Origin of the sequence: Sphingopyxis sp. HIX (assembly GCF_001468285.1) — a bacterium.
Taxonomy (GTDB): domain Bacteria; phylum Pseudomonadota; class Alphaproteobacteria; order Sphingomonadales; family Sphingomonadaceae; genus Sphingopyxis.
Genome location: NZ_LNSB01000044.1, coordinates 1 through 45,898, shown reverse-complemented (window position 1 = coordinate 45,898; position 45,898 = coordinate 1). Strand labels below are relative to the sequence as shown.

Below are 45,898 nucleotides of genomic sequence, written 5' to 3'. Positions count from 1 at the left end.
CCTCCACCATGCTTCGCATGGTCCCCCTCCCCATCGCTGCGCGACAGGGAGGATTAAGATGGCCGCTAACGCCCCAAACCCGCCAAAGGGCTGTAGCGCGTCGAAACCTGTTGTTCAGGCTCTTGGGGCAGAAGCGTCGACGATTGGCGCGGTCGGGAGGGTTTATGCGGGTGTTTCGGATCGGGGTTTCGGTGGCGGCTGCGATCGGCCTGTCCGGCGCCATCCACGCCGGAACCCGTATCGTTCCCATTCATCCCGAGCGCGCGGACATGCCGGAAACGCAGCGACGCGACCTGGTTCTGGGCGATCTGGATGCGATCCTCACCGGACCAACTTCGCCGACCACGATCGCCACCGCACCCTATGCTTCGTGGATGGAGGGGCTTTGCCGGCGCGACGTGCTCCAGCTGAAATATTCCCGGGAAAGGGCTAGTCCGGTCAGGCCCGTCGGCATACAGGCCGTCAGGGTGCAATATCATTTCCTGGGCCGGGAAGAGGGGCAAAGCCCCGAGCGCCGACAGAAGGAATGCGAAAAGCTGGCAGGCAAGAAGCTGAGCTGGGCGTTCGGCGACGACGACAATTTCGCCGTCGGCGCGCTGACGACGATCAAGACCGCCGAAGCCGATGTGCGCGCGAAGCGGCGGTCCACGATCGATTGCGACGCGCTGACCGACCAGGCGATCGAGGCCGCCTGCGCGGATGCCTTCCTGTCCGCCGCTTCGAAGATTTCGGAAATTTGGCGATGCCCCGATCAGCGCGACGGTTGTTACGGATTCACCGCCTTCCCCTATCGCTTCACGATATTCATAAGCTTTTCCTATGGCGTCGATGGCGGATATACGACGGCGATCGAGATGCAAGATCACGAGATCGTGGTGACCTAGCCCGCGACCGTTGCGCGCCATTTGACTTCCCTACCCCCGCCCGCCATCCTTGTACCCATGCAGATTCGACGCGGCCTTCTCCGCTTCCGGTTTCACGGGGGACAGCTTCTCGCGGGCAACTAGCCCCGGGTTCAGGCGCGCTTTGCCCCGGACCCGGGGCCAGCTTTCGATAATTCGAGCCGTGCGCGGGAGGACCGCGTGCGCGCGCCTCATTTTCCGGAAAGTCCGTACCATGACCAAGACCCAAGCCCGGGCCGCGCGCCCGGCGATCCGCATGATCGACAGCGAAGCCGACCGGCTGACCGAACTCGCGCTGCTCCAGCAGCACGAACTCAACCGCATCTATGAAATGCTGCTGGGCGAGATCGACCGGGCGAAGATCGTCAGCGCCGCGGCGATGCCCGGCGATGTCGTGACGATGGGGTCCGAGGTGACCTTTCGCGACGAGAAGACGGGGACCGAGCGCACCGTCGAGCTGGTCTATCCCGGCGAGGCCGACATCGATGCGGGACGGGTGTCGATCCTGACCCCGGTGGGCGCGGGGCTGATCGGGCTGAGCGCGGGGCAATCGATTTCGTGGCCGGATCGGGGCGGGATGGAGCATCGGTTGACGATCGTCGCGGTGAAGCGGCCGGTGGGGTGATGGGGTTGGGGGTGCGAACTGCCGTCGATCTCCCCTCCCGCTTGCGGGAGGGGTCGGGGGTGGGCAAGCACCGTTGCAGGTGCCCACCCCGCTGCGACTAACGAGCAAGCTCGTAAGTCTCGCTGCCCCTCCCGCAGGCGGGAGGGGAAATCAGTGCAATCATCGAATGCTCGCCCTCCCCCAGACGCGATGAAGCCGCCGGATCGCTCCGACGGCTTCACCACCCAGTCAGGGGCGCTTACGCGCCTTTCGACAGGAAAGCGGTCAGCTCTTCCTTGCTGACGGTGCCGTTCTTGTCGGCATCGGCAGCGCCATAGGCCTGGCCAATCCACGTCTTCACCTCGGCCGATTCGACGTCGACCGTCGGTTCGCTCGCGGCGCGCAGCTTCTTCATCCAGATGCCGAATTCGACTTCGCTGAGTTCGGCGCTCGAGTCGGCGTCGTAGGTCGGGAACTCGCTGTTCACGATCTGCGCGACCTGCGTCGGGGTGGCGGCGGTGCCGCTGGGCGCCGACTGCGCGGTCGTGGTCGCTTCGCCAGCCGGGGGAGCGGGCTCGGCGGCGGCCGGCGGCGTCGTCGCAGCGTCGGGCGCGGGGGCCGGGGTCGGCTGCGCCGCGTCGGGCGCCGGAGCCGGCTGCGCGGCTTCGGGGGTCGGGGTCGGCTGGGTGTTCTCGGCCGCCGGTTCCGCAGGCTGGCTGGCCGGCGGGGTGGTGGTGTCGGCGGGCTGGTTCTGCGCCAGCGCCGGGAAACTCACGGCAGCAGCGCCGATCAAAAGCATGGTTTTCAACATGGTAGTTCTCCTGTTAAGCGACGCTTCGCCTTGCGCGCCGCTGTGTCCTGAAGGGGCATGGGATCAACCGTGGCCGAAATGTGAAAGTTGCATATCGGTGACGATTGGCGGCGCGGCTCGTCCCTGCTAGGGCGCGCCCCATCGCGATTCCGCCGAGAATCCGCGATTAGTTGATGCTAAAGGAAGGAAAAACCATGGTTCCGCGTTACGCCCGGCCCGAGATGACCGCGATCTGGGCGGCCGAGAACCGCTTCCGCATCTGGTTCGAGATCGAAGCCCACGCGACCGACGCGCTCGCCGAGCTGGGCGTGGTGCCCAAGGATGCGGCGAAGGCGCTGTGGGACTGGTGGGCGACGGAGCCCGTCATCGACGTCGCGGCGATCGACGCGATCGAGGCGGTGACCAAGCATGACGTCATCGCCTTCCTGACCTGGGTCGCCGAGAATGTCGGCGAGCAGGCGCGCTTCATGCACCAGGGCATGACGTCGAGCGACGTGCTCGACACCTGCCTGGCGGTGCAGCTGACGCAGGCGGCGGATATCTTGCTCGCCGATCTCGATGCCTTGCTCGCGGCGATCAAGAAGCGCGCCTATGAGCATAAGCTGACCCCGACGATCGGGCGCAGCCATGGGATTCATGCAGAGCCGGTGACTTTCGGGCTCAAGATGGCCGAAGCTTACGCCGAATTCGACCGCTGCAAGGCGCGGCTGGTCGCCGCGCGCGCCGACATCGCGACCTGCGCGATTTCGGGCGCGGTCGGGACCTTCGCCAATATCGACCCGCGCGTCGAGGCGCATGTCGCGGCGAAGCTGGGGCTGGCGGTCGAGCCGGTGTCGACGCAGGTGATCCCGCGCGACCGGCATGCGATGTTCTTTGCGACGCTGGGCGTGATCGCGAGTTCGATCGAGCGGCTGGCCGTGGAAGTGCGGCACCTGCAGCGCACCGAGGTGCTGGAGGCCGAGGAATATTTCTCGCCCGGGCAGAAGGGCTCGTCGGCGATGCCGCACAAGCGCAACCCGGTGCTGACCGAGAATCTCACCGGGCTCGCGCGCATGGTGCGCAGCGCCGCGATCCCCGCGATGGAGAATGTCGCGCTGTGGCACGAGCGCGACATCAGCCACTCGTCGGTCGAGCGCTTCATCGGGCCCGACGCGACGATCACGCTCGACTTCGCGCTCGCGCGGCTGACCGGGGTGGTCGACAAATTGCTCGTCTATCCCGCGCGGATGCAGAAGAATCTCGACCGCATGGGCGGGCTGGTCCACTCGCAACGCGTGCTGCTGGCGCTGACGCAGGCGGGCGCGAGCCGCGAGGAAAGCTATGTGCTGGTCCAGCGCAACGCGATGAAGGTGTGGGAGAGCGACGGGACCTTGTCGCTGCTCGAGCTGCTGAAGGGCGATGCCGAGGTGACGGCGCGGCTGTCGGCCGAGGAGCTGACCGCGCTGTTCGACCTCGACTATCATCTGAAGCATGTCGACACGATTTTTGCACGGGTGTTCGGCTGACGGCCCGGGGGTGGAAACCCGCGGCGAACTCGCCTAGGCTTCCTGCAAGTCGCCAATCAGCACAGGAGCACGCCGCGTGGGAATTTTTCGGACGGTCATCTGGGTGCTGCTCACCGCGGTGCTGGTCATCTTTGCGATGGCGAACTGGATCCCGATCACCGTCACCATCTGGCCGGGGTCGGTGCTCGACACCAAGCTGCCCGTGCTGATCCTCGCCGCCTTCCTGATCGGCAGCGTGCCCTTGTGGATCGCGCTGCGCGCCGCGCGCTGGTCGCTGAAGCGCCGGCTCGACCATAGCGAACGCCAGCTCGCCGACCTGCGCGCGATGGCGAACCGGTCGGCCGAGACGCCCGCGGTCGCGGCGCCCGAGCCTGCGCCGGTCAACGACGTGCCCCCCGCCCCGACCGATCTCTTCAAGACGGAAAAGCCATGACCTCGCCGCTCTATCTCGCCATCGACACCACGCATCTGGATGCCGCGCTGACGCTGGTCCAGAAGGTGCGCCGCCATGTCGGCGGGCTGAAGCTGGGGCTCGAATTCTTCTGCGCCAACGGGCACCACGGGGTGCATGAGATGGCGAAGTTCGGGCTGCCGATCTTCCTCGACCTGAAGCTGCACGACATTCCGAACACCGTGGCGAAGGCGATCCAGGCGCTGCGCCCGCTCGAGCCCGCGATCCTGACGGTGCACGCCGCGGGCGGCCGCGCGATGCTCGAGGAAGCGAAAGCGGCGGCGGGCACGCACACGAAGGTGATCGCGGTGACGGTGCTGACCAGCCTCGATTCGCCCGACCTCGAGGATATCGGCGTCGGCGGCAGCCCGCACGACCAAGTCGTGCGCCTCGCCGCGCTGGCGCGCGAATCGGGCTGCGACGGGATCGTCTGTTCGGGGCAGGAAGTGAAGGCGGCGCGCAAGGCCTGGCCGGGCGGCTTCTTCGTCGTCCCCGGGGTGCGCCCCGCGAACGGCAAGGTCGGCGACCAGAAGCGCGTCGTCACCCCGGCGCAGGCGATGAGCGATGGCGCGTCGATCCTGGTGGTCGGGCGGCCGATCAGCCAGTCGGCGGATCCCGATCTTGCGGCGCGCGAGATCGAGGCGACGCTTTAGGTTCTAGACCCCCGCCCGCTTCCCGTTCGTGTCGAGCGCAGTCGAGACACGCGAAGCCAGGCGCTCCCCGAGCGTGTCTCGACTTCGCTCGACACGAACGGATGTTGGATCGTTGAATATGCCCCCTCTCGTCAAAATCTGCGGCCTGAAGACCAGGGCCGAAATCGACGCCGCGATCGCGCATGGCGCGACGCATATCGGGCTCAACCACTATGAGCCGAGCCCGCGCTATGTCGACCTGAACACCGCGGCGGAGCTGAGGAAATATGCCAGCGACCGGGTCAAGGTCGCGCTGCTGCTGGTCAATGCGGGGCCGCAGGTGACGGGTGCGGCGTGGGGGACGGTGCGCCCCGACATCATCCAGTTCCACGGCAGCGAGACGCCGGAGTGGATCAACGCGGTCAAGACCAACACCAAGACCGAGGCGTGGAAGGCGGTGGGGCTGAAGGACGCGGGCACGCTGACGCGCTCGCTGCAATATGAGGGGGTGGTCGACCGGCTGCTCTACGACGCGCCGGCGCAGGCGATGCCGGGGGGCACCGGGACGCGCTTCGACTGGTCGCTGCTGGTCGGGCACCGGCACCGCATCGACTGGGGCATCGCGGGCGGGCTGACCCCCGCCAATGTGTGCGACGCGCTGAGCGCGACCGGTGCGCCGCTGGTCGATGTGTCGTCGGGGGTCGAAAGCGCGCCGGGCGTCAAGGATGTGGACAAGATCGCCGCTTTCCTTAAAGCGGTCGCGACATGCTGACGCCGTCCCCATCCGTCGTGCGCATCGGGAAACGATGGCGCTGATCGCCTGAGACCCGTCTCTTCGCGAGCGCCCTATCCCTTTGCCGATGGAAACGACCGTGACTGCTTCCCAGACCCTGCCCAACAGCCTGCGCACCGGCCCCGACGATCGGGGTCACTTCGGCCAGTTCGGCGGCCGCTATGTCGCCGAGACGCTGATGCCGCTGATCCTCGACCTCGAGCGCGAGTATCGCGCGGCTAGGCACGACAATGAATTCCGCGCCGAATTCGACCGGCTGCTGAAGCATTATGTCGGACGGCCGAGCCCGCTGTGGCTGGCCGAGCGGCTGACCGAGCATCTGCGCGCGAGCGCCAGCGAAGGCTTCGGGGCGAAGATCTACCTCAAGCGCGAGGACCTCAACCACACCGGCGCACACAAGATCAACAATTGCATCGGCCAGATCCTGCTCGCGAAACGGATGGGCAAGAGCAAGATCATCGCCGAGACCGGCGCGGGGCAGCACGGCGTCGCGACCGCGACCGTCGCGGCGCTGTTCGGCCTGCCCTGCACGATCTTCATGGGCGCGGTCGACGTCGCGCGGCAGCAGCCCAATGTGTTCCGCATGAAATTGCTGGGCGCCGAGGTGGTCGCGGTCGAGAGCGGCGCGAAGACGCTGAAGGATGCGATGAACGAGGCGCTGCGCCATTGGGTCGCGAACGTCCACGACACTTTCTACATCATCGGCACCGTCGCGGGGCCGCACCCCTATCCCGAGCTGGTGCGCGATTTCCAGTCGGTGATCGGCGACGAGGCGAAGGCGCAGATATTGGAGGCCGAGGGCCGCCTGCCCGACATGCTGATCGCGCCGGTCGGCGGCGGGTCGAACGCGATCGGGCTGTTCCATCCGTTCCTCGACGATGAAAGCGTCGAGATCGTGGGCGTGGAAGCCGCGGGCGAAGGGCTGGACGGCAAGCACGCCGCGAGCCTCGCGGGCGGACGCCCGGGCATCTTGCACGGCAACAAGACCTACCTGTTGCAGGACGACGACGGGCAGATCACCGAAGCGCACAGCATCTCGGCGGGGCTCGACTATCCGGGGATCGGGCCCGAGCATAGCTGGCTGCACGATATCGGCCGCGTGCGCTACGAGCCGGTGACCGATGCCGAGGCGCTGGCGAGTTTCCAGACGCTGACGAAGCTGGAGGGGATCATCCCGGCGCTGGAATCGGCGCATGCGATCGCGGCGGCGGAGCGGATCGCGCCGACGCTGGGCAAGGACAAGATCATCATCGTCAATTGCTCGGGCCGCGGAGACAAGGATATCTTCACCGTGGCCGATGCATTGGGGGTGAAGCTTTGAGACGCGCCGGTTTTGCCGTGATCTATCTGGCGCTCGGCCTCGCGGTCGTGGAGTTGATCCTCCGTTCCCTGAACATCGCTGCGCCGGCGGACATCGTCGTCATAGCGTTTCTCTTCGCGATGCTGTTGGGTGCTATTTTGCTGGTCACCTCATCCGTCCGACGCATCGCCGGGGGCGAGGTAAAGCTTCGGCCCCAGCTGGCTCTAAGGTCGGCTCCGCTGATCTTTCTGATCATCCTCGCGCTGCGATTTCTTTTGGAAGCGATTTTCGGCGACCCCTATGACAATTGGCTCAAAATTCTCATGGTTTCGGTGCTGCTGACCATTTTGTTCAGCCTTTCCTGGACCGCCTACCGGAGGGCCGCATGACCCGTTTCGCCGCCACCTTCGCCAAGCCGCAGACCGCGCTCGTCGCTTTCATCACTGCGGGCGACGGCGACACCGCCGCGAACCTCGACGCGCTCGTTGCCGGGGGCGCCGATGTGATCGAGCTGGGCATGCCCTTCACCGATCCGATGGCCGACGGCCCTGCGATCCAGGCGGCGAACCTGCGCAGCCTCGCCAAGGGGACGACCACCGCCGATATCTTTGCGATGGCGGCGGCGTTTCGGGCGCGGCATGCCGGGGTGCCGCTGGTGCTGATGGGCTATGCCAATCCGATGACGGTGCGCGGGGCCGACTGGTTCGCGGGCGAATGCGCGAAGGCGGGGGTCGATGGGATCATCTGCGTCGATATTCCGTCGGAAGAAGATGCCGAACTGGGGCCGAGCCTGCGCGCGGCGGGGGTCGAGCTGATCCGGCTGGCGACGCCGACGACCGATCCGGCGCGGCTGCCCGCGGTGCTCAGCGGCGCGGGCGGGTTTCTCTATTATGTCAGCGTCGCGGGGATCACCGGGCTGCAGCAGGCGGCGCAGGCGAGCATCGAGGAGGCCGTGGCGCGGCTGAAGGGTGCGACCGCCCTGCCCGTCGCGGTGGGTTTCGGCGTTCGGACGCCGGAGCAGGCCGCCGCGATCGCCAAGGTCGCCGACGGCGTGGTCGTCGGATCGGCCTTTATCGACATCATCGCCGAGCATGGCGACGCTGCGGCGCCGCACGTCGAGGCCTTCACCCGCTCACTCGCCGATGCTATCCATGGCGCAAAGGAGATCGCCGCATGAGCTGGCTCGAACGCGTCCGCAACGCCCTGCCCTTCGCGGCGAAGCGCGACACCGCCGACAACCTCTGGCACAAGTGCCGCGAATGCCAGCAGATGGTGTTCGTCAAGGAATGGCAGGACAATCTGAACGTCTGCCCGCGCTGCGACCATCATGATCGCATCGGCGCGAGCGAGCGCTTCCTGCAATTGTTCGACGGCGGGCTGCACGAGATACTGGCGTCGCCCGCGGCGCCCGAGGACCCGCTGAAGTTCAAGGACACCAAGAAGTACACCGACCGCATCAAGGCCGCGCGCGCGCAGACCGGCGACCGCGACGCCTATCAGAACGCCTTCGGGCGGATCGGCGGGCATCCGGCGGTGATCGGGGTGCAGGATTTCGCCTTCATGGGCGGCTCGATGGGGGTCGCGGTGGGCGAAGCCTTCGTTGCGGGGGTCGAGGAAGCGATCAAGCGCGGTTGTCCTTATATCGCGATCACCGCGGCGGGCGGTGCGCGGATGCAGGAAGGCACGCTGTCGCTGATGCAGATGCCGCGCGCGACGGTGGCGCTGGCGCGCCTGCGCCGCGCCGGACTGCCCTATATCGTGCTGCTCACCGACCCGACGACGGGCGGGGTCACCGCGAGCTATGCGATGCTCGGCGATATCCAGATCAGCGAGCCCAAGGCGCTGATCGGTTTCGCGGGGCAGCGCGTGATCGAGAATACGATCCGCGAAAAACTGCCCGAGGGCTTCCAGCGCGCCGAATATCTGCTCGATCACGGGATGATCGACATGGTGGTGCACCGCAAGGACCTGCCCGCGACGCTGGGGCGGTTGATCGGCTATCTGGCGCCCGAGAAGGCGGCTTAAAAACCTCCACAAACCGTCATTGCGAGCGAAGCGAAGCAATCCAGAGTGGTGTACGCGTCCCTGGATTGCTTCGCTTCGCTTGCAATGACGAAGTAATTTAAGGCACCGAAGATGCCCGACCACGCTTTCAGCTCCGATCCCGCCGTACAGGCGCAACTCGACCGGCTCGCGGCGCTGTCGCCGGGGCGCGACGTGCTGGGGCTCGAGCGGATCGCCGAATTATGCGCGCGGCTGGGCAATCCGCAGGAGCGGCTGCCGCGGACCTTCCATGTCGCGGGGACCAACGGCAAGGGGTCGACCTGTGCCTATCTGCGCGCGATTTTGGAGGCGCAGGGGCGGCGGGTGCATTGCTATACGAGCCCGCATCTGGTGCGCTTCAACGAAAGGATCCGGATCGCGGGGGCGCTGATCGACGACGGCCATCTGGCCGCGTTGCTCGAAGAGGTACTCGACGTCGCGCAGGATCTGCAGGCAAGCTTTTTTGAGATCACCACCGCGACGGCCTTCCTCGCCTTCGCGCGTACCCCGGCAGACGATTGCATCATCGAGGTCGGACTCGGCGGGCGGCTCGATGCGACCAACGTCATTCCGGCGCCCGCGGTGTGCGGGATCGCGTCGCTGGGGATCGACCATGAGGCGTTCCTGCTCGCGCCCGAGGCGGGGACCCCGGACGATCCCGCCGTGCGCATCGCGTGGGAGAAAGCGGGGATCTTCAAGCCCGGGGCGGCGCTGGCGACGCTCGATTACCCCGCGCCGCTGATGGATATCATCGGCGAACGCGCCGAGGCGGTCGGCGGCATGCTGTTTTCCGAAGGCGACGTCTGGGCGGTGGCGCCCGAAGGCGACGGCTTTCGCTGGACCTCGAAGTTCGGCTCGATCGGCGCGGTGCTGCACACGCGGATGCCGGGGGCGCACCAGCAGCGCAATGCCGGGCTGGCGATCGCGATGCTGCGCGTCGCGCCCGAACCGCGGCCGAGCGAGGCCGAGGTTGCGGCGGGGGTGGCGACGGCCTTCTGGCCGGGGCGGATGCAGCGGCTGGGCGACGGGCCGCTGACGCGGCTGCTGCCCGACGGTGCAGCGGTGTGGCTCGACGGCGGGCATAATCCGGACGCGGGGGCGGCATTGGCGCGGGCACTCGAGGACGTGCAGGAAAATGGGGCGCCGCTGCACATCGTCTGCGGCCTGCTCCGCAACAAAGATGCGATGGGGTTCCTGCGGCCTTTCGCCGACCGGATCGCGTCGTTCCAGGCGGTACCGATCCCGGGGCACGAGCATCATGACCCCAAGGATCTGTGCCACTGGGTGCAGGAGGGGATGGGCATCGTCGACGCGCAGCCGTGCGACGATGTCGCGGCGGCGCTGCGCCATATCGCCGCGCATCGCCCGCCGGGCGCGGTGCTGATCTGCGGGTCGCTGTATCTGGCGGGGGCGGTGCTCGGCGCGAATGGCGAAGTGCCGGTTTAGGGCTGCTTTTTTGGGGGGAGCCGACTTTCCTTGGCCGTCGCCCGAAACCGGCCACCCGCCTAAACCCGCCCCGCCCAATCAAGGCTCTCCGGATAGAAGCGCTCCAAGACCTCCCGGCACGCGCCGACGACATAGTCGATGACTTCGCGCGGCAGTTCGGTCTTCCATGCCTCGGCGTCGCCTGCGCGATAGTGCGCGGCGTCGTCGGTTTCGCCCGCGCGGCGCCCCGCGAGCCTTTCGAAGGCGAAGTCGGCCTGGTCGGGCCAGACCAGCGCGTCGCCCGCGGGGCCCAGCGCGGCGCGGAGGAAGTCGGTCAGCCGGTCGAGCCCGTCTTCGATCCGGAGGGTGCGGATCGCGGGGTCGTCGTAGTTCCAGTGGCGCATGGCATGGAGCGGACCGGGGGTGTCGGGATAGAATTCCTCGGAATTGCAGAATTGCGCGGTCAGCAGCATGCCGGTCGTGCGGTCGGCCGCCAGCAGCCGCGCGCGCTGCGCGGCGAGCAGCGGCCAGCCGTCGACGCTGTGGCTGGTCCGGTGCGAATGATAGGCCGACAGGACCACGCTCAGCGGATTGCGGATCAGGTGCAGCGCCGGGCCGCTCCCCTGCCCCCGCACCGCAGCATATTGCGCGTTGGTCAGGCAGCAGAGGTCGTAGCCCGCCGCAGTCGGCCGCGCCGAGCCGAGGTGCGAGGTGAAGAAGCCGAGCGCGCTCCGCTCGCTGAGGTCGGCGAGGTAGGCGACGAGCGCGCTCGATGCGCATTTATGGTGGGTGAAGAAGGCGATCATCGCCGCCTTCTTTCCAGATTTTGCCGGGCAAGCCTAGCGGGGCGTCGCCCGCCCCGCGCGACCCTAGTCCCCCCTCACCGCCGCGCGGTTGGCGTCGCCGAACATGTTCGACCATTCCTTGTCGTCCAGCTGCTGGTAGCGGCCGATATATTTGGCGGGCGGCTTCAGATCGTCGCGCGCCATCGCGCGGGCGACCGCCGGACGTTCGCGGATGCGTTCGAACCAGCCGTGCATCGCGGGCCAGTCGTCGAGGCCCATGCCCATGACGAAGGCCGAGGCGCGGCCGGGCCAGATCGCCATGTCGGCGATGCTATACTCGTCCCCCGCGACATAGGGCGCTTTCTCGAGCCGTTTTTCGAGGACGGCGAGCAGGCGATTCAGTTCGTTGGTGTAGCGCTGGGTCGCATAATCCTGTCCCGCGGGGGCGTAGCGGAGGAAATGGCTCGCCTGCCCGCCCATCGGGCCGAGGCCCGCGACCTGCCAGGCGAGCCACGACAGCGCCGATGCGCGCGCCGCGCCGGCGGGTGCAAGAAAGCGACCGCTCTTCTCGGCGAGATATTGCAGGATCGCGCCCGATTCGAAGACGGCCACCGCATCGCCGCCCCAGGCCGGCGCATGATCGACGATCGCGGGCAGCTTGTGGTTGGGATTGATGCGGCCGAATTCGGGGGTGAGCTGGTCGCCCTCGAAAATGTCATAGGGAATGACGCGGTAATCGGCGCCGACCTCCTCGAGCATGATCGCGATCTTCTGGCCGTTCGGCGTCGCCGAATAATGGAGGTCGATCATCAGAGGATCTCGTGGATCTGGTGGCGGACGCCGAAATCGGTGCGCTCGCCGACCCCGACCGCGAGCAGGCCGTTCAGCCAGCCATATTTTTCGCTCGCGGTTTCGAACACCGGGGCGATTCGCAGATAGTAGAGCGCGGGGTCGACCGGCGGCGCGGCGGGATCGGCGAAGGATGCGCGCACCGCGTCGGACACGACGCTGCGGCCGTTGTAGCTGAGGTAGACGAGCGCGCCGTCGTCGGTCTGCCACACCGCGCGCGCATCGAAGGTGCCGACCGCCGCGCCCGAGGCGAGCCGCCCGGCCCGCGACCAATTGCCGCCGCCGGGCAGGACGATGCCATTGATTCGCGGGCCGAAAAAGCGGCCGCCGGTCACATAGCCGACACGCTGGTCGCCGAAGGGCGAGACGCCGATTCCGAAGATGCCGCCCCCGACCTCGAACTCCACCGTGCACAGATGGCGGCTCGCCAATGGCGCCGCGGCGCCCGATGTATTTTCCTGTCCCACTCTTTCGACTCCTGCTTGCGAGGCTCTGGACAAGCATAAAACAATTAGTATACTAAGGGTCAATCAGATTGACGGACCGGAAGACATCTCCGGCACCGTCGGCAACATACCAATGGGAGGGTCATGATGAATATTCGCAACCGGATTCTGCTGTCGGGCGCCGCGTCGGTCGCCATGCTGGGGCTCGCCGCGCCGGCGATGGCGCAGGACAGCGCCGCGCCCGCCGATACCGGCGAAACCGCCGACGATGCGGGCACCGACGAGATCATCGTCACCGCGCGCTTCCGCAACGAAACGTTGCAGGACGTGCCGCAGGCGATCTCGGCCTTCGGCGAGGAGCAGCTGACCAATATCGCGGCGCGCGACATCACCGACCTCGCCCCCTCGACCCCGAACATCAGCATCCAGCCGGTCGCGACCTTCTCGAACTCGGCGGCGATCTTCATCCGCGGGCTCGGCGCGCAGGGCATCGAGTCGACCGAGGAAAGCCCGGTCGGCGTGTCGATCGACGGCGTCTATGTGACGCGCCCGGTCGCGACGATGCTCGACACCTTCGACCTCGACCGCATCGAGGTGCTGCGCGGCCCGCAGGGCACCTCGTTCGGCAAGAACTCGCTGGCGGGCGGTATCGCCGCCTATACCAAGAACCCGGGCCGCGACTGGGGCGTGCAGGCCGAGGTCACCGTCGGCAATTTCGGGCGCATGGACGCGCGGGCCGCGGTCGACATGCCGCTGATCCAGGATACGCTGGCGGTGCGGCTGGTGCTCAACAAGGAAACCTATGACGGCTATTTCACCAACCGCGCGAACGGCAAGAAGATCGGCGGGCAGGACCGGCTGACCTTGCGCGGCACGGTGGTGTTCACCCCGACCGACAATCTGGACATCAACCTGAAGGCCTTCCTCGTCCGCGACCGGTCGAGCGCGCCGGGCGGCGATGCCGCGCCGAACCGCAACCAGCTCTTGTGGCAGGTCTTCCGCTTCGAGGAGCCGAACGACGGCGCCTATACGATCGGCCGCGACTTCCCCGCCGACCACGACACCGACCAGCTGGGGCTGATCAGCAACATCGGGCTCGACATGGGGTCGTGGGAGGCGAAGTCGATCACCGGCTATATCGAGACCGACGATTTCAACGACAGCGATTTCGACCAGTCGGAGATCTTCTTCTTCCCGACCTTCCGCCTGCAGTCGCACCGCCAGTTCAGCCAGGAGCTGCGGCTGCAGTCCGATTTCTCGGACCGCACCGACGCGCTGTCGCGGCTGAACCTGGTGTTCGGCGGCTATTTCCTGAAGCAGAGCTTCGAGCTGGCGCAGGCTTTCCCGACGCTGCCCGTGCTGCTGGCGCCCGCGCTCAATTTCGGCAGCGAGGACTTCGTCACGCAGGACAATACCGCGAAGGCGCTCTTCGCGCAGGCGATCTATGGCATCACCGATCGGCTCAACATCACGCTGGGGGTTCGACAGAGCTGGGAGTCGAAGGATTATTTCCGCGATCCGACCGGCGTGCTGATCAGCCCGTCGCGCTTCTCGTCGCGTTCGGCGGTGCGTTCGCTCGCCGAGATGGAGGCGATCGCCAACGCCAACCTCGCCGCGGGCAAGGCGTTCAAACTGGGCTACGACCGCGATCGCACCACCTTCAAGGCCGGGATCGACTATCGCCTGACCGACGAGCTGATGGTCTACGCCGGGTTCAGCCAAGGCTATAAGGGCGGCGGCTTCGGCGCGCGCTCGGCGACGACGACGACCGCGGGACCGACCGAGGACAATACCGCCGACCTGTTCGAGGCGGGGTTCAAGGGCGACTTCTTCGACAATCTGTTGCGGCTCAACGTCACGGGCTTCGTGACCAAGTTCAAGCAGCTCGAATTCGGCGTCTTCTTCCCCAATCCCAATGTCGCATCGGGGCAGGAAACCGCGCAGCTCAACATCGGCGCGGCGACCACCAAGGGTCTCGAGTTCGAAGCGACGCTGAAGCCGACGCAGGATTTCCGCCTGTCCGCGAACGTCGGCTATCTCGACGCGAAATACACCGACTTCTGCGCCGACATCGACGGGCCGTCGGCCTTTGCAACTCCGCCGACCTCGACCTGCGGCGACGTGACGCTGCTGCCCAACGGCACCTATCTGGTCGACGTCGACCATACGGCGAAGAAGCTGGTGCGCGCGCCCAAGTGGCAGACCAACTTCTCGGCCGATTACAGCATCCCGCTGGGCAGCGCGGGGACGATCAACCTGCGTGCGGCGATGACCTATCGCAGCACCTATTTTTCGACCGTTGCCAACGACCTCGCGGGCAAGACCGGCGACTTCACGCTGATCGACGGCTCGATCAGCTGGCAGAGCGAGGACGAACGCTTCCGCGTGATGCTGTGGGGCAAGAACCTGACCGACAAGACCTATGTCGCGGCGCTGACCCCGACCGCGAACTTCTTCACCCAGCGTTTCTACAACGCGCCGCGGACCTTCGGCCTGACGCTCGGCGCGAGCTTCTGAGCGAAGGGCCGCGCGGCCCGCTCCTTTACGCGTCCGAGTCCCACGGACGACGGCCCCCTGCCCTGACGGGCGGGGGGTTTTTGTTTGGAGTATATCCCCCTCCCTGCAAGGGAGGGGTTAGGGGTGGGTCGCGAGCGCAGCGAGCAAGAGGCAGAGCGCCGCCTTCGGCGGCAAACCCACCCCCGGCCCCTCCCTTGCAGGGAGGGGAGAACCAAGGTCCGTTCCATCCCACCACCGTAAAGCGCGTTGACAGATAAACTTAAATATCTAAGTATTTTTCCACCAAGAAGACTCATGCGTCCGGGGAGAGACATGACCGAGGCCACCACCCTCCACGGCGCCGCGGCGCCCGATACGGGGCTGACGCTGCGCCGCAACGTCGCGCTGGCGATGCTGTTCGTGGTCGGCACGATCAATTTTATCGACCGCCAATTGCTGTCGATGCTGATCGAGCCGATCCGCGCCGATATCGCGCTCAGCGACACGCAGTTCGGGCTGCTTACCGGCCTCGCCTTCGCGCTTTTCTATGCCGGCATGGGCGTGCCCGTGGCGATCCTCGCCGACCGCTGGAACCGCGTGAAGCTGGTCGGCATCGCGTGCATCGTGTGGAGCGGCTTCACCGCGGCGTGCGGGCTGGTGTCCAATTTCTGGCAACTGGCCTTGATGCGCTTCGGCGTCGGCGCGGGCGAGGCCGGCGGCACCGCGCCGTCGGTGTCGGTGCTCGCCGACTATTATCCGCCCGAGCGGCGCCCGATCGTCATGGCTTTGTTCACCTGCAACGGGCCGTTCGGGGTGTTTGTCGGCGCCGCCTTCGGCGCCTGGGCGGCGTCGACGATCGGCTGGCGCAACGCCTTCCTGCTGATCGGCGCGGTCGGCATCGTCGTCGGGCCGCTGCTGATCTGGCTGGTGCGCGAACCTGCGCGCGGGCAGATGGACAAGGGCGCGAGCGACGAGGCGGTGCCCTTTTCCCGCGCGCTGGCGCTGTTCGGCGAGCGGCGCTCGCTGATGCTGATCCTGCCCGCGACCGCCTTTGCCGCCTTCGTGAGCTATGGCATGCTCAACTGGATCCCGGCCTATCTGATGCGCGTACAGGGCATGCCGCTCGCCGCGATGGGGACGTGGTTCGCGCCGGTCGCGGGGATCACCTTTGCCGCGGGGACGCTGGGCGGTGGCTGGCTGGTCGCGCGGATGGCGAGCAAATCGCCCCGCGCCTATGGCTGGGTTCCGGCGATCGCGACCGCGATCCTGATCCCGTCGCTGATCGCCGCGCTGATGCTCGACGGCTGGCCCGTCGTGCTGGCGCTGATGGTGGTGCCGCTGACTGCCTGCACCTTCTATATCGCGCCGTCGCTGGCGCTGGTCCAGAACCTGACCCCGCCGCGCGCGCGCGCCACCGCGACCTCGATCCTGATGCTGATGTTCAACATCGTCGGGCTGGGCTTCGGGCCGCTGTTCGTTGGCTTCGTCAGCGATGCGCTGAAGCCCGACCATGGTATCGACAGCCTGCGCTGGGGGCTGATGGCGCTGATGCCCTTCGCGCTCGCGGCGTGCGCGGTGCAGCTGGCGATGACGCGGCATCTGGAGCGGGATTTCGCCGCCTGACAAGGGAGAGCAAGATGAGCGAGCTGGACGAAATCCGCGCGATGGCGACGCGCTTTTTCGATGCGATCGAGGCGGGCGATATCGAGACGATGCGCGAAAGCTTCACCCCCGACGCCGAAATCTGGCACAACACCGACGAGCTGATCGTGACGCGCGACCAGACCGCGGCGACGCTGACCGGCATGGTCGCGCGGATCGGCGAACGCGAATATGCCGACCGCCGGCTGACGGTGTTTCCCGGCGGCTTCGTGCAGCAGCATGTGCTGAAGGGCGTCCGCACCCACGACGGCGGCGCGGTGCGCCTGCCCTGTGCGATCATATGCAAGGTCGAGGGCGGCAAGATCGCGCGCCTCGACGAGTATTTCGACAGCGCGCATGTCGCCGAGTTCCGCAAATTCGCCAAAGCCTGAGGAGTTTTTATGCCCGTCCTACGCCAGGTTCCCCGGTCCGAAGTCACCGACGAGACCGTGCTCGCCTATTACAACCGCCTGTTCGGCGACCGCGATCCCGTCGCCGAGCCCGGCACCGCGACCGGCACCCCCGGCGACTGGTGGACGGTGTTCGCGCTGTCGCCCGATATCTTCGAGCACGCGGTCAAGGGTTTCGCCGTCTATCGCAACCCCGCGCGTACGATCGACCCGATACTGCGCGAGCTGGGCCAGACGCGCGCGGGCTGGGTCAAGGGCAGCCAGTTCGTTTTCTCGCAGCATTGCAAGTCGCTCCGCGGCCTCGGCGCCAGCGAGGAGAAGATCGCGTCGATCGCGCACTGGCAGGTCGCCGATTGCTATGACGAGCAGGAGCGTGCGGTGCTCGCCTATGCCGATTGCCTGGCGCAGGCGGGCGGGCGCGTGCCGCTCGAGGTTTTCGAGAAATTGAGGACCTTCTGGAACGACGAGCAGATCTTCGAATTCACCTACATCACCTGCCTCTATGACATGCACGCGGTGATCACGCGCGCGCTGCGCATGGAATATGACGCGCGCGAGGACCCAATCGTCGAGATCGCGGCGCCCGAGGGCTTTACCGCGGCCGACTTCCTGAGCGCGCCGCGGCCCGCGGGCAGATGAGTGCCGACGCGATAATCGTCAATCTACTTGACGGTTATCGCGAAATCGGCTATGCGGAAGGGGAGAGGACAATATGAAATTCTATAACAGCGTCGGTCCCAACCCGCGCGTCGTGAAGCTGTTCATGGCCGAAAAGGGTATCGTGCTCCCCGAGGTCGACGTCGACCTGCGCGGCGGCGAGAACCGGCGGGCGCCCTATAATGTCGCGGTGAACCCCGCTGGGCAGACCCCCGCGCTCGAACTCGACGACGGGTCGGTCCTCACCGAGATCACCGCGATCTGCGAATATCTGGAAGAGAAGTTCCCCGAGACGCCGCTGATCGGCGCCAGTGCCGAAGAGCGCGCGGCAACGCGGATGTGGACGCGGCGCATCGACCTCAAGATCTGCGAGCCGCTGACCAACGGTTTCCGCTTTGCCGAGGGGCTGCCGCTGTTCGAGCCGCGGCTGCGCTGCCTGCCCGAGGCGGCGGCGGGGCTGAAGGCGACCGCGCAGGACGGGGTGCGCTGGCTCGACCCGCTGATCGCGGGGCGCGAATTCGTCGCGGGCGAGCGGCTGACGCTCGCCGACCTGATGCTCTTCGCCTTCCTCGATTTCGGCATTTCGGTCGGCCAGCCGATCGATGCGTCGGCGACCAATGTCATCGCCTGGTACGAGCGGATGAAGGCGCGCCCGACGACCTGAATACTCGAATGCACAAGGAGACGGATCATGGCTGCAGCGAATAGCGAGTTCGAATTTCTGGGGGTCAACCACCTGGCGCTGGTGTGCAAGGACATGGCCAAGACGGTCGAATTCTATCGCGACATATTGGGCATGCCGCTGACCAAGACGATCGACCTGCCCGGCGGGCGCGGCCAGCATTTCTTCTTCGACATCGGCAATGGCGACAGCCTGGCCTTTTTCTGGTTCCCCGAGGCGCCCGAAGCGGTGCCGGGGATTTCGGCGCCGGCGCATCTGCCGACGCAGGGCAGCTTCGTGTCGGCGCACGGGTCGATGAACCATATCGCGATCAACGTGCGCGCCGACAAATTCGACGATTATTACAACCGGCTGGTCGAGAAGGGCATCGCGGTCAGCAAGATATTGAACCATGACGATTCGCCGACGCAGTCGACCGACGAGCTGCACGAGGGCGTGTTCGTGCGCTCGGTCTATTTCTTCGACCCCGACGGCGTGTGCCTGGAATTCGCGGCGTGGACCAAGGTGTTCGACGACAGCGACGTGGCGCACGATCCGGTGCAGGCCGACGGGACGAAGCGCGAAGGCCTGATCACCGGGCGGACGCCGGTGCCGGCGGAATGAGATAGCTCCTCCTCAAGGAACTCCTCTTGGCCCGGCGTGCGAGCGCCGGGCTTTTTTTGCCCAGGTTACCCCACCGCCCTGCCCTTGCCCTCCCAATAGGGCGCGCGCAGTTCGCGGCGGAGGACCTTGCCCGAGGGGTTGCGCGGCAGCGCGTCGATGAAGTCGATGCTCTTGGGCGCCTTGTAGGCGGCGATGCGTTCGCGCGCCCAGGCGATCACCGCGGCGGGATCGGGCGCGCCGTCGGCACCGGGCACGATCAGCGCCTTCACCGACTCGCCCCATTTGTCATCGGGCACGCCGATCACCGCGACATCGGCGACGCCGGGGCAGCCCATGATCGCGCTTTCGACCTCGGCCGGATAGACATTCTCGCCCCCCGACACGATCATGTCCTTGATGCGGTCGTGGACGAAGTAGAAGCCGTCGGCGTCGCGATAACCGACGTCGCCGGTGTGGAGCCAGCCGCCCGCGAGCGTCTCCTCGGTCGCGGGGCCGCGGTTCCAATATTCCTTCATCACGATGCCGCCGCGGATCGCGATCTCGCCGATCTCGCCGTCGCCGAGTTCCCTGCCCGCGCCGTCGAGGATCGCGAGGTCGACGTTCGGCCAGGGCTTGCCGCACGAGGTGAGCTTGCCGGGGATGTCGTGCGCGCCGGGCGACAGATACGAGCCGCCGCCGGCGGATTCGGTCATGCCGTAGAATTGCACGAAATCGCAGCCGAAGGTCGCGCGCGCGCGTCGCAGCACGTCCTCGGCGATCGGCGAGGCGCCATAGGCGATCGATTGCAGTTCCGGATAAGGCCCCTCGCCCGCGGCGGGCTGCATCAGCATCATCTGGATCATCGCGGGGGCGAGGAAGGCGTGCGCGACATTCTCCTCGCGCATCATGCAGATCGCATCGGCGGGGGTGAAATCCTTGACGAGCAGTAGGCGGCCGCCCTGCGCCAGCCCCGAGAAGCTGACATTGGTGCCCGCGACGTGGAAGAGCGGCATGACGATCATCACCGTCTCGTCCTCGCCATAGGCAAAACCGTCGACTTCGGTCGCGGCCTCGAGGAAGGTGCGGTAGTTGCGGTGCGTCAGCACGACGCCCTTTGGCAGGCCGGTGGTGCCGCTGGTGTAGAGCTGCAGCACATCGTCGGCGAGGTCGGGGCCAGGGAGCGCGGCGTCGGAGGCGGTGCCGAGCCATTGGTCGAACGGCTCGAACTGCGGGTGCGATCCATAGAGCGCGACGAGGCGCGGCGGGTTGGCGAGGCCGGCGACCGCGGCGAGCGCGCAGTCGAAGAAATCCTCGCCCACGAAGAGATATTTGGGCGCGGCGTCGCCGACGATGAAGCCGACCTCGGCGGGGACGAGGCGGTTGTTGATCGGCGCGAAGCAGGCCCGCGCGAGCGCGGTGCCGAAGAAGAGCGGATACCAGGCGTCGTGGTTCTTGGTCAGCGCCGAGACGCGGTCGCCGGGCTGGATGCCCGCGGCGATCAAGGCGTTGGCGACGCGGTTCGAGCCTTTGTCGAGATCGTAGAAGCTCGTCTCGCGGTCGCCGAACTTCACCGCAATCGCGTCGCCGCGGACGCGGGCCTGCGCGCCCGGGATATGGGCCAGGGTCCGGATGGCATCCAGATCGATCATTTCGCTCTCCCTCGGTTCATTTTTCTTGAATTAGATAGAATACTAAGCAAATGTTTGACCAGCCCAAAAATCGAGAGGATTGGCCTTGTTCGACCACCCCATATTGCCGACAACGATCGTCGGAAGCTACCCCCAGCCCGACTGGCTGATCGACCGCGAAAGGCTGAAGGCGAGCCTGCCGCCGCGCGTGCGCGCCGAGACCTTGTGGCGCATTCCCGAACCCTGGCTGGCCGACGCGCAGGAGGCCGCGACGCTGATGGCGATCCGCGACCAGGAAGAGATCGGCATCGACATCGTCGGCGATGGCGAAATGCGGCGCGAAAGCTATTCGAACCGGCTGGCGACCGCGCTGTCGGGGATCGACCAGGAAAAGCATGGCACGGCGATCGACCGCACGGGCAACGCCAATCCGGTGCCGCTCGTGTCGGGTCCGATCCGGCGCGTGGCGCCGATCGAGGCGCAGGATGCCGCCTTCCTGCGCCGCCATTCGACGCGGCCGGTGAAGCTCACCCTGCCCGGCCCCTTCACGATGACGCAGCAGGCCGAGAACGGCTGGTATCCGGACGCGCGATCGCTCGCGATGGACTATGCCGATGCGGTCAATGCCGAGGTGAAGGACCTGTTCGCGGCGGGGGTCGACGTCGTCCAGCTCGACGAACCCTATCTGCAGGCGCGCGCGGCCGAGGCCAATGCCTATGCGATCGAGTCGATCAACCGCGCGCTCGACGGGGTCGGCGGGACGACCGCGCTGCACATCTGCTTCGGCTACGCGATGGTGCATCACGGCGCGGGGGCGACCGGGCCGAAGCCCAAGGCGTACGACTTCCTTGCCGAGCTGGAGGCCTCCAACGTCGACGTGATCTCGATCGAGGCGGCGCAGCCGGGGCTCGACCCCGCGATCCTCGCCGAGCTGCCGACCAAGACGATCATGTACGGCGTGCTCGACCTGTCGATCCCCGAGGTCGAGACACCCGAGGTGGTCGCGGGACGCATCCGCGAGGCCTTGCGCTATGTCGACGCCGAACGGCTGTGGATCGCGCCCGATTGCGGCATGAAGTACCATAGCAGGGAGCACAGCCAGGCCAAGCTGAAGGCGATGGTCGATGGGACGGCGCTGGTTCGGAGGGAGTTGAAGTAGCGCATCTCTCCCCTCCCGCAGGCGGGAGGGGTCGGGGGTGGGCCAGCAACGGGGCGAATGCCCACCCCGCTGCGACTAGGCAGCAAGCTGCCAAGTCTCGCTGCCCCTCCCGCTTGCGGGAGGGGGTGTCACGCTTCGATAAACTCGCTCAGCAGCGGCACCACAATCTCGGGCGCCTCGACGGTCGGCAAATGCCCGGCCCCCGTGATCACTTCCAGCTTCGCGCCGGGGATGGCATCCAAAATCTCGTCATGATGCGCGCGGCTGGTGATGCCGTCCTTTTCGCCCCAAATCAGCAAGGTCGGGACCGCGATCTCTCCGAGGCGCGGGCGGCTGTCGATGCGCGCCATGATCGCGCGCTGCTGGGCGAGGAAGGTGTCGGCGCCGGTGTCGGCGGCCATACGGCGCGCGATGCCGAGCAGGCGTTCATCGTCCCGCTTTTCCTCGGGGAAGAGGATCGGGATGCGTTCCTCGACGACCTGGTCGAAATTTCCGGCTTCGACGAGATCGATATAGCCCTGCCGCCGCGCGGTCTGCGCGGGCCCGTCAGCGGAGGCGAGTGTCGAGATCAGCGCGAGCTTCGCGACGCGTTCGGGCGCGCGGCGCATGACCTCGAAGGCGATGAAGCCGCCCATCGCGTGGGCGACGAGCGCAAATTTGGGCGGGGCATTGTCGAGAAGGCGCTGGGCAAAGCCCTCGATCGTGTCGTCGCTCCGGTTGTCGGCGACGATGATGTCGCGGTTGGGCCAGGCGTCGAGCAAAGGCTGCCAGACGGCGTCGGTGAGCAATTGGCCCGTGATGAGGACGATGGGGAGCGACATTAGATCACCTGATGCAGGAGCGGTTCGCCAGCGACGAGGCGGCGGCAGTTTTCGTGCGCGACGGTCAGGCTGCGGACGAGCGTTTCGGGGGTGAGCCAGGCTATGTGCGGGGCAAGCACGGCATTGGGCAGACCGAGCAGCGGATTGCCGTGCGGCAGCGGTTCTTCGGCGAAGACGTCGAGACCCGCGCCGCGGAGATGGCCGCTGGTCAGGGCTTCGACGAGTTTCGCCTGATCGACGAGTTCGCCGCGCGCGGTGTTTATGAGCACCGCGCCCTTCTTCATCGCGAAGGGGTCGATGCTGGCGCGCGTTTCCTCGGTCAGCGGCATGTGCAGCGAGACGATGTCGCTGGTGCCGAGCAGTTCGTCGAGCGGCAGATATTCGTAGGGCACGTCGCGCTTGCTGCGCGCCGTGTAGACGATCTTCGCACCGAGTGCGGCGAGGGCTGGCGCCAGCAATTGCGCCGAATGGCCGAAGCCGACGAGGCCGATGGTGCGCCCGCCGATCTCGCCGACCTGATCGAGTTCGGAGGGGTCGGCGGTCCAGCCCTGCCCGGCGCGGGTGCGCGCGTCGAAGAAGCAGGTGCGGCGCAGCACCGCCATCATCAGCGACAGCGCCATTTCGGCGACCGCCTGGCTGTTGGTGCCGGGCATGTTGCACACCGCGACCTTGTGGTCCCGCGCGGCGTCGAGCGCGATGGTGTTGACCCCGACGCCGAGCTTCTGGATCAGCTTCAATTTGGGCGCCGATGCGATGAACTCGGGCGTCACCGGGGTCAGCACATGGAGCAGCGCGGTGATGTCGGGGGCCACTTCGCCGAGCGGCGCGGCCTCATCGACATGCGTCACGACGCCGGGGCCGAAGATCGCATCGACCGCCTCGCGGAAGCCGGGGCTGGGGCGCGCGTGGAGGACGATCATGCCGCGACCGCGCCAATGCTGCCGGCGAAGGCCGAGAAGCCCGCGAACACGGCGTCGGCGCCCATCGCTTCCTCGATGCGCAGCATCTCGTTCCATTTCGCCATGCGTTCGGAGCGGGTGAAGCTGCCGACCTTCAATTGCCCGGCGTTCCAGCCCGTCGCTAGATGCGCGATGGTGACGTCCTCGCTCTCGCCCGAGCGCGCCGAGACGATCGCGCCCCAGCCGCGCGCGACGACGGCGTCGAGTGCAGCCTTGGACTCGGTGACGGTGCCGACCTGATTGACCTTGATGAGCGCAGCATTGCACACGCCTGCATCGCCGGCGCGGGCGACGCGTTCGGCGTTGGTGACGAGCACATCGTCGCCGATGATCTGCACGCGGTCGCCGATCGCGGCGGTGACCGCGGCCATCGCGGTCCAGTCGTCCTGCCCCGCGGGGTCCTCGATCGACAGGATCGGATAACGGCCCGCCCATTCGATGATGCGCGCGGCCATCGCCTCGCTCGTCAGGCGGCCGTCGTCGAGGGCGAGGCTGTAGCCCGAAGCATCGCCGAGTTCGTTGGCCGCGATGTCGAGCGAGATGAAAACATCCTCGCCCGCTCGGTGGCCGCTCGCCTCGATCGCCTTGGTCAGCGTATCGAGCGCATCTTCGTTCGAGGCGAAGTTCGGCCACCAGCCGCCCTCGTCGGCGACGCCGCTGAGCGGGCCTTTGGCTTCCATGAGCTTGCCCGCGGCGCGGTAGACATCGTCGGTGATTTCGAGCGCGCGGCGGAAACTGCCCGCCGTCGGGCACATGATCATGAAGTCCTGCACATCGGTGCGCCGCCCGGCGTGCGCGCCGCCTCCGAAAATCTGGATTTCTGGGAGCGGGATGCGAACCTTCTTATCGCCCGCGAGATAGCGCCACAAAGGCAGCCGCGCATCGGCGGCGGCGGCGTGGAGCACCGCCATCGACACCGCGACGACGGCATTGGCGCCGAGGCGCGCCTTGCTCGGGGTGCCATCGAGCGCACAGAGCGCGGCATCGACCGCGGCCTGATCATAGGCGTCCATGCCGGTGATCGCGGGGGCGATCTCGGCGCCGATGCCTGCCACGGCGCGGTTGACGCCATAGCCGCCGAAGGCCGTGCCACCATCGCGCAGGTCGATCGCCTCATGCGCGCCGCGCGAGGCGCCCGCGGGGGCGATGGCGCGTCCGACGGCACCCGAGGCGAGTGTGACTTCGGCCTCGACCGTGGGGCGGCCGCGCGAATCCCAGAGCTGGCGGCCGGTGACGGAAGCGATGGGCGACGTCATTTCAAATCCTTTTCCAGTTGGCGACGAGCGTGTCGATGGGCTCCGGCGCGCGGATCAGCGCGCGCGCCTGATCGCGGACGATCGTCTTGTGTTCGGGGTCGGTGAGATAGGGCGCGGGCGACTTGCCCTCGACACGCGCGAGGAGCAACGCGGCGGTGAGCTTGCCCGCGCGGAGCAGCAGGTCCTCGGCATCTTCCCAGTCGATGCCGGCGCGATAGGCTGCGACGAGCGTGGCGGCGGCCGCGTTCAGCCGCACGTCGCCCGACCACACCGCCTTGAGCAGCAAGTGCGTGGTACAGAAGGCGAGGTCGAAGGCGGGGTCGCCATAGACCGCGCATTCGGCGTCGAGGAAGACCGGGCCGTCGGCGCTGACGAGGATATTCTTAGGGCTGACGTCGCCATGGACGAGCGCGATCTTGCGCCCCGACAGGTCGGCGGCGAGCGCGGTGAGTGCGGGCGCGAGTTCGGCATCCTGCTGCGCGACATAGAGCAGGAAGGGATCGACGCGCAGCGCGCGAAACATGTGGTCGTTGGGGAAGTCGGCGCGGTCGGCGTCGTTGTACGCGGTGGCGGCGTGGACCGCGGCGATGCCCTTCCCCACCTGCGCGGCGAAACCGGCATCGACGCGCCCCGCCATCAGCTCGTCCTTCCACACCGGGCAACCGGGGAGGAAGCGCATCGCGAAGGCGTGGCCGGTGGGCAGCTCGGCGAGCACCTCGGGCGCGATATACGGATCGACGCCGCGCGCGCGGCGCAGCCAGCGCACCTCGCTGGTGCCGCGCTCGACGGGGGCGAGCCATTCGGCGGCGACGCGGAGCTGCGGCAGCGGGCGCTTGACGACGATCGGGCCGGCGAGGCTGTCGACCTTCCACACATCGCACGACACGCCGCCGGTCAGCGGCTGGAGGACGACCTCGCCCTCCCCCGCCAGCCCGGCGCCGCGCAGCGCCTCGATGATGTCGGCGTCCGCCGTCACGTCACAGCTTCTCCCGGATCCACGCGCCGACGAGGTCGGCGGCGTCCTGCCGTTCCTTGATCGAATCCTCGAAATAATGCGCGCCGGGGATCAGTTCGATCTTTTTGTCGGTCGAGCCGAGGAAATCGAAGATCTTGCGCGCATCGCTGGGGAAGACGCCGGTGTCGGCGAGCCCCTGCACCACCAGCGCCGGCGTGTCGTGCTTCGCGAGATGCGGCTGGCCCTGGCACGGCGAGGTTTCGAGGCTCCACATGTTGAGCCAGGTCTTGAGCGTGTTGGCGCGGCCGATGCTGGGGGTGCGGTTGGCGATCGCGGGGTCGCCGCGATAGCACCAGTTGGGCTTGCGCTCCGACGGGTCGATCGCGGGATCGACGCAGCGGATGTCGCCCCAGCAGCGGAAGAGCGGGAAGATGCGGTCGGGGATGTCCGCCGCGTTGAGCCGTGCGAGCTCGGCCTTCGCCGAGTCGGTGATGCGCTGGTTGCGGGCGCGCTGGCCGGCGCGATATTTCGCGATGAATTCGCCCGAATAGGGCGGTCCGTTATCGGGGTTAAACGGATCGAGTTCGGGGTCGGTCAGCGTCGGATCATTCTCGTCGATCACCGAGGCGTCCATCCAGTCGGTGAGGACTTCGGGGCGGCCCTGGTGCGCGTTGAAGCTGATGTAGAGGTCGCCCTTCACCAGCTGCGCGAGCGCGTCCTGGCCGACCGAGGGCAGGCGGTCGGTGAGCGTCGGCGCGATGGCTTCGGCCTGATAGGCGCCCATCAGCGATCCACCGCCCGAATTGCCGAGGATGACGATCTGCTCGACGCCCGCCTCTTCCTTCAGCCATTTCATGCCGACGCCGATGTCGAGCACGGCATGTTCGAGCAGGAACTGGTCCTCGAAACCGCGATAGCGGGTGTTCCAGCCGAGGAAGCCGAAGCCCTGCCGCGCAAAGTAAGGCGCGATATAATGTTCGGAGAAATCGACATTATAGTGGGTGGCGATGATCGCGACCTTCGGCCGCTTGCCCGCCTCGGTCCAATAGATGCCCTGGCACGGGTGGCCGCCCGCCTGGATGCGCGGCGCGGTCGGCGGCGCGCGGCCGATGAAAGTCGCGTCGAGGCCCTCGATGCCATTGGGATCCATATGTCTCTCTCCTGTTTCCGGTTGTTCTAGCGGCTGACCTCGAAGGGCAGCTTGTAGCCCTCCAGCCCGGCGCGGATCGCTTTCTTGTCGATCTTGCCCGTCGGGCCGAGCGGGATGTCGTCGACGAAGAGGACGTCGTCGGGCATCCACCATTTGGCAATCTTGCCGTCGAGATATTGGGTCAGGTCGGCGGCCGTTGCGCTGGCGCCGGGCTTCAATTGGCAGAGCAGGATCGGGCGTTCGTCCCATTTGGGATGTGACACGCCGACGACCGCGGCGTTGGCGACCGCATCATGCCCCATGGCGATATTCTCGATCTCGATCGAGCTGATCCATTCGCCGCCCGACTTGACGACATCCTTGGCGCGGTCGGTGATCTGCATATAGCCCTCGCCGTCGATCGTGCTGACGTCGCCGGTGTCGAAAAAGCCCTCGGCATCGAGCACGTCGCCGCCTTCGCCGCCGAAATAGGCGCCGGCGATCGTCGGCCCCTTGATCATCAGCCGGCCGGGGGTCTTGCCGTCATGCGGCAGGCGGTTGCCGGCGTCGTCGACGAGCTTCATCTCGAGCCCGCAGAGCAGGCGGCCCTGCTTGAGCTTGTACGCCATCTGCTCGGGCTCTGATTTCGCAGCGACCGACGCATTGGGCACCGACACGGTGCCGAGCGGCGAGGTTTCGGTCATGCCCCAGCCCTGGATGACGTCGACGCCATAATCGTCGCGGAAGGTGCGGATGATCGATTCGGGGCACGCCGAGCCGCCGATGGTGACGCGTTCGAGCGTGGTGAAGCGCTTGCCATTCTCCTGCATATATTGGAGCAGCATCTGCCACACGGTCGGGACGGCGGCCGAGTAAGTAACGCCCTCCTGCTCGATCAGATTGTAGATCGATTCGCCGTCCATGCGCTGCCCCGGCAGCACGAGCCTGGCGCCGACCGCGGGTGCCGAATAGACGACGCCCCAGGCGTTGGCGTGGTACATCGGCACGACGAGCAGCACAGTGTCGCGCGCCGAGAGGCCGAGCGCGTCGCGCTGGAGCGTCATCAGCGCGTGGATGTAGTTGGAGCGGTGCGAATAGAGCACACCCTTGGGATTGCCCGTGGTGCCGCTGGTGTAGCAGAGCCCGCAGGCGGCATTTTCGTCGAAACCGCCCCAGTCAAAATCGGCGGTTTGGCCCGCGATCCAGTCGTCGAAGGCGATGGCGGGAAAGCTGGTCTGGGGCAGCGACGCGGCGTCGCAGAAGAAGATCACCTTCTCGATGCTCGGCACCTGCGGCAACAGTTCTTCGACGAGGTCGGCGGTCGCGGGGTCGGCGATGAGCAGGCGGTCGCCGGCATGGTTCGCGATATAGGCGATCTGTTCGAGGAAGAGGCGCGGGTTGAGCGTGTGGAGCACCGCCCCCATGCCCGCCGCGCCATACCAGGCCGACAGGTGGCGCGCGCTGTTCCAGCCCATCGTCGCGACGCGGTCGCCCTGCTTGATTCCCTCGGCGGCGAGCGCATTCGAGACGCGCTTCGCATCGGCGTGGATGGCGGCGTAGGTCGAGCGGGTGACGCGGCCCTCGGCATCGCGCGACACGATTTCGCGGTTTCCTTGCCAGTTCGCGGCATGGTCGAGGATGCGGTCCACGGTCAGCGGCACATCCTGCATCAATCCCATCATGGTCCCGCGATCCTCCGTCCCTGTTCGCCAGAAAGATAGTATACTAAGCATTTTGGCATTGCAATGCCGCTTCGCCTTGCGCCGCCCCTGCCCTTCTTCTAGCGTCGGATCGGGCAAAACAGGGAATTTCCAGCTGCATATCATGCGCACCAACCAGTTGATCATCGCGCTGTTCCAACGCTTCTGCTGGCTCGACGAGGGTCTGCAGGCGCGGCTGCACGACCGCGGCTGGCCCCACGTCAACCGCCCGCAATCGATGGTGATGACCAATATCGTCAGCGGCGTGGTGCGCCCGTCGGACATCGCGCGCAACCTGGGCGTATCGCGGCAGGCGATCCACAGCACGATCAACCAGATGGTCGCGCTGGGCATCGTCCAGCTGGAGACCGACCCCAGCGACCGGCGGCACATGATCGTGTCGCTGACCGAGACCGGGGCGCGGATGCGCAAGGACGCGCAGCGCGCGATGGACACACTGACCGCGCAGATCGCCGCGGTGCTGGGACAGGACAAGTTCGACGCGCTGCTCGACGCGCTCGAAGCCGACTGGGGCGACAATATCGAGCGCGCGGCGCCGCCGGCGAAAAGGAAGTCGGCTTAGGCCGCGAGCGCCTTTGCCACCGCGACCAGTCGCGCGCTGGTCATGTCGACGAGCGACGCGGGGAGCGCGTCCTTGAGCTGGCCCGCTTCGTCGAACGCCGCGTGCGCGTTGGGCACGAGCACCTGGTCGGGAATCACCAGCATCTGGACGGTGCCGAGGATCTGGCGGAGGTGCGCGAGCCCGCGAATGCCGCCGAAGGGGCTGATCGACGCACCCATGATCGCCGCCGCCTTGCCGCGAAAGGCGGTGAGCGCGACGAGCCCTTCGTCGCCCGTCGGGCGCGAGGCCCAGTCGATCGCATTCTTGAGCAGCGCCGGGATCGAGCCATTATATTCGGGCGAGACCAAGAGCAGCCCGTCCTGCGCGACGAGCGTCGCCTTGAGCTTCAGCGCGTCGGCGGGAAAGGCGTTCGCCTCGAGCGCGGCGGTGTAGATCGGCAGGTCGAGCGCCGCGAGATCGACGACGGTCACCTCGGCGCCCTGCGCTTCCAGTCGCGCCGCCGCGAGCGCGCCGAGCGCGCGGTTGAACGAGCCGTCGCGCGTGCTGCCGACGATTACCGCGATTTTGGTCATGATCCCTCCCGAAGCGAATAGTTAGAATACTAACCGATTCGCTCCCGCCATGGCAATATGGGAGACTCCGATCAAGCCTTGACGTCGGAAAGCACCGAAAGATTGCGCGTCTCGTCGGCGAGGTTGCCGATCACGCGGCGCATCAGCCCCTGGAGCTGCTCGACCTCTTCGTCGCTCATCCCGCGCGTCGCGATCTCGTGGATCTCGGCGTTCATCGGCGCGAGCACGAGTTCGAGCTTGCGCGCGTGCGGCGTCAGGAAGATGAAGGTCTTGCGGCGGTCGTCGCTGGTCTTCTTGCGCGTGATGAAGCCCGCCTTTTCGAGGCCTTTCAGCGCCACCACGGTGGTCGGCTCGCGCATGCCGACGCGTTCGCTGAGCTCGCGCTGGGTGATGCCGTCCTCGCGCCACAATTGGCGCAGGAAGCGCCATTGGCCCGCCGACACGTCGTGCGTCAGCGTGCGGCGTTCAAGCAGCCGCGAAAAGGAGCGGAAGACCACGCGCGCGAGATAGCCGATACTGTTTTCGGGGTCGGTGTAATATTCGGCGGGATGCCGAAAGCTCTCTTTGGTCTTGGCCAATGCACTGCTCCCCTGTGGCCGATTGGGCGGCCTTGTGTCTTCAATTCTTAGAGGCCCCGGATTCGGGCGGCAACCACTATCGTCGCCGCAGTCGCCGGGACCGGTCGATTGGGTGGACAAAATGACCATGGGACACTACTTAGATTACTAAGTTATAGCAAGGAGGCTGGTGTGCGGAAGTTCGAGCGGGTGCGCGGGGTCGCGGTATCGCTGCCACTGGCCAATGTCGATACCGACATGATCATCCCGGCGCGCTTCATGAAGGCGCTGACCCGCGAGGGGCTGGGCCGGCATTTGTTCGACGAACTGCGCCATGCCCCGGACGGCAGCGAGCGCGCCGCGTTCGTTCTGAACCGGCCCGCGGCGCGCGCGGCGCAAATACTGATCGCCGACCGCAATTTCGGCTGCGGCTCGTCGCGCGAGCATGCGGTGTGGGCGCTCGCCGATTTCGGCATCCGCTGCGTCATCGCACCGAGCTTCGGCGACATCTTCGCGGGCAATGCGCGCAAGAACGGGCTGCTGCTGATCCGCCTGCCCGAAGAGGTCTGCGCTCGGCTGGCACGCGAGATCGAGTTGGCGCAGCATGCGCCGGTCGAGATCGACCTGGAAGCGCAGGAAATCCGGCTGGCGTCGGGCGAGGTGGTGGCATTTGCCATCGACGCGGGCGACCGGCGGGTGCTGATGGAGGGGCTCGACGATATCGGACGGACGTTGCGCCATGCGGATGCGATCGCGCGGTTCGAGGCGACGGCTTAGTCCAGCATCTCCGGCGCGGCGATGGCGCCCCCGATCGCGCTGGCAGCGGCGAGCGCGGGGCTCATCAGGTGGGTTCGGCCGCCGCGGCCCTGGCGGTTTTCGAAATTGCGGTTCGAGGTCGAGGCACAGCGCTCGCCGGGCGCCAGCCGGTCGGGGTTCATGCCGACGCAGAGCGAGCAGCCGGGCTCGCGCCAGTCGAAACCCGCGGCGCGGAAGATCGCATCGAGCCCCTCGGCCTCGGCCTGCTGCTTGACGAGTCCCGACCCGGGCACGACCATCGCGCGGACATGCGGCGCGACTTTGCGCCCGCGCGCGACCGCGGCGGCGACGCGCAGATCCTCGATCCGGCTGTTGGTGCAGCTGCCGATGAAGACGCGGTCGAGCCGCTGGCCGGCGATCGGCCGGCCCGGCGCGAGGTCCATATAGGCGAGCGCGCGATACGCGCTCTCGCGCGCCTCGGGATCGTCCAGCGCCGCGGGGTCGGGGATTAGATCGCCGATGCCGATCACCTGCGACGGGTTGGTGCCCCAGCTGACCATCGGGCCGACGTCGGCGGCGTCGATACGGAGTTCGCGGTCGAAGGCGGCATCGGCATCGCTGGCGAGCGTGCGCCAGCGGGCGACCGCCCTGCCCCATGCCGCGCCCCGCGGCGCCGCAGGGCGGCCCTCCAGATAGGCGAAGGTCGCCTCGTCGGGCGCGACGAGCCCGGCGCGCGCGCCCATCTCGATGCTGAGGTTGCAGAGCGTCATCCGCGCCTCCATCGACAGCGCGCGTACCGCCGATCCCGCATATTCGATGACATGGCCGGTGGCGCCGTCGACACCGATACGCCGCAGCAGATGGAGCGCGAGATCCTTGGCCGAGACGTGCGGCGCAAGCACGCCGTCGACGGTGACGCGCATGTTGCGCGACTTGCGCTGGCGGATCGTCTGCGTCGCGAGCACATGCTCGACCTCGCTGGTGCCGATGCCGAAGGCCAGCGCGCCGAAGGCGCCGTGGGTCGAGGTGTGGCTGTCGCCGCAGACGACCGTCATGCCGGGCAAGGAGCGTCCCTGTTCGGGGCCTACGACATGCACGATCCCGTTCCGGGCATCGCCCATCGCGAAACGCGCGATGCCGAAGCGGTCGGCATTGGCTTCGAGCGCCGCGAGCTGCGCGCGTGCCTCGGGATCGGCGACCGCCGCGACGCCCGCCGCCTGCCCCTCGGTCGGGACATTATGATCGGAGAGCGCGAGCGCCAGTTCGGGGCGGCGCACCGTCCGGCCCTCCGCCGCGAGCCCCGCGAAGGCCTGCGGCGAGGTCACCTCGTGCAGCAGGTGCAGGTCGATGTAGAGAATCGATTCGCCATCGTCCTCGGCGACGACATGCGCGTCCCAGATCCTGTCGTAAAGCGTGCGGCCCCGTGCCGTAGCTGCCATGCTGCCTCGCCCCGTCGGCGCCCGCGTGCGCGGGCGCGCATATTCCTTAGATACCTAACTATATGGCGATGACGCGCGATGGCGCAAGCGGTTTTGCGCCGATTTTTCACCTGGCTGAAAAATTATACTTAGTACTTGAAGTATTTTCCCGGAATGATATGCCCGGTCCGGGAACGAGGAAAAGCCGACGGCACGCGCCGAGGATATGTCAAATATCCCAAGCCGACGGCAGCACGGCCTGCGCCGGAAACCACCCCGTTCTGTGACTGATGAGGTCGGACGCGCTCCCGCGGTTCCGCCGCCGATGGCGCGCGGACGGCGCCCGCCGACGACCTTGCACGGGAGGTATTTATGAAGACTGCTTTGCTGATGCTTTCGACCGCCGCGATGGCGCTGACCGCCGCCCCGACAATGGCGCAGGACGCCGATACCGCGGACACCGCCGCCGCCGAGGACACGACGGGCACCGACGAGACCTATGGCGAGATACTGGTCACCGCGCAGCGTCGCTCGGAAAGCGTGCAGGACGTGCCGATCGCGATCTCGGCCTTCAACTCGGAGATGGTCGAGGGCAGCGGCAGCACCAACATCACCAGCCTCAACGGCCTCGCGCCGAACGTCGTGCTCCAGACGCAGGGGCTGGTCGCCAACGTGCCGATGATCTCGATCCGCGGCATGAACACCTCGGACCCCGACCCCAACGCCGACCCCAAGGTCAGCACGATCATCGACGGCGTCTATATCCCCTTCGTGTCGAGCACGATGCTCGACCTGTTCGACGTCGAGCGCATCGAAATCCTGAAAGGCCCGCAGGGCGTGCTGTTCGGCAAGAACAACCTCGCGGGCACGCTCAACGTCATCAGCGCGCGGCCGACCGACGATTTCGGCGGCGAAGCGCGGGTGTCGCTCGGCTCCTACGGGCTCAAGCAGTTCCGCGGCAAGATCAACTCGGGGCGCTTCGCGGGCGATGCGCTCGCCGCCAAGGTCGCGGTGAATTTTCGCGACTACAACGGCTACAGCCGCAACGTCATCACGGGCAACCGGCTGAACGGCGCCAATGTGAAGTCGGTGCGCGGCGCGCTCGAATATGATGCGGGCGGCGCGTTCGATTCGACGCTGGTCGTCGACTGGCTGAAGCAGAAGACGACGGGGCCGGCGCCGCATGTGCTCGACAATGGCGACCCGAACTGGGACCTGTTGCCCGATGTCGTGAAGACCGACGTGCGCAAGGCCGCGGTGCTGTTCGATCCCTTCGCCAACACCGAAAGCTGGGGCGGGTCGTGGAACTCGAACCTCGACGTGGGCTGGGGTACGGTGAGCGCGGTGCTCGGCTACCGCGACCTCAAATATATCACCCGCGGCGACTTCGACGGGCTGATCACCCCGGCGCCGCAGCTCGACGTGACGCGCGACTTTGCGGGCGATTCGAAGAGCGCCGAGCTGCGCTACGTCTCGCCCGCGGGCGAGCCGGTCGATTTTGTCGTCGGCCTCTATTATCAGGCCGACAAGTGGCGCCAGTTCAACACCGTGCTGGCGACGCCGACCACGACGACGCTGGCGCAGCTGCACCAGGACACCGAAAGCTATGCGCTGTTCGCGCTGGTCAACGCGCACCCCGCCGACGGACTGACGCTGTCGATGGGCGGGCGCTACAGCCACGACCGGAAGAAATACGACATCGCGTCGCAGGTGCGCGTCAACGGCAACCAGACCTCGTCCTTCGCGAGCAGCCTCGAGGCGAGCTGGGCCGAATTCACGCCGCGGCTGACGGTCAATTACGAAGTCACCCCCGACATCATGGTCTACGCCAATTATTCGCAGGGCTATAAGGCCGGCGGCTACAACTCGCGCGGCACCATCCCCGAGAATGTCGGCCCCTATGATCCCGAGCGCGTCACCGCCTATGAGATCGGCGCGAAGAGCGACCTGTTCGACCGGCTGCTGCGCCTGAACGTCGCGGGCTTCCTCAACAAATATACCGACCTGCAAAGCTCGGTGACCAAGATGGGGTCGGTCCGCGCCGAGAATATCACGACCAACATCGCCGCGGCCGAAATCTATGGCTTCGAGATCGAGAGCGTGCTGCGCCCGGCGCAGGGCTTCACGATCGGCGCCAACCTCGCCTGTCTGCACGCGCGCTACACCGACTTCTGCGCCGACACCAACGGCGTGTTCACCAACGGCGCGCCCGAGCCCGGCCAGTGCGGACCCGCGGTGCCGATCCTGATCAACGGCGTGCCCAACGGCACCTTCGCGGTGCCGACCGATTCGTCGGGACTCGACCTCGCCAATGCGCCCAAGTGGAGCGGCAGCCTGTCGGTCGACTATGCGATCCCGACGGGCTTCGGCGAGGTCAAATTGCACAGCGACGCGCGCTATTCGTCGCGCTTCAACACCTGGGGCCGCAGCAACAATCCCGGCTATTACCGCGACGAGGTGGTGCTGCTCAACGCAAGCATCGCGGTCGCGGGCGAGGACGAGAAGTGGAAGGTCACGCTCTACGGCACCAATTTGACCGACCAGGAAGTGATCTCGGGCGCGACCAATGCGGGCGCGACGCCGATCAGCCAATTCTATCAGGCGCCGCGCGAATTCGGGGTCGATCTGTCGTTCAAATTCTGACCATGCTTGGCCCGCGCCAGGCACATCGTCTGGCGCGGGCCGACCGTCGAAATGCTGGGAGAATGAGATGAGCTGGAATGTCGATCGCCGCACCTTCGTCGGCGGCATGGGGGCGATGGCGGCGGCGGGGCTGGCGATGCCGGCGATCGCGAAGAACGGCAAGAAGCTCAACGTGCTGATGATCGTCACCGATCAGGAGCAGAGCGTCGCGAGCTATCCCAAGGGGCTGCTCGAAAAGCTGCCGCATCACCGCGAGTTGATGGAGCGCGGGATGCTGGTCGAGAATTACCATGTCCACACCACGCCTTGCACCCCGTCGCGCTCGACGATCTTCCAGGGGCATCACACGCAGCAGACGGGGCTGTTCCTGAACAGCGACAATGCGCCAAACCCCGTCGCGGCCGAGGATATGCCGACGCTGGGGCATATGATGCAGGCGGCAGGTTACTACACCAGCTACAAGGGCAAGTGGCACCTCGCGCGGATGAATTTCGAGCGCAACTGGAACCGCGTGCCCGGCGGCATCTATCCGAGCACCGAGCGGATGATGGAGAAATACGGCTTCCACGATTACGGCTTCGACGGCGAGGAACTGGGGCTGACATGGGACGGCTACCGCGCCGACATGTATGTCGCGGGCGATGCGGCGCGCAGCATCTTCGACTTCGTGCGGCGCGACAAGGCCGGGGGCAAGCCGTGGTTCATGGTCGTCGGGCTGATCAACCCGCACGATATCATGTTCTACGACGCGACGGGCGAGCAGGCGAAGCACCGCACGCACCCCGATATCCTCGCGCCGCTGCGCCGCGAGCCCGGCGACCCGATCTATGAGGTCGACAACAAGTTCGACCTGCCCGAGAGCTTCTACAAGGACGACCTTTCCACCAAGCCCGAAGCGCACAAGGGCATCCAGCGGCTCAACGATCTTTTCTACGGGCCGATGCCGCTGGGCGACCTCGACAGCTGGCATCGCTTCAACAATTATTATTACAACTGCCTGCGCGACGTCGACCGGCGGCTGGGGCAATTGCTGTGGGCGCTCAAGGAGAGCGGCCAGATCGACAATACGATCATCCTATACACCAGCGACCATGGCGAACGCGCCGCGGCGCACGGGCTGCGCCAGAAGGCGGGCACGATGTACCGCGAGGAAACCAATATCCCGATGATCATCGCGCACCCCGATGTGAAGGGCGGGCAGACCACCAAGGGCCTGATGGGCGCGATCGACATCGCGCCGACGCTGATGACGATCGCGGGGCTGTCGGCCGACGAAGGCAGGAATCGCTTTCCGGACCTGCCGGGGGTCGATGTCTCGGGGCTGTTGTCGTCGCCGACGGCGCCGACCGAGCGCGACAGGCGCGGGCATTTCTTCAACTATGCCGTCGCGCATATGTGGGAGCCCAATTCGGCGCGCGTTGTCGGCCCGCGTCCGCCGGGCGAACAGGTGGCCGATTACGGCAAGATCTACGATCTCGAAAAGCGCCGCCTCCACCGCGGCGTGCACGACGGGCGCTGGAAGTTCGCGCGCTATTTCGCGCCGGCGCATCATCACCAGCCCAAGGACTGGAAGACGCTGAGCGCGCGCAACGACCTCGAGCTTTACGACACCCACGCGGACCCGAAGGAAATGGTCAACCTCGCCAGTGAGCCGAAGCACCGCAAGGAGGTGATGCGGCTCAACGCGATGGTCAACGCGCTCGCCGACCGCGAGATCGGCGTCGGGCTCGACGACGGGCGCGAATATCCGGGGCCGACCGAGATGTACAACCAGCCGGGCTGAGCCCCGTGTCCGCGTCAGGCGGCGGCGAGTTCGCCGCGCGCCTGGCGGAAGACTTCGAGGCTGCCCCAGATGGCGAGGCCGGCCATGATGCCCGCGATGACGAGGTCGGGCCAGCCGCGCCCGGTGCCGAACACGCCGAGCGCTGCGGCTAGCACGGCGAGGTTGCCGATCGCGTCGTTGCGCGAGCATATCCACACCGAACGCATGTTCGCGTCGCCGGTGAGGTAGCGGTAGAGCATCAGCGCGACGAGGACATTGGCGACCAGCGCGGCGAAACCGATCACGCCCATCGTTTCGGGATGTGGCGAGGTGCCGGTCATGAAGCCCCAGAGGGTCGCGCCGAGCACGCCCAATCCGAAGAGCAGCATCGTCGCGGCCTTGAACAGTGCCGCGCGCGCGCGCCAGGCGAGCGCCATGCCCGCTACGCCAAGGCTGATCGCATAATTGGCGGCGTCGCCGAGGAAATCGAGCGCGTCGGCCTGCAGTGCCCGCGAATCCGCCGCGACCCCCGCGACGATCTCGACCGCGAACATGCCCGCGTTGATGATGAGCGCGATCCACAGGACACGGCGCCACTTGGGGTCGTTGAGCGCGGTCTTGCCGCTCTTACCGGCACAGCATTGGTCGGCCATCTGCCGAATCTCCTTGGGGTTTCGAGTCGACCGCTTATATGCACCCTGTAGCAACTACAGGGTCAAGGCATGAAAATCGGCGAACTCGCGCGGGTGACCGGCGCCAACATCGAGACGATCCGCTATTATGAGCGCATCGGGCTGCTGCCCGAGCCGCACCGCACCGCGGCGAATTACCGTAGTTATGGCGAGGCGCACCGGTCGCGGCTGGCCTTCGTGCGCCATTCGCGCGACCTGGGCTTCACGATCGAGGAGATCCGTTCGCTGCTAGACCTGTCGGACCATCCCGAGCGCGACTGCGGCGAGGCCGACCGGATCGCGACGGGACATCTGGAACAGGTCGAGGCGAAGATCGCGCAACTCGAGGCGCTCCGCGACGAACTGGCGCGGATCGTCGGGCGCTGCCGCGGCGGGCTGGCGGGCGATTGCCGGGTGATCGAGGCGCTGGGCGACCATCATCTGTGCGAAGGCGCGCACGCATGAGTGCGCCGCTGGCAACGATCGGCTGGTATGTGCTGGCGGCGTTGGGCGAGATCGCGGGCTGCTTCGCCTTCTGGGCGGTGCTGCGGCTGGACAAATCGCCCTGGTGGCTGGTGCCGGGCGCGCTCGCCCTCGCCTTTTTCGCCTATGCGCTGACGCGCGTCGAGGCCGAGGCGGCGGGGCGCGCCTTCGCGGCCTATGGCGGCGTCTATATCATCGCCTCCTTGGTGTGGCTGAAGATGGTCGAGGGCGTATCGCCCGACCGCTGGGATCTGCTCGGCGGGCTGGTGTGCCTCGGCGGCGCGGCGCTGATCCTGTGGGGCCCGGGGCGCAGCTAGCCGAATGGAAACGGGCGCCCGATCGCTCGGACGCCCGATCCGTTTCAGCCCTTAGTGGCCGGCATGATCCTTGTGCGGATCGCCGCCGGCTTCGGCGCCGGACTTCGGCACCTCCTTGTCACCGTCGCAGCACTTCATGCCTGCGCCATCCTTCATCTTGGCGCAGCATTCGCACTTCGGCTTTTCGGCAGCCGGTTCGGCGGCAAGCACGGGGGTGGTGGCCGCCAGCGCAAGCGCGGCGACAAAAACGCGGTTCAACATGATCTATCTCCTGAAAATCTGAAAATTCGAATGAAAGTCCGTTTTCAGACGTGCCGCGGCGGCGGGGTTGCGGGCGCAGCCTCATGGTCGTGGCGCGCCGCCGCCCATGTCGATGGCCGGATGGCCGGAAAGCCAAGCCGTGCACCAAGCCCCGGCTCCGAGACCGCGACGCCTGCGAGGTAGCAGAGGCGCTCGCAGGTGTGCGGTGCCTTGTCGTCGGGCGTCGACTGGTCGCCGCCGTCGGCCTGCATGGCTTGCATCGATGCGCAAGGATCGGGCGGCGGCGCGGCCAGCGCGGCGGCGCAGCCCGCCGGGCCGTGGAGCGACAGCATCAACGCCAGGAACATGCCGAGAAGCGTGCGCATCATGCGGCGGTTATGGCGGCTTTGGTTCGACCGCGCAATGCGCCCACCGCTATTGGGCCGGCCAATAGCGTTTGCGCACCGCCTGTTTGTAGAGCTTGCCCGTGTCGTGGCGCGGCAGCGCGGGGTCGAAGTCGACCGAGCGCGGGCATTTGATCGGGCTGAGATGGTCGCGGCAATGGGCGATCAGCCGCGCGGCGAGGTCGGGGCCGGCGGCGTTCCAGTCTTTCGGCTGAACCACCGCCTTGACCTCCTCGCCCATCTCGGCGTGGGGGACACCGATGACCGCGACGTCGGCGACCTCGGGGTGCTGGATGAGCAGGTTCTCGGCCTCCTGCGGATAGATGTTCACCCCGCCCGAGATGATCATGAAGCTCTTGCGGTCGGTGAGGTAGAGATAGCCTTCTTCATCGACGTGGCCGATGTCGCCGAGCGTCGACCAGCCGGAGTGTTGCGGATGACGCGCGTCGCGGGTCTTGCCGGGATCGTTCAAATACTGGAAATCCCAGCCGCCCTCGAAATAGACGAGCCCGTCGACACCCGGGCCGACCTCTTCGCCATCTTCGCCGCAGATATGGAGCGTCCCCCAGTCGGCGCGGCCGACCGAGCCGGGATGGTCGAGCCATTCCTGCGGCGTGATGAAGGTCGAGCCGTTTCCTTCCGACCCGCCATAATATTCGTAGACGATCGGGCCGAGCCAGGCGATCATCCGGCGCTTGACCTCGACCGGGCACGGCGCGGCGGCGTGGACGATCTTTTCGAGCGACGAGATGTCGTAGCGCGCACGGACCTCATCGGGGAGCGCGAGCAGGCGGATGAACATCGTCGGCACCATCTGCATGAAGGTGACGCGGTGCTTTTCGATCAGGCGCAGCACCTCCTCGGCGTCGAACTTCTCCATGATGACGACGGTCGCGCCGAGGCGATGCGCCGACATGCCGTAAGCGAGCGGCGCGGTGTGGTAGAGCGGCGCGGGCGACAGGAGGACGCTGTCCGGACCGATGCCGTAACGCGCCGCCATGCGTTCGGCGAGCATGTGCGGGGCCTCGGCGGGCTCGCCCGAGAGCGGCAGGCGGATGCCCTTGGGCCGGCCCGTGGTCCCCGAGGAAAAGACGAGGTGATAGCCCGCCGACTCGTCGGCGATGCGGGTTGCCGGCTGCGCCGCCACGGCCGCCTGCCAGGAGGCCGCGAGCCCGGGGCCGAGGTCGAAGATATGCGCGACGCGGGGGATCAGCTCGGCGCGACCTGCGACCAACGTCGCCGCGGCGGGCACATCGGCGTGGGTGACGAGCAGTTTCGAGCCGCTGTCGGCCAGGATGTACGCGGCCTCGTCGGGCGTAAGCTGATTCGAGATCGGGCAAAGATAGAGGCCGGCGCGCTGCGCGGCCCAATAGATCTCGAAATATTCGCGGACATTCTTGAGCCAGACCGCAACGGTATCGCCGCGGGTGATGCCGAGCGAGCGGAACAATTGCGCGCCGCGATTTGCGACGGCTTCGAGTTCGGCGTAGCGTGTCCCCGCGCCGTCCGCCGCCATGACGATCGCGGGGCGATCGGGCGCTGTTGCCGCAAAATGCCGTGGATGCATCGTTCTCCCTTTGCTCTTTTGAGTTATATAACTACGTTTACTTTCTATGTCGATTGACATATTGGCGGAGCAAAGGCGACAGACGGGCGCCACGGGAAAGGATCGAGTGACATGGAACTGAAGCCGGGTTCGCGCTGGAAATCCGCGGTTTGCGATGCGCAGCTGGTCGTGGTGCGGCCACCGAGCGCCGCCGGCGAATTGCAGTGCGGCGGCGCGCCGGTGCTGCCGATCGACGATGCGAGCGCACCGAGCGGCGCCGTCGATCCGGCGTTCGCCGAGGGGGTGCTGATCGGCAAGCGCTACACCGACGAGGCGAGCGGGATCGAGGTGCTGGGCGCCAAGGCGGGCAAGGGATCGCTGGCGTTCGACGGTACCCCGATGACGATCAAGGGCGCGAAGCCGCTTCCCGCCTCGGACTGACCGCAATGCGCACGCCGCTGCTCCTCGACATCGCCGCCGACGCCTGCAGCGACCGCCCGGCGGTCGGCGGGCGCGCCGACGGGCTGGATTTCGCCGCCTATCGCGCACGCGCAAGCCGGGTGGCGGCGTGGCTGGCGGGCAAGGGCAAGGCGAACACCGCCTTCCTCGGCATGAACGGCGACGCCCTGCCCGTACTGCTGTTCGCGAGCGGGATGGCGGGCACCCCCTTCGTGCCGCTCAACTATCGGTTGGCCGATGCCGACCTCAACAAGCTGGTCGCGCGCACCGCGCCCGCGATGCTGGTCGCCGACGATGATATGCTGGCACGCATCGCGCCGGTCGACGGCGTCGAGCTGGTTGCGCGGAGTGATTTCGAGGCCGAGTTCCTGCGCGGCGAGGTACCCGAGCCCGTGCTGCTCGACGAGGCCGAGAATGACATTGCGGTGCTGCTGTTCACCAGCGGCACGACGGGCGAACCCAAGGCGGCGGTGCTGCGCCACGGCAACCTCACCTCCTATGTGATGTCGACGGTCGAATTCCTCGGCGCCGACGAAGACGAGGCGGCGCTGGTGAGCGTGCCGAGTTACCATATCGCGGGGATTTCGGCGATTTTGACCGCGGCCTATGGCGGGCGGCGGATCGTCTATCTGCCCGCCTTCACCGCCGAGGACTGGGTCGCGACCGCGGCGCGCGAGGGCATCACCCATGCGATGGTCGTGCCGACGATGCTCGATCGCATCCTCGACGTGATGGCGGCGACGGGCGAGACCCTCCCTGCCCTGCGCGCGCTGTCCTATGGCGGCGGCAAGATGCCCGAAGCGGTGATCGCGCGCGCGCTGGGCATGTTGCCGCACGTCGCCTTCGTCAATGCCTATGGGCTGACCGAGACGAGCTCGACGATCGCGCTGCTCGGCGCCGAGGATCATCGCGCCGCCTTTGCCTCCGACGATCCCGTCGTAAGGCGGCGCATCGCGTCGGTCGGGCAGCCGTTGCCGAGCCTCGAACTCGAGATACGGCGCGAGGACGGCAGCTGCTGCGACGTCGGCGAGCATGGCGAGATCCATGTGCGCGGCGAGCAGGTGTCGGGCGAATATCTGCACAAGAAGGCGATCGCCGACGACGGCTGGTTCGCGACCAACGACGCGGGGTGGCTCGACGCGGGCGGCTATCTGTTCGTCGAGGGGCGGCTCGACGATGTGATCGTGCGCGGGGGCGAGAATATCTCGCCCGGCGAGATCGAGGATGTGCTGCGCGGCTTCGACGATATCGCCGACTGCGCGGTACTCGGCATCCCTTGCGAGAAATGGGGCGAAAAGGTCGTCGCGGTGATCGTGTCGCGCTCGGGCGCGCCCGATACCGGGGCGATGGCGGCAACGATCAAGGCCAAGCTGCGTTCGACCAAGACCCCCGAGCAATGGTTTGTGCGCGATGAGCTTCCTTATAACGAGACCGGAAAGCTGCTGCGCCGCGTGCTCAAGGCCGAACTGGCCGAAGAGGTTTGCGCCGGTTAGGACGGCGCAATGACGACAGCCGACCATTTGGGCGCCGACCGCCTGTCCGCGCCGGGCGGCGAGCCGGTGCTGGTCGTCGATGCGGCGCGCTGGGTGCGGCCGAAGGTGGCGATCCAGGCGGTGGTGATCGGGGTGGACCGCGAAGGCGCGCTGCCGGCGGTGGTAGCCGGTGATTTCGACCTGTTGCTGACCATGGCGGCGGATGCGCCGCGCCCATGGGTGTCCGTGGCGAGCTTTTCGCAGGTCGAGGCGCTGGCCGATGCGGTGCGGGCGAACCCGAACGCGGCGACGATCGCGGCGCAATTGCTGCGGTTGACCGCGAAGATGCCGCTGGCCGACGCGCTGACCGCCGAATCCTTTGCCTATTCGTCGCTGCTCGGCGGGGCGGAGTTTGCGCGCTGGCGGGCGGCGGCCAAGATCGACGACGGCCCGCCGACGCCTGCCGAGCCGGTGACGATTGCGCGCGAGGGCGACCGACTGACGTTGACGCTCGACGATCCCGCCAATCACAATGCGATGACCGCCGCGATGCGCGACGCGCTGTACGAGGCGCTGGCCAACGCGCTCGACGATCCGAGCCGGCCCGAGGTGCTGCTGCGCGGCGCGGGCAAATGTTTCTCGACCGGCGGCGACCTCCCCGAATTCGGCAGCGCACGCGACCTGGCTGAGGCACATCTGGTGCGGACGCTGCACAGCTGCGCGCGCGCGATCGATGCGCTGGGCGAGCGCGGCGCGGTGCGGCTGCACGGCGCCTGCGTCGGGTCGGGAATCGAGGTCGCGGCGGCGGCGCATCACCGCATCGCGGCGCCCGATGCCTGGTTCCAGCTGCCCGAGCTCGGCATGGGGCTGATCCCCGGCGCGGGCGGGACCGCAACCGTCGCCCGCGCGATCGGGCGGCATCGCACCCTGTGGATGCTGCTATTGGGCAAGCGCGTCGGCGCGGCGCAGGCACTCGAATGGGGGCTGGTGCATAAGATCGAGGGCGGCGTGTGACGGCGCTGCTCGATGCGGTCGCGGCGGCGGGCGAGCGGCTGGTCGCGGCATCGGGCGGGTGCATCGCGTTCGACCCGCGCCGCGCGCTGTCGCGGGACGACGACCTGACGCTCGCCGAACCGGGCGAGTGGTCGCCGAACCGCCATTGCCGGATGGTGAAGTGCCGCGGCGGCTGGATGGCGGTGTCGCTGGCGCGAGAGGAGGATCGCGAGCTGGTGCCGGCATGGACGGGCGCGGCGCTCGACGACGAGCCGTGGCAGGCGATCCAGGGCGCGGCCGACGCGCGCGCGGCGGACGAGATGGTGACGGCGGCGGCGAAGCTGCATATGCCGGTGGCAAAGATCGGCGAGGCCACGCCGTTGGTGCCATCCGACCTTCGAAGTTGCCGGACGACCGACGGGATCGTGCTCGACCTGTCGGCGCTGTGGGCTGGGCCCTATTGCGGCGCGCTGCTCGCCGAGGCGGGGCATGCGGTGGTGAAGGTCGAGAGCGACGGGCGACCCGACCCGACGCGAATGCATACGCCCAAGCTCGACGGGCGGCTGAATGGCGACAAGCGGCGCGTGTCGGCGGATATCGACGGTGCCGAATTGCTCGCGATGATCGGCGAGGCGCGGGTGCTGATCAGCTCGGCGCGACCGCATGCGCTGGCACGGCTGGGGCTCGATGAAGAGCATCTGTTCCGGATCAATCCCGACCTGTTGTGGATCGCAATCACCGCGCACGGTTGGACCGGCGATGCGGCGATGCGCGTGGGTTTCGGCGACGATTGCGCGGCGGCGGGCGGGCTGGTGCGCTGGGACGAGGATCGGCCGCAGTTCGTCGGCGATGCGCTGGCCGACCCGCTGACCGGGCTGACCGCGGCGACGCTGGCGCTCGAGGCGCTGGCGGCGCAGCAAGGCGGGGTGATCGACGTTTCGCTTGCACGGACGGCGGCGACTTTCGCAAAAGCGATGGCGTGAGCGACATCTTCGACCTGATCATCCGCAATGCACGCTGCGCCGATGGCGCGCCGCTGGCGGTGGGCGTGCGCGATGGCCGCGTCACGGCGATGGGCGCGGCGGTGGCGGGGCACGGCCCCGAATATGATGCGCGCGGGCTGACGCTGGGCGGCGGGCTGCACGATCATCACCTGCATTTGCTGGCGACGGCGGCGCGGATGGAGTCGGTCGACCTGACCGATTGCCGGAGCGTCGATGCGGTGATCGCGAAGCTGCGTGCCGCGGCGCCGGGAGCATGGGTGCGCGCGATCGGTTATGACGAGCGGGTGGCCGGATTGCCCGACCGCGCGGTGCTCGACGACTGGCTGCCCGACCGGCCGTTGCGCGTGCAGGACCGAACGGGGGGCTATTGGCTGCTCAACAGCGCGGGGGTCGCCGCACTGGACGAAGCGCCCTTCCCCGCTTGCGTCGAGCTTGGCGTGGGCGGGAAGCCCAGTGGCCGTATCTGGCGGGGCGATGCCTGGCTGCGCGAGCGGATCGGCGGGGCGCCGCCGTCGCTCGCCGCGCTAGGGGCAAAGTTCGCCGAATGGGGCGTGACCGGCGTGACCGACGCGGGGGCGTCGAATGGCGCGGACGAGGCGAAGCTACTGGCGGGGGCGATGCCGCAGCGGCTGGTGATGATGGGGACCGAGGCTTTGCCCGTGGGCGATGGCTATAGACTGGGGCCGGTCAAGCTGCTGCTCGACGAGAATGACTTGCCGCCGATCGAGGCGGTGGTGGGGCGGATCGCGGCGGCGCGGGTGCTGGGGCGGAATGTCGCGGCGCATTGCGTGACGCTTGGGGAGTTGGTTTTCTATCTGGAAGCCTTGGCCATCGCTGGCGGGACGAAACCCGGCGACCGGATCGAGCATGGCGGGATGATCGCGGCGAGCCTGATCGGCGATATTGCGGCCGCGGGGCTGACGGTGGTGACGCAGCCCAATTTCATCCACGATCGCGGCGACCGTTATCTTGTGCAGATGGAGACGGGCGAACTCGACGACCTCTACCGGCTCGGCTCGCTGACGCGCAGCGGGGTGCGGGTGCTCGGGGGATCGGATGCACCCTATGGCGATGCAAATCCTTGGGTGGCGCTGCGCGCGGCAACCGATCGGCGGACGCGGGGCGGCGATGTGATCGGTGGCGGTGAAGCCATCGGGCGGGCGGAGGCGCTGGCGCTGTATCAGGGGCCGCTCGCGGTCGGGGCGCCAGCGGACCTGATGCTGTACGACTGGCCCGAGGAGGCGGGGGCGCTCGGTACCGTGGCTCTCACGCTGATCGGTGGTGCGATCGTCTGGCAGGCCTAGGTTGATTCGACATTCAGGCCCAGAAGCGGATTGATGCGAGATAGAGGCTGGCCAGGTAGTTTGCGGGGAGCCTGTCATATCTGGTCGCGATGC

General features: G+C 67.2%; 47 protein-coding genes. 29 read left to right on the top strand and 18 right to left on the bottom strand.

The features are described from left to right. Nucleotides 1–164: 164 nt before the first annotated feature. Both ATE62_RS18440 and rnk read left to right on the top strand, forming a co-directional pair. Nucleotides 165–884, top strand: coding sequence for a hypothetical protein (locus ATE62_RS18440; RefSeq protein ID WP_058810268.1), 720 nt, complete (start codon nucleotides 165–167; stop codon nucleotides 882–884). Between the two features lie 232 nt (nucleotides 885–1,116). Then, the gene (gene rnk, locus ATE62_RS18435) at nucleotides 1,117–1,527 is read left to right on the top strand and encodes a nucleoside diphosphate kinase regulator (protein ID WP_058810269.1); all 411 of its coding nucleotides are present in this window, start codon (nucleotides 1,117–1,119) and stop codon (nucleotides 1,525–1,527) included. A 238-nt stretch (nucleotides 1,528–1,765) separates the two neighbouring features. On the opposite strand, the gene ATE62_RS18430 is transcribed toward rnk, so the two are convergent. After that, on the bottom strand, nucleotides 1,766–2,317 hold the full coding sequence (locus ATE62_RS18430) for a hypothetical protein (RefSeq protein WP_058810270.1): 552 nt from the start codon (nucleotides 2,315–2,317) through the stop codon (nucleotides 1,766–1,768). A gap of 194 nt (nucleotides 2,318–2,511) precedes the next feature. Here ATE62_RS18430 and purB point away from each other — a divergent pair, with 194 nt between their 5' ends. From purB to ATE62_RS18385, 9 genes are all read left to right on the top strand, one after another. Further along, on the top strand, nucleotides 2,512–3,822 hold the full coding sequence (purB, locus tag ATE62_RS18425) for an adenylosuccinate lyase (RefSeq protein ID WP_058810271.1): 1,311 nt from the start codon (nucleotides 2,512–2,514) through the stop codon (nucleotides 3,820–3,822). Between the two features lie 76 nt (nucleotides 3,823–3,898). After that, nucleotides 3,899–4,255, top strand: coding sequence for a LapA family protein (locus ATE62_RS18420; RefSeq protein WP_058810272.1), 357 nt, complete (start codon nucleotides 3,899–3,901; stop codon nucleotides 4,253–4,255). Beyond that, nucleotides 4,252–4,926: an orotidine-5'-phosphate decarboxylase gene (gene pyrF, locus ATE62_RS18415; protein ID WP_058810273.1), complete on the top strand. Its 675-nt coding sequence runs from the start codon at nucleotides 4,252–4,254 to the stop codon at nucleotides 4,924–4,926. Before ATE62_RS18420 ends, pyrF begins: the two co-directional genes overlap by 4 nt. A 118-nt stretch (nucleotides 4,927–5,044) precedes the next feature. After that, nucleotides 5,045–5,677, top strand: a complete 633-nt coding sequence (locus ATE62_RS18410) for a phosphoribosylanthranilate isomerase (RefSeq protein WP_058810274.1) — start codon at nucleotides 5,045–5,047, stop codon at nucleotides 5,675–5,677. A gap of 88 nt (nucleotides 5,678–5,765) precedes the next feature. After that, nucleotides 5,766–7,019, top strand: a complete 1,254-nt coding sequence (trpB, locus tag ATE62_RS18405) for a tryptophan synthase subunit beta (protein WP_443028873.1) — start codon at nucleotides 5,766–5,768, stop codon at nucleotides 7,017–7,019. Nucleotides 7,020–7,036: 17 nt separating this feature from the next. Then, complete coding sequence (locus ATE62_RS18400) at nucleotides 7,037–7,387, top strand: hypothetical protein (RefSeq protein ID WP_156420681.1); 351 nt, start codon at nucleotides 7,037–7,039, stop codon at nucleotides 7,385–7,387. Next, a complete protein-coding gene (trpA, locus tag ATE62_RS18395; protein ID WP_058810276.1) occupies nucleotides 7,384–8,175 on the top strand; it encodes a tryptophan synthase subunit alpha in 792 nt (263 codons plus the stop codon). Before ATE62_RS18400 ends, trpA begins: the two co-directional genes overlap by 4 nt. Continuing rightward, nucleotides 8,172–9,023: an acetyl-CoA carboxylase, carboxyltransferase subunit beta gene (gene accD, locus ATE62_RS18390; protein WP_058810277.1), complete on the top strand. Its 852-nt coding sequence runs from the start codon at nucleotides 8,172–8,174 to the stop codon at nucleotides 9,021–9,023. Before trpA ends, accD begins: the two co-directional genes overlap by 4 nt. A 111-nt stretch (nucleotides 9,024–9,134) precedes the next feature. Then, nucleotides 9,135–10,487 carry a bifunctional folylpolyglutamate synthase/dihydrofolate synthase gene (locus ATE62_RS18385; RefSeq protein ID WP_058810278.1) on the top strand — a complete coding sequence of 451 codons (1,353 nt, stop codon included), beginning with the start codon at nucleotides 9,135–9,137 and terminating at the stop codon, nucleotides 10,485–10,487. 59 nt (nucleotides 10,488–10,546) lie between these two features. On the opposite strand, the gene ATE62_RS18380 is transcribed toward ATE62_RS18385, so the two are convergent. The 3 genes from ATE62_RS18380 to ATE62_RS18370 form a co-directional block, all read right to left on the bottom strand. Further along, the gene (locus tag ATE62_RS18380) at nucleotides 10,547–11,272 is read right to left on the bottom strand and encodes a hypothetical protein (protein ID WP_058810279.1); all 726 of its coding nucleotides are present in this window, start codon (nucleotides 11,270–11,272) and stop codon (nucleotides 10,547–10,549) included. A 63-nt stretch (nucleotides 11,273–11,335) separates the two neighbouring features. Further along, on the bottom strand, nucleotides 11,336–12,061 hold the full coding sequence (locus ATE62_RS18375; protein ID WP_058810280.1) for a glutathione binding-like protein: 726 nt from the start codon (nucleotides 12,059–12,061) through the stop codon (nucleotides 11,336–11,338). Further along, entirely contained in the window at nucleotides 12,061–12,567 is a 507-nt protein-coding gene (locus tag ATE62_RS18370) for a DUF3237 domain-containing protein (protein WP_197411766.1), read from the bottom strand. The genes ATE62_RS18375 and ATE62_RS18370 overlap by 1 nt, the downstream gene beginning before the upstream one ends. A gap of 123 nt (nucleotides 12,568–12,690) precedes the next feature. On the opposite strand from ATE62_RS18370, the gene ATE62_RS18365 reads away from it, so the two are divergent. From ATE62_RS18365 to ATE62_RS18340, 6 genes are all read left to right on the top strand, one after another. Then, complete coding sequence (locus ATE62_RS18365; protein WP_058810282.1) at nucleotides 12,691–15,063, top strand: TonB-dependent receptor; 2,373 nt, start codon at nucleotides 12,691–12,693, stop codon at nucleotides 15,061–15,063. A 312-nt stretch (nucleotides 15,064–15,375) separates the two neighbouring features. Continuing rightward, the gene (locus ATE62_RS18360) at nucleotides 15,376–16,665 is read left to right on the top strand and encodes a spinster family MFS transporter (RefSeq protein ID WP_058809668.1); all 1,290 of its coding nucleotides are present in this window, start codon (nucleotides 15,376–15,378) and stop codon (nucleotides 16,663–16,665) included. Between the two features lie 14 nt (nucleotides 16,666–16,679). Continuing rightward, the gene (locus ATE62_RS18355; RefSeq protein ID WP_058809667.1) at nucleotides 16,680–17,075 is read left to right on the top strand and encodes a nuclear transport factor 2 family protein; all 396 of its coding nucleotides are present in this window, start codon (nucleotides 16,680–16,682) and stop codon (nucleotides 17,073–17,075) included. Nucleotides 17,076–17,084: 9 nt separating this feature from the next. Continuing rightward, nucleotides 17,085–17,732 carry a carboxymuconolactone decarboxylase family protein gene (locus ATE62_RS18350; protein ID WP_058809666.1) on the top strand — a complete coding sequence of 216 codons (648 nt, stop codon included), beginning with the start codon at nucleotides 17,085–17,087 and terminating at the stop codon, nucleotides 17,730–17,732. A gap of 73 nt (nucleotides 17,733–17,805) precedes the next feature. Next, a complete protein-coding gene (locus ATE62_RS18345) occupies nucleotides 17,806–18,414 on the top strand; it encodes a glutathione S-transferase family protein (protein WP_058809665.1) in 609 nt (202 codons plus the stop codon). A 27-nt stretch (nucleotides 18,415–18,441) separates the two neighbouring features. Continuing rightward, on the top strand, nucleotides 18,442–19,035 hold the full coding sequence (locus ATE62_RS18340; protein WP_058809664.1) for a VOC family protein: 594 nt from the start codon (nucleotides 18,442–18,444) through the stop codon (nucleotides 19,033–19,035). 65 nt (nucleotides 19,036–19,100) lie between these two features. On the opposite strand, the gene ATE62_RS18335 is transcribed toward ATE62_RS18340, so the two are convergent. After that, nucleotides 19,101–20,663 (bottom strand): long-chain-fatty-acid--CoA ligase, encoded by a 1,563-nt coding sequence (locus ATE62_RS18335; RefSeq protein ID WP_058809663.1) that lies wholly within the window; start codon nucleotides 20,661–20,663, stop codon nucleotides 19,101–19,103. Between the two features lie 79 nt (nucleotides 20,664–20,742). Here ATE62_RS18335 and ATE62_RS18330 point away from each other — a divergent pair, with 79 nt between their 5' ends. Continuing rightward, nucleotides 20,743–21,801, top strand: coding sequence for a 5-methyltetrahydropteroyltriglutamate--homocysteine methyltransferase (locus ATE62_RS18330; RefSeq protein ID WP_443028872.1), 1,059 nt, complete (start codon nucleotides 20,743–20,745; stop codon nucleotides 21,799–21,801). 128 nt (nucleotides 21,802–21,929) lie between these two features. Here ATE62_RS18330 and ATE62_RS18325 read toward each other — a convergent pair whose 3' ends face one another. From ATE62_RS18325 to ATE62_RS18300, 6 genes are read right to left on the bottom strand one after another with little or no spacing between them, the layout of a single operon-like run. Beyond that, nucleotides 21,930–22,622 carry an alpha/beta fold hydrolase gene (locus ATE62_RS18325; protein ID WP_058809662.1) on the bottom strand — a complete coding sequence of 231 codons (693 nt, stop codon included), beginning with the start codon at nucleotides 22,620–22,622 and terminating at the stop codon, nucleotides 21,930–21,932. Continuing rightward, nucleotides 22,622–23,542: an NAD(P)-dependent oxidoreductase gene (locus ATE62_RS18320; protein ID WP_058809661.1), complete on the bottom strand. Its 921-nt coding sequence runs from the start codon at nucleotides 23,540–23,542 to the stop codon at nucleotides 22,622–22,624. Before ATE62_RS18320 ends, ATE62_RS18325 begins: the two co-directional genes overlap by 1 nt. Next, the gene (gene eno / locus ATE62_RS18315; protein ID WP_058809660.1) at nucleotides 23,539–24,837 is read right to left on the bottom strand and encodes a phosphopyruvate hydratase; all 1,299 of its coding nucleotides are present in this window, start codon (nucleotides 24,835–24,837) and stop codon (nucleotides 23,539–23,541) included. Before eno ends, ATE62_RS18320 begins: the two co-directional genes overlap by 4 nt. Before the next feature lies 1 nt (nucleotide 24,838). Next, nucleotides 24,839–25,813, bottom strand: a complete 975-nt coding sequence (locus tag ATE62_RS18310; RefSeq protein ID WP_058809659.1) for a phosphotransferase family protein — start codon at nucleotides 25,811–25,813, stop codon at nucleotides 24,839–24,841. Nucleotide 25,814: 1 nt separating this feature from the next. Next, a complete protein-coding gene (locus tag ATE62_RS18305) occupies nucleotides 25,815–26,942 on the bottom strand; it encodes an alpha/beta hydrolase (RefSeq protein WP_058809658.1) in 1,128 nt (375 codons plus the stop codon). Between the two features lie 26 nt (nucleotides 26,943–26,968). Beyond that, nucleotides 26,969–28,603 carry a long-chain-fatty-acid--CoA ligase gene (locus ATE62_RS18300; RefSeq protein ID WP_058809657.1) on the bottom strand — a complete coding sequence of 545 codons (1,635 nt, stop codon included), beginning with the start codon at nucleotides 28,601–28,603 and terminating at the stop codon, nucleotides 26,969–26,971. Between the two features lie 142 nt (nucleotides 28,604–28,745). On the opposite strand from ATE62_RS18300, the gene ATE62_RS18295 reads away from it, so the two are divergent. Next, on the top strand, nucleotides 28,746–29,204 hold the full coding sequence (locus ATE62_RS18295) for a MarR family winged helix-turn-helix transcriptional regulator (RefSeq protein ID WP_058809656.1): 459 nt from the start codon (nucleotides 28,746–28,748) through the stop codon (nucleotides 29,202–29,204). Here ATE62_RS18295 and ATE62_RS18290 read toward each other — a convergent pair. Together ATE62_RS18290 and ATE62_RS18285 are read right to left on the bottom strand one after the other, a co-directional pair. Then, nucleotides 29,201–29,776, bottom strand: a complete 576-nt coding sequence (locus ATE62_RS18290; protein ID WP_058809655.1) for an NADPH-dependent FMN reductase — start codon at nucleotides 29,774–29,776, stop codon at nucleotides 29,201–29,203. The genes ATE62_RS18295 and ATE62_RS18290 overlap by 4 nt on opposite strands. 71 nt (nucleotides 29,777–29,847) lie before the next feature. Next, on the bottom strand, nucleotides 29,848–30,354 hold the full coding sequence (locus ATE62_RS18285; protein ID WP_058809654.1) for a MarR family winged helix-turn-helix transcriptional regulator: 507 nt from the start codon (nucleotides 30,352–30,354) through the stop codon (nucleotides 29,848–29,850). 171 nt (nucleotides 30,355–30,525) lie between these two features. On the opposite strand from ATE62_RS18285, the gene leuD reads away from it, so the two are divergent. Next, on the top strand, nucleotides 30,526–31,110 hold the full coding sequence (leuD, locus tag ATE62_RS18280) for a 3-isopropylmalate dehydratase small subunit (protein ID WP_058809653.1): 585 nt from the start codon (nucleotides 30,526–30,528) through the stop codon (nucleotides 31,108–31,110). Here the strand turns inward: leuD and leuC are convergent. Then, nucleotides 31,107–32,528 carry a 3-isopropylmalate dehydratase large subunit gene (leuC, locus tag ATE62_RS18275; RefSeq protein WP_058809652.1) on the bottom strand — a complete coding sequence of 474 codons (1,422 nt, stop codon included), beginning with the start codon at nucleotides 32,526–32,528 and terminating at the stop codon, nucleotides 31,107–31,109. The genes leuD and leuC overlap by 4 nt on opposite strands. A 351-nt stretch (nucleotides 32,529–32,879) precedes the next feature. Between leuC and ATE62_RS18270 the strand changes: the two genes are divergently transcribed. Then, complete coding sequence (locus ATE62_RS18270) at nucleotides 32,880–35,150, top strand: TonB-dependent receptor (RefSeq protein ID WP_058809651.1); 2,271 nt, start codon at nucleotides 32,880–32,882, stop codon at nucleotides 35,148–35,150. 67 nt (nucleotides 35,151–35,217) lie between these two features. Beyond that, nucleotides 35,218–36,933 carry a sulfatase-like hydrolase/transferase gene (locus ATE62_RS18265; protein ID WP_058809650.1) on the top strand — a complete coding sequence of 572 codons (1,716 nt, stop codon included), beginning with the start codon at nucleotides 35,218–35,220 and terminating at the stop codon, nucleotides 36,931–36,933. A gap of 14 nt (nucleotides 36,934–36,947) precedes the next feature. On the opposite strand, the gene ATE62_RS18260 is transcribed toward ATE62_RS18265, so the two are convergent. Further along, nucleotides 36,948–37,565 (bottom strand): cation transporter, encoded by a 618-nt coding sequence (locus ATE62_RS18260; RefSeq protein ID WP_058809649.1) that lies wholly within the window; start codon nucleotides 37,563–37,565, stop codon nucleotides 36,948–36,950. Between the two features lie 69 nt (nucleotides 37,566–37,634). Between ATE62_RS18260 and ATE62_RS18255 the strand changes: the two genes are divergently transcribed. Both ATE62_RS18255 and ATE62_RS18250 read left to right on the top strand, forming a co-directional pair. Further along, nucleotides 37,635–38,048, top strand: a complete 414-nt coding sequence (locus ATE62_RS18255) for a MerR family transcriptional regulator (protein WP_058809648.1) — start codon at nucleotides 37,635–37,637, stop codon at nucleotides 38,046–38,048. Then, a complete protein-coding gene (locus ATE62_RS18250; RefSeq protein WP_058809647.1) occupies nucleotides 38,045–38,383 on the top strand; it encodes a YnfA family protein in 339 nt (112 codons plus the stop codon). The genes ATE62_RS18255 and ATE62_RS18250 overlap by 4 nt, the downstream gene beginning before the upstream one ends. Before the next feature lie 51 nt (nucleotides 38,384–38,434). On the opposite strand, the gene ATE62_RS18245 is transcribed toward ATE62_RS18250, so the two are convergent. From ATE62_RS18245 to ATE62_RS18235, 3 genes are read right to left on the bottom strand one after another with little or no spacing between them, the layout of a single operon-like run. Then, nucleotides 38,435–38,644, bottom strand: a complete 210-nt coding sequence (locus tag ATE62_RS18245) for a hypothetical protein (RefSeq protein WP_058809646.1) — start codon at nucleotides 38,642–38,644, stop codon at nucleotides 38,435–38,437. Nucleotides 38,645–38,688: 44 nt separating this feature from the next. Continuing rightward, nucleotides 38,689–39,012, bottom strand: a complete 324-nt coding sequence (locus ATE62_RS18240; RefSeq protein ID WP_058809645.1) for a hypothetical protein — start codon at nucleotides 39,010–39,012, stop codon at nucleotides 38,689–38,691. Between the two features lie 46 nt (nucleotides 39,013–39,058). Further along, complete coding sequence (locus tag ATE62_RS18235; RefSeq protein WP_058809644.1) at nucleotides 39,059–40,594, bottom strand: acyl-CoA synthetase; 1,536 nt, start codon at nucleotides 40,592–40,594, stop codon at nucleotides 39,059–39,061. Between the two features lie 111 nt (nucleotides 40,595–40,705). On the opposite strand from ATE62_RS18235, the gene ATE62_RS18230 reads away from it, so the two are divergent. Genes ATE62_RS18230 through ATE62_RS18210 form a run of 5 tightly spaced genes read left to right on the top strand, consistent with a single transcriptional unit; the run spans nucleotide 40,706 to nucleotide 45,805 of the window. Beyond that, on the top strand, nucleotides 40,706–41,014 hold the full coding sequence (locus tag ATE62_RS18230) for a hypothetical protein (RefSeq protein WP_058809643.1): 309 nt from the start codon (nucleotides 40,706–40,708) through the stop codon (nucleotides 41,012–41,014). Nucleotides 41,015–41,019: 5 nt separating this feature from the next. Next, the gene (locus tag ATE62_RS18225) at nucleotides 41,020–42,525 is read left to right on the top strand and encodes a class I adenylate-forming enzyme family protein (RefSeq protein ID WP_058809642.1); all 1,506 of its coding nucleotides are present in this window, start codon (nucleotides 41,020–41,022) and stop codon (nucleotides 42,523–42,525) included. Nucleotides 42,526–42,534: 9 nt separating this feature from the next. Beyond that, nucleotides 42,535–43,518, top strand: coding sequence for an enoyl-CoA hydratase/isomerase family protein (locus tag ATE62_RS18220; RefSeq protein ID WP_058818577.1), 984 nt, complete (start codon nucleotides 42,535–42,537; stop codon nucleotides 43,516–43,518). Then, a complete protein-coding gene (locus ATE62_RS18215; RefSeq protein ID WP_058818576.1) occupies nucleotides 43,515–44,480 on the top strand; it encodes a CoA transferase in 966 nt (321 codons plus the stop codon). Before ATE62_RS18220 ends, ATE62_RS18215 begins: the two co-directional genes overlap by 4 nt. After that, on the top strand, nucleotides 44,477–45,805 hold the full coding sequence (locus ATE62_RS18210) for an amidohydrolase family protein (RefSeq protein WP_058818575.1): 1,329 nt from the start codon (nucleotides 44,477–44,479) through the stop codon (nucleotides 45,803–45,805). The genes ATE62_RS18215 and ATE62_RS18210 overlap by 4 nt, the downstream gene beginning before the upstream one ends. The last annotated feature ends 93 nt before the right edge of the window (nucleotides 45,806–45,898 follow it).

Coding starts and splice junctions, on each gene's coding strand:
- ATE62_RS18295 (WP_058809656.1), top strand. CDS start 28,746: ATGCGCACCAACCAGTTGATCATCGCGCTGTTCCAACGCTTCTGCTGG.
- ATE62_RS18240 (WP_058809645.1), bottom strand. CDS start 39,012: ATGATGCGCACGCTTCTCGGCATGTTCCTGGCGTTGATGCTGTCGCTC.
- ATE62_RS18410 (WP_058810274.1), top strand. CDS start 5,045: ATGCCCCCTCTCGTCAAAATCTGCGGCCTGAAGACCAGGGCCGAAATC.
- ATE62_RS18320 (WP_058809661.1), bottom strand. CDS start 23,542: ATGATCGTCCTCCACGCGCGCCCCAGCCCCGGCTTCCGCGAGGCGGTC.
- ATE62_RS18430 (WP_058810270.1), bottom strand. CDS start 2,317: ATGTTGAAAACCATGCTTTTGATCGGCGCTGCTGCCGTGAGTTTCCCG.
- leuC (WP_058809652.1), bottom strand. CDS start 32,528: ATGGCAGCTACGGCACGGGGCCGCACGCTTTACGACAGGATCTGGGAC.
- accD (WP_058810277.1), top strand. CDS start 8,172: ATGAGCTGGCTCGAACGCGTCCGCAACGCCCTGCCCTTCGCGGCGAAG.
- eno (WP_058809660.1), bottom strand. CDS start 24,837: ATGACGTCGCCCATCGCTTCCGTCACCGGCCGCCAGCTCTGGGATTCG.
- ATE62_RS18220 (WP_058818577.1), top strand. CDS start 42,535: ATGACGACAGCCGACCATTTGGGCGCCGACCGCCTGTCCGCGCCGGGC.
- trpA (WP_058810276.1), top strand. CDS start 7,384: ATGACCCGTTTCGCCGCCACCTTCGCCAAGCCGCAGACCGCGCTCGTC.
- ATE62_RS18350 (WP_058809666.1), top strand. CDS start 17,085: ATGCCCGTCCTACGCCAGGTTCCCCGGTCCGAAGTCACCGACGAGACC.
- ATE62_RS18250 (WP_058809647.1), top strand. CDS start 38,045: ATGAGTGCGCCGCTGGCAACGATCGGCTGGTATGTGCTGGCGGCGTTG.
- purB (WP_058810271.1), top strand. CDS start 2,512: ATGGTTCCGCGTTACGCCCGGCCCGAGATGACCGCGATCTGGGCGGCC.
- ATE62_RS18270 (WP_058809651.1), top strand. CDS start 32,880: ATGAAGACTGCTTTGCTGATGCTTTCGACCGCCGCGATGGCGCTGACC.
- pyrF (WP_058810273.1), top strand. CDS start 4,252: ATGACCTCGCCGCTCTATCTCGCCATCGACACCACGCATCTGGATGCC.
- ATE62_RS18265 (WP_058809650.1), top strand. CDS start 35,218: ATGAGCTGGAATGTCGATCGCCGCACCTTCGTCGGCGGCATGGGGGCG.
- ATE62_RS18380 (WP_058810279.1), bottom strand. CDS start 11,272: ATGATCGCCTTCTTCACCCACCATAAATGCGCATCGAGCGCGCTCGTC.
- trpB (WP_443028873.1), top strand. CDS start 5,766: ATGGAAACGACCGTGACTGCTTCCCAGACCCTGCCCAACAGCCTGCGC.
- ATE62_RS18245 (WP_058809646.1), bottom strand. CDS start 38,644: ATGTTGAACCGCGTTTTTGTCGCCGCGCTTGCGCTGGCGGCCACCACC.
- ATE62_RS18290 (WP_058809655.1), bottom strand. CDS start 29,776: ATGACCAAAATCGCGGTAATCGTCGGCAGCACGCGCGACGGCTCGTTC.
- ATE62_RS18385 (WP_058810278.1), top strand. CDS start 9,135: ATGCCCGACCACGCTTTCAGCTCCGATCCCGCCGTACAGGCGCAACTC.
- ATE62_RS18305 (WP_058809658.1), bottom strand. CDS start 26,942: ATGGATCCCAATGGCATCGAGGGCCTCGACGCGACTTTCATCGGCCGC.
- ATE62_RS18260 (WP_058809649.1), bottom strand. CDS start 37,565: ATGGCCGACCAATGCTGTGCCGGTAAGAGCGGCAAGACCGCGCTCAAC.
- rnk (WP_058810269.1), top strand. CDS start 1,117: ATGACCAAGACCCAAGCCCGGGCCGCGCGCCCGGCGATCCGCATGATC.
- ATE62_RS18340 (WP_058809664.1), top strand. CDS start 18,442: ATGGCTGCAGCGAATAGCGAGTTCGAATTTCTGGGGGTCAACCACCTG.
- ATE62_RS18325 (WP_058809662.1), bottom strand. CDS start 22,622: ATGTCGCTCCCCATCGTCCTCATCACGGGCCAATTGCTCACCGACGCC.
- ATE62_RS18255 (WP_058809648.1), top strand. CDS start 37,635: ATGAAAATCGGCGAACTCGCGCGGGTGACCGGCGCCAACATCGAGACG.
- ATE62_RS18345 (WP_058809665.1), top strand. CDS start 17,806: ATGAAATTCTATAACAGCGTCGGTCCCAACCCGCGCGTCGTGAAGCTG.
- ATE62_RS18375 (WP_058810280.1), bottom strand. CDS start 12,061: ATGATCGACCTCCATTATTCGGCGACGCCGAACGGCCAGAAGATCGCG.
- ATE62_RS18360 (WP_058809668.1), top strand. CDS start 15,376: ATGACCGAGGCCACCACCCTCCACGGCGCCGCGGCGCCCGATACGGGG.
- ATE62_RS18355 (WP_058809667.1), top strand. CDS start 16,680: ATGAGCGAGCTGGACGAAATCCGCGCGATGGCGACGCGCTTTTTCGAT.
- ATE62_RS18300 (WP_058809657.1), bottom strand. CDS start 28,603: ATGATGGGATTGATGCAGGATGTGCCGCTGACCGTGGACCGCATCCTC.
- ATE62_RS18235 (WP_058809644.1), bottom strand. CDS start 40,594: ATGCATCCACGGCATTTTGCGGCAACAGCGCCCGATCGCCCCGCGATC.
- ATE62_RS18440 (WP_058810268.1), top strand. CDS start 165: ATGCGGGTGTTTCGGATCGGGGTTTCGGTGGCGGCTGCGATCGGCCTG.
- ATE62_RS18365 (WP_058810282.1), top strand. CDS start 12,691: ATGATGAATATTCGCAACCGGATTCTGCTGTCGGGCGCCGCGTCGGTC.
- ATE62_RS18335 (WP_058809663.1), bottom strand. CDS start 20,663: ATGATCGATCTGGATGCCATCCGGACCCTGGCCCATATCCCGGGCGCG.
- ATE62_RS18230 (WP_058809643.1), top strand. CDS start 40,706: ATGGAACTGAAGCCGGGTTCGCGCTGGAAATCCGCGGTTTGCGATGCG.
- ATE62_RS18225 (WP_058809642.1), top strand. CDS start 41,020: ATGCGCACGCCGCTGCTCCTCGACATCGCCGCCGACGCCTGCAGCGAC.